The following is a 56,218-nucleotide window of genomic DNA, read 5'->3' on the forward strand; positions in this document are numbered from 1 at the left end:
TCCGGTTCGCGCAGCTGGCGCAGGGCGATGTACTGCGCTGTCCATTCCCCCACGCCCCGGATCTGGCGTAGCCGGGTGATGGCGTCTTCCAGGCTGCTGCCTGCGTCGAACAAGTGCTTGTCGGCGACCGCTGCCGCGGCAACGGCGGATAGCGTTGCCGCGCGGCTGCGAGGCATGCCCAATGAGGCCAGCTCAGCGACGGCGACGACGCCGGGTTCGGGAAAGACGTGCGTCAGTGCGCCTTCCGGGGTCGCCATGGGAGCGCCGTGCGCCGCCACCAGCTTGCCGGCCAGCCGGATGGCCGCGACCACCGTGATCTGCTGGCCCAGCACGGCGCGCATCGCCAGCTCGAAGCCGTCCCAGGCGCCGGGCACGCGCAGGCCTGGCCGGGCTTGAATCAGCGCCGTCATTACGGGGTCGCCCGCGAATTGAGCCGCGATGGCGATCGGGTCGCTGGCCAGGTCGAAGACACGGCGTACCCGCGCGATGATCGCCGGTAGTGCTTGCAGCCGGGGAAAGCGCACGGTGACTTGCAGCGCATTGCCGGTGGCGGGGCGCACGCTCACGGTGCCCTGGTGTCCGTCCAGGCTGACGGTGCGCGCATAGGTATCGTCAGTGACTTGTTCGATGCCCGGAATGGCGCGCAGCCGCAGGAAGTCCAGCATGGCGGTCCAGTCATAGGGCGGGCGATAGCGCAGCAGCAGCTTGATTTCGCCGTGCTGGCCGGCGGAGATCTCGGGCTTTTCCGAACGGCGCAGCTCGCCGGGCGCGCGGCCGAACAGATCCAGGAAAATCTCATTGAAGCGTCGGATGCTGCCAAAGCCCGAGGCGAAGGCGATTTCCGCCATCGGCAAATGGGTTTCATGGATAAGTTGCTTGGCCAGCAAGACGCGCCGCGTCTGCGCGACCGCCACGGGAGAGGCGCCCAGATGCTGCCGGAACTGGCGGCGCAGCTGGCGTTCGCCCACGCCCAGGCGCTGGGCCAGGGCGTCCACGCCGTCGTCATCCAGCGCGCCCAGTTCGATCAGTTGCAGGGCGCGCGCCACGCTGTCGGGCAATTCGTGCCCGGGGCCCAGTTCGGGCGCGGTTTCGGGGCGGCAGCGCAGGCAGGGGTGAAAGCCGGCCTCTTGCGCGGCAGCGGCGGTGGAAAAGAACGTGACGTTCTTCGACAGCGGCGTGCGGGCCGGGCAGACCGGGCGGCAATAGATGCCGGTCGTTTTGACGGCCGTGAAGAAGCGGCCGTCGTAACGGGTGTCGCGCACTTGGATGGCGCTATAGCAGGCGTCGTGGTTCAGGTCCATGAACCGATACTACTGCCGCGCCGGCGACGGGATCTAGCGGTTTTCGGACACGGTTGTGACGATCACACTGGTGTCCGAAAACCGCCAGCCCGGCACTGACTGGCGATTTATATTGGCCCCACTGACCTTACTGGGAGCCGGCCATGCCGATCCACATTTTCTCTTTGGAGCGCGTTGCCACGCCGCTTGGCCAGATGCTGGTGCTGACGGATGCACAGCAACGACTGCGCGCGGTGGATTGGGAAGACTATGAAACGCGCATGCATACCTTGCTGCGCCGCCAGTATGGCAAAGACGCGGTGCAAGTGCAGGACGCCGCCCGGGCCTCGGTGGCACGCCGCGCCCTGGAGGCTTACTTTGGCGGCGAGGTGTCGGCCATCAACGATCTGCCCGTGGCGCTGGGCGGCACGGACTTCCAGCGACAGGTCTGGCAGGCGTTGCGCGGCATCGCGGGTGGCCACACCGTCAGCTACGGCGGCCTGGCTGGCCGCATCGATCGGCCGACGGCCGTGCGTGCCGTGGGTCTGGCCAATGGGGCCAATCCGGTGGGCATCGTGATTCCTTGCCACCGCGTGATCGGCGCCAACGCATCGCTGACCGGCTATGGCGGCGGGCTGCATCGCAAGCGCTGGCTGCTGGAACACGAGGCCAGGCACTCCGCGCACTGACCGCCACTTTCAACTCCAGGTTAAAGATGTTGTGAATTTCCGCCCCGTCCAGGGCGCCCACGGTGGGTAAAGTGCCGACAGACCCTTATCAGCAAGGAGCCCTGTCGGCCCATGAAAACCTATCGCATCGCAACCATTCCCGGCGACGGCATCGGCAAGGAAGTGATTCCGGCCGGCCAGCGCATCATGCAAGCGCTGGCCGAGCAGGATGGCTTGCATTTCGAGTTTCAGGATTTCGACTGGGGCGGCGACTACTACCGCAAGCATGGCGTGATGATGCCGGCGGATGGCCTGGACGCCTTGCGCGACAAGGACGCGATCCTGTTCGGTTCGGCGGGGGACCCCGATATTGCCGACCACATCACCTTGTGGGGGCTGCGTCTGAAGATCTGCCAGGGCTTCGACCAGTACGCCAACGTGCGTCCCACGCGCATCCTGCCCGGCATCGATGCGCCGCTCAAGCGCTGCACGCCTGAACAACTGAACTGGGTGATTGTGCGCGAGAACTCGGAAGGCGAGTATTCGGGCGTGGGCGGCCGCGTGCATCAGGGGCATCCCATTGAAGCCGCCACCGACGTGTCGATCATGACGCGCGCGGGGGTGGAACGCATCCTGCGCTTTGCGTTCAAGCTGGCGCAGTCGCGCCCGCGCAAACTGCTGACCGTCGTCACGAAATCGAACGCGCAACGTCATGCGATGGTGATGTGGGACGAGATCGCCGTGCAGGTCAGCCGTGAATTCCCGGACGTGTCCTGGGACAAGGAGCTGGTGGACGCGGCGACCGCGCGCATGGTCAATCGTCCGGCATCGTTGGACACCATTGTGGCGACCAACCTGCATGCCGATATCCTCAGCGATCTGGCCGCCGCGCTGGCTGGCAGCCTGGGCATCGCGCCCACGGGCAATATCGATCCCGAGCGTCGGTACCCATCGATGTTTGAACCCATCCACGGATCGGCCTTTGACATCATGGGCAAGGGCCTGGCGAATCCGGTGGGCACGTTCTGGTCGGTCGTCATGCTGTTGGAACATCTGGGCGAAAACAAGGCTGCCGCGCGCTTGATGCAAGCCATCGAAAGCGTGACCGCAAACCCGGCGCTGCACACTCGCGACCTGGGTGGCCAGGCGACGACGGAACAGGTCACGGCAGCCGTCTGCGCCCAACTGGCGGCGGGCCAGCAGGCCAGGGCGGCGTAGAAGAGCGAGATCGCAGACGCTGGACGCAGTATCCGCAAGCATGACCTTGGGCGCAGATCCCCAGGCTGCTTGCGGCAAGACAAGAAGAAGCGAAGTCCATTCGTATCCCAAGGAGACAAGCATGTCCAAGCAAGCCTTACGCGCGCGCGTCCTGGCGTTCGCGTGCCTGTTGAGCCTGCCGCTGGCTGGCGGCAGTGTGTTGGCGCAGTCTTATCCCGCGCGGCCGATCAGCTTGATCGTGCCGTTTCCGGCCGGTGGCACGACTGATGTGCTGGCGCGTGCGCTGGGGCAGGAACTGGCCAAGAGCCTGGGCCAGCCAGTGGTGGTGGAAAACAAGCCGGGCGCGGGTTCGACCCTGGGCGCGGATTATGTGGCCAAGGCCGCGCCAGATGGCTATACGCTGCTGATGGGCGCGGTGCATCACACCATCGCCACCAGCGTGTACAAGAGCCTGCACTACGACTTCCAGAAGGATTTCGCGCCAGTGACCACCGTGGCGCTCGTGCCCAATGTGCTGGTGGTCAACCCGAAGCTGGATGCCAAGAATGTGCAGGCACTGCTGACGTTGGCACGAGCCGCGCCGGGCAAGCTGACCTTCGGCTCGAACGGGATGGGCACGGGCCAGCACCTGATCGGCGCGCAGTTTGAACAGGCAGGCAAGGTGCAACTGCTGCATGTGCCCTACAAGGGCAGCGGCCCGTTGACGACGGACCTGCTGGGCGGCCAGATCGACATGTCTTTCGACACCATCACGCCGGTGCTGGCGCATATCCAAAGCGGCAAGCTGCGCGCGCTGGCCGTGACCACCGATCAACGCTCGGCGGCGTTGCCTGATGTGCCGACCATGGAGGAAGCGGGGCTCAAGCCCTTCAACATGGGAACGTGGTTCGGCGTGCTGGCGCCGGCCGCGGTTCCCAAGGACGTGGTGGCGCGGCTGAATGCCGAGATGGTGAAGATCATCAAGTCACCGGACTTCTCGCGCCGCATGGCGGAGATTGGCGCGGTGCCCATCGGTGACACGCCGGACCAGATGCGGGCCCGGATCGGGACGGACACCGAGAACTACGCCAAGCTGGTGAAGGACGCGAAGGTCGCGATCAATTGAACGTCAGGCGCGGATCCAGCCCCGCGCGATGGGTAGCGCCAGCAGCTTGCGATACAGGCCTTGCATGGCGCGTGTCAGCGGCGTGCCGATGCGGTTCCAGACCGGAACCGCGAAGCCCGCCGCCAGCGGCGCCAGAATCAGGCCTCCCGCGATATCCAGCGGGAAATGCACGCCCAGATAGACGCGCGATGTGCCGACCACGGCGGCTATCGCCAGCGCCGCCCAGCCCCATCCCGCCCAGCGCCGGTCAAAGATCAATGCGCAAGCAAGGGTGGCGATGATGATGGTGTGGTTGCTGGGGAAAGACGACGTCGCCTTATGGGGGAAGAAGGCATGCCCCAGGCCGATCATGAAGGGGCGTGGATGCGGCCAGAGCGCGCCGCACAGATAGCTGACGAATAGCGCCACGGCGATGCTCGCCAGCGCCTTCAACGCCAGGCTGCGCTGGGCTTCGCCGCCCCAAAGCCACAGGGCGGCCAGCCCGCCCGGCACCAGCAGGATCAACTGGTTGGCCACCAGCATGGCGGCGTGGATCTGCCAGGCCGGGGTGGCCGGGTCGGCGTTGATCAGAAGAAAAAGGGACTGGTTGATGCTTTCCAGGAAATCCATGACACGTCATCGCAGCGTAATAATCAATACCCGCGATGATAGAAAGGTTTCCCGTCAGTCCGCTTACAAAATGCGGCGGAGTGCGCGCTTTTACTTCTGGATGCGTTTGCCGTCGGCGTTGATGACGAGTTCGCCGTCTTCCTTCGTGAACGCGCCTTGCTGCGGGGCCGGCAGAATGTCCAGTACCAGCTCGCTGGGGCGGCACAAGCGGGCGCCCAGCGGGGTGGACACGAAGGGGCGGTTGAGCAGGATGGGGTGCTGCTCAATGGCGTCCAGCAGCGCGTCTTCCGGGAGGGACACGTTGTCCAGGCCCAGTTCCAGGTAAGGCGTGCCTTTTTCACGCAGCGCGTCGCGCACGCTGATGCCGGCTTGCTTGAACAGCGCCTTCAGGGTGGCGCGGGACGGCGGCGTTTCCAGGTACAGCACTACCTGCGGTTCAATGCCGGCGTTGCGGATCATGGCCAGCGTATTGCGGGACGTGCCGCACTTGGGGTTGTGATAGATGGTTACGTCGGACATGGGGGCTCCTTGATGCGGTGAATCGTCTGCAAGAGGGTGAGCATAGTGCATCCGGCATGCGCCCTCAGGCGCGCAGCTTCTTGCCCAGCCGCCGCCAGCCGATGACCACGCCGGTCAGACTCAGGGCCACGCCTCCCAGGCTCAGGATGATCAGCAGGGCGTCCCACAGCGGACGCCGCGACAGCAGGCCGGTCCAGTCCCAACTATGCAGAAAGGCGAACAGCCAGCGGCTGACCCGTCCACCGCGGTCCTGGCGGCTCAGGATCTGGCCGGTGTGCGGGTCCAGGTAGACCCAGGTGGCCTGCGGGTTGTCGTAGATCAGACGCCAGACGGGCAGGGGCTTCTCGATGTGGCCCAGCATGGCGTGTTCGTCGCGGCCATAGTAATAAAAGTCATAGCCGCGCAGCACCTGCACTTCCCGCAGCGTGGCGCCGGGCAGCAATTGGGCGGCTGCCTCGCGCAGACTGGCTTCGGCGAAGGCATGGGGCGTGGCCTGCGTGGCGGACAGCACCTGGGGCGCTCCCGTCGGGCCGCGCGCCAGCACGGCGTCCTGGCCGGCGGCGCGCGTCCAGATCAGTTCGCGCGGGGCGGTGGCCAGGGCCGCGATCAAGGCTTGCGGGGTGGCCAGGGGCACGTCGGCGGCCGCGCCCGAATATGTGCCCCGGTCCAGCGGCGCGGCGGTGCTGGTGAAGACCTTCCACGGGTTCATCGACATCAGCCCGCTGAATATCCAGGTGATGGTGATGACGGCAAAGAGCAGGCCGCTAAGGTGATGCCAGCGCATCATGTTTTCGCGGTAAGGCGAACGGCTGCCGCTGGCGTAGGGGCGGGAAAAGCGCCAGCGCAATATCCCCACGACCGTGCCCGTCAATGCCACCAGCACGCCAGCCACGGACAGCCAGACCACGATGTCATGCCACCACGGGTCCAGCGCATTGCCACGGAACGGATACAGCCAATGGATCCACGCGCCCACGTAGTTCCAGGCGCGTTCGTTGCGGGTGGCGTCCAAGACGACCGCACCCGTTGCCGACGAGATATACAGCCGCGTGTGGTCCGGGTCATCCATGTCCACGCGGTGCAGCGGGCGGTGCGGCTTGAGCGCGCCGGAATGCGTGTAGACGTCTTCCACCACGGTGCCTTGATAATGCGCGGCGTACTGGCCGCCAAACCAGGCAACAGCAGTGGCTTGCGCGATGGCGGCGTCGGCGGGCGGCAGCAAGGCGCCCGTCGCGGCATCCACCACCTTGGGCGCCTCGCGCATGCCGCCGGGAACCGCATAGACCGGAGCGCCGCCGCGCGTGGCGGCCAGGCTCAGGCCGGGCGTGCCGTTGGCACTGGCGCCGGCTGCCGCCAACGCCTGGGCGGGCGTGATGGTGATGGCGGCGGCGTCCAGCGGCGCCAGATGCGTCAGGCGTTCCTGCGGCGTCAGCTTGGGATAACCCACATACATCATCACCACGCCACTGATAAACCACATGGCGAAGAACAGGCACAGAACGATGCCCGACCAACGGTGGATCAGATAGAGCCAGCGCTTGGCGCGAGTGGACAGCGGCGGCCCGGCAGGCCGCCGGGAAGCATGGGCGGAGGAAGCAGTCATGACGGATCCTTGCTTGGGTCTGAGGGCGCCATTCAGAAGCGCGCTTGCAGTGTCAGTTCCAGTGAGCGAGGCGCACCCAGGTAGTACATGGTCGGCGTCGCGTTCGCGGCATAGACCTTGTCGGTCAGGTTGCGCACGCGGGCCGTGACATTCAGGTTGCGGTTGATCCGGTGCGACAGCGCGGCATCGAACACGGTATGGGACGGCGCCCAGACCGTGTTGGCGGCGTCCGCGTAGACGCGGCCGACGTAACGCGCCGCCAGGCTGGCGTTCCAGTCAGGCACGAAGGCGTAGTCCACCCAGACGTTGGCGATGCGTCGAGGCGTGTTGGTGGGCACATTGCCGTTGCGCGAAACCGCCACGCCGCCAACCGATTGCGAGAAATCGTCGTATGTCGGGTCCACGAAGGCCACGTTGCCTTGCAAGGACAGCTTGGGCGTCAATTGCAGGCCGCCAGCCAGCTCGATGCCGCGCGCCGATTGCGCGCCCACGGGCACGCTGACGCCGGGGTTGTCCGGGTCGGAGGTGGCCATGTTCTTGCGCTTGATCTCATAGACTGCCACGGTGGCTGCCCCCCGGCCGTCCCAGAAGTTGAACTTGCCGCCCACTTCGGCTTGCCTGCCGGTGGTGAGCTTGTCGTTATTCAGCACGTCGGCAAACGATGCGGTGGCCAGCAGGCCTGACGGGGGATCCGCCGCCGTTGCGTATTGCGCATACAGCGAGGCCTCCGGACTGATCTCCCAGTTGACGCCCAGGCGCCCGGTCAACGGCGAATAGCTGCGCTGCGCACTCGCGGGCGACGCGGCGGTGACAGCGCGGCGGTTGGTCAGATCCAGGTCGATGAAGTCTTTGCGCAGGGCCGACACGATCGCCACGCCGGGCAGCACTTCGGTGCGGTTTTCCAGCGTCAGCGCCAGGGTGCGGATGCGGTTGTCGCGGTCAGCGACATGGCCGCGCTTCATGCCGGGAATGTCGTAGAAATCCCCTGGCGAGAAATCATAGGGATCCACCGCGTCGACCTGGCCGGGCAGGCTGGTGGGATAGCGGGTTATTTTGTTCTGGCTGACGTCGACGCCAAACGACCAGTCGCTGGGCAGGCCGGCCAAGGTGGACCGCAGCACGCCCTCCACGCGGTTGCCCAGCAGGCTTTGCTCGTGCCGTTGCAGCAGCGCGCCAGAGCGCAGCACCAGGCTGTTTCCGGCATTGAGGCGGTAATTCTCCAGGTTGCGGAAATCGCGTTCGGCGCGGTAGTAGTACAGCGTGTTCTTCAACGTCAGCGCCGAACTGGCTCGCCATTCCGTCATGGATCGCGCCCACAGCACGGATTGCTCGTACAGGCCGTCGTTGACGTTGTAGTTCTTGAACCGCGTGCCGTCCAGGATGCGGCCGGCGCCTTGCACCACGCCGTTGGCGTTCGTTTTCAGTGGCGTGCCCCAGTACGGGCGGTCCACCTGTTCGCGCTGATATTCAAAGGCGAAGGTCTGGGTCACGTCGGCGCCCAGGTCGGACAGCAGCGAGGCCGCGATCTGGCTGGAGCGGGAATGGTTGCCGTCGACCCAACCATGGCTGGAGCCGGTGTTGGCGTCGATGCGCAGATAATGGCCGCGGCCGCCCGGGTCGCCGGCCAGTTGCTGATTCAGGCCGACCGAGATCTGGCGGCTGTCGTAGGAGCCCAGCCGGAACTGGCCGTCGTAGAAGGTGTCGCGCTGGGGCAGCTTGGTGACATAGTTGATGGCGCCGCCCACCGCGCCCGCGCCGAACAGGAAGGTCGACGGGCCGCCGATGGCCTCAACGCGGTCGTAGATCCAACTGTCCACCGGGCGTCCGGCGATGGCGTCGTACTGCACCGAAATGCCGTTGAACAATTGCGTCACCTGGCCGCCGGAGAAGCCGCGATAGCTGACCGCGCCGGCGTTGCCGGGGGGCGCGGCATTGTCCACGCCGGGAATGCCGCGCGCGATCTCTTGTGTGTTCAGCGAACCGCGCGCGTCGATCTGTTCGCGAGAAATGACGGTGACGCTGGCGGGCGTTTCACGCAGAGTCAGCCCCAGGCGGCTGCCCGTGCTGTCGCGAGCGTCCAGGTTGATGGGGCCGTTGGGTGCCGGTTCTGACTGCGCGCCGCCGTAGACCGTGGTCGGCGTCAGGGTTTCCACGGCCGGTTCCGTGGTCAGGGCTTGGGCGGAGCCGCTGGCAAGCGCGCCCAGCAGCAAGGTGAACGTGGTGGTTTTTTTCATGTCTGGAGCCGGCGTACCGGCCATCGCGTCCCGCACCTCGCCTGGAAAAAGGGGCGGGGCATTGCGGATCGCAGAAGATTTGGATGACGGCGCGTCCGGACGCGCAAGGCGCGCGGCCGGGACACGACGACGGCAACGTGGCGGGCAGGCGCAAGCGATCCGCCGGCAGGCGGCGGGACGGCGCCAGCTTAGTTCGCGGGCGGTGCGCGCGGCTGGGCCGCGCTCCAGGCATGAAGGGGATTGGCCGCCAGGAAGAACAGCGGCGGATACGTGATGGCGCGGCCAGCGGGGGCGGGCAGCACGGGCTCGGGCGCGGGCAAGATGCCCACGTCGGCGTGGGGGTTACGGCAAAGCGGGCAATGATGGCCGTCGCCATGGGCGTCGGCCTGCGTGCTGTCGTCGCTGCCGTCGTGAGGCACATCCAGCGTCAGCGTGCCTTGACTGCCGCCTTCGCTGACGCAGTAGTCGACGGTGATGCGGTGGCTGTGATGGCCTTCCGGGGACAGGCTCAGGGCATGTGCAAGCGACGGCGCCAACGACGCCCACAGGATCGCGGCAAGCGCGATCCACAATGCGGGGCGGGTCAGGAAAGAAGCGAAGCACATGGAGCCGGATTATATCGGAGCAGATCGAGGATCCGCACGCAATATTCCGGCATGCCTACATGCCCGCGCATGAGGATGGGCGCGTCAGACGGACAGATGACGGCGCACGTCTTCTCCGTCGATGGCGCCACGGTCGCCGCTGGCCACGACTTCGCCGCGCGACAGCACCACGAATTGGTCCGCCAGCTCACGGGCGAAATCGAAGTATTGCTCGCACAGCAGGATGGCAATGTCACCGCGTTGCCGCAGCATGTGGATCACCCGGGCGATGTCCTTGATGATCGACGGCTGGATGCCTTCGGTGGGCTCGTCCAGAATGATCAGCTTGGGTTCGGCCACCAGTGCCCGCGCGATGGCCAGTTGTTGCTGCTGCCCGCCGGACAAGTCGCCGCCGCGCCGCGACAACATGCTTTTAAGCACGGGGAACAGCTCGAACACTTCTTCCTTGATGCGGCGCGCGCGCGCGGCGGGCTTGGTCGCCATGCCCATCAGGATGTTCTCTTCCACCGTCAGCCGGGCGAAGATGTCGCGGCCTTGGGGCACATAGGCCATCCCGCGCGCGGCGCGTTGGTGCGGCGCGAGCCGGGTGATGTCGGCCCCGTCAAAGGCGATATTGCCGCTGGCGACGGGTAATACGCCCATCACGCATTTCAGCAGCGTCGTCTTGCCCACGCCGTTACGGCCCAGCAGCGCCAGGCATTCCCCTTGGCGCACCGACAGCGATACGCCGCGCAGCGTATGGCTGCCACCGTAGTATTGGTTGATCGTGCTTACGTCCAGCATCTCAGCGCCCCAGATAGACTTCGATCACGCGCGGGTCGGCCTGTACCTTGCTCATTGGCCCTTCGGCCAGTACGGAACCTTCATGCAACACCGTCACCTTGCCGTCACCCGCGATCTGGTTGACGAAGTCCATATCGTGTTCCACCACCATCAGCGAATGCCGCCCGCGTAGTTCGTTCAGCAGTTCCCCCGTGCGTTCGGTCTCGGCGTCGGTCATGCCCGCCACCGGCTCGTCCAGCAGCAGCAATTGCGGCTCCTGCATCAGCAGCATGCCTATCTCCAGCCACTGCTTCTGTCCATGCGACAGCAGACCGGCCGGGCGCCACGCCTCTGGCCGCAGGCGGATCAGATCCAGCGTTTCGCCGATCTTGTCGGCCTGTTCGCCCGTCAGACGCGAGAACAAGGTGGGACGCACGCGCTTGTCCGTCTTCATCGCCAGTTCCAGATTCTCGAAAACGGTGTGCTGCTCGAACACCGTGGGGCGCTGGAACTTGCGGCCGATGCCGGCGTGCGCGATCTGCGCTTCGCTCAACGTCGTCAGATCAATGCTCTGCCCGAAAAAGGCGGTGCCCGTGGTGGGCCGGGTCTTGCCGGTGATGACGTCCATCATCGTGGTCTTGCCCGCGCCATTGGGCCCGATGATGCAGCGCAGTTCGCCCACGCCGATGTCCAGCGTCAGGTCGTTCAACGCCTTGAAACCGTCGAAGCTGACGGTGATGCCTTCCAGGTACAGGATGGCGCCGTGGCTGGTGTCCAGGCCCTTGGGGCTGACGCGGCCATAGCCCGCATCGCCGCTGGGGCCGCCATCCAGCATGGCGGATTCGGAGTGCGTGCTGGTCATGCCTTGTTCTCCTGGAAGCGGGCTGCGATACGACGGGCCAGGCCAACGATGCCGGTCGGCAGGAACAGCGTCACCAATACGAAGATCAGGCCCAGCGCATACAGCCAGAACTCGGGCAGCACGCTGGTGAACCAGGTCTTCAGGCCGTTGACCGCGCCGGCGCCGATGATGGGGCCGATCAAGGTGCCGCGTCCGCCAGTGGCCACCCAGATCACCATTTCGATGGAGGTCTCGGTGGACATCTCGCTGGGATTGATGATGCCCACCTGCGGCACGTACAGCGCACCCGCGATACCGCACAGAACGGCCGACAAGGTCCATACGAACAATTTGAATCCCAGCGGATCGTAGCCAATGAAGCGCAGCCGGCTTTCGGCATCGCGCACCGCCGTCAGCACGTGGCCCAGCTTGGATTGCGTGACCGCGCGCGCCAGGATCAAGGCCCCGGCAAGCGCCGCCAGCGTCGTCCAGTACAGCGCGGCGCGGGTGCCCGGCGCCGTGATGTCAAAGCCAAGAATCCGCTTGAAGTCCGTGAAGCCGTTATTGCCGCCGAAGCCCGTGTCGTTGCGAAAGAACAGCAGCATCGCCGCGAAGGTCAGCGCCTGCGTGATGATCGAAAAGTACACGCCCTTGATACGCGAGCGGAAGGCGAAGTAGCCGAACACGAAGGCCAATACGCCCGGCACCAGCACCACCAGCAACATGGCGTACCAGAAGTGTTCGGTGAAGGACCAATACCAGGGGTACTGCTTCCAATCCAGGAACACCATGAAGTCGGGCAGGTTGCTTTGGTAGACGCCATCACGGCCGATGGCGCGCATCAGGTACATGCCGTGCGCATAGCCTCCCAGCGCGAAGAACAGGCCATGGCCCAGAGACAGGATGCCGGCGTAGCCCCACACCAGGTCCAAGGCCAGCGCGGCCAGCGCATAGCACATGAACTTGCCCAGCAGCGCCACGGCATAGGCCGACACGTGCAGCGCATGGCCTGGAGGAAATACCAGATTCAACAGGGGCAGCAGCGCCAGCAGTGCGACGCCCACGGCCAGCGCCGTCCATATCCGGCCCGAGAACAGGGGGCGGCGGGCCAGCAGGTTCAGATCGGTCAGCGCGGTCTGTTTCATTCAACGCTCCGGCCGCGAGGGGCGAACAGGCCTTGCGGCCGTTTTTGGACAATCAGCACGATGAGCACCAGGATGGTGATCTTGGCCATGACGGCGCCCGCATAGGGTTCCAGGAATTTGTTGACGCCGCCCAGGCCCAACGCGGCGATGACGGTGCCGGCAAGCTGGCCCACGCCACCCAGCACCACCACCATGAAGGAATCAACGATGTAGCCACGGCCCAGGTCTGGGCCCACGTTGCCCAGCTGGGACAACGCCACGCCGGCCAGCCCCGCGATGCCCGAGCCCAGGCCGAAGGCCAGCATGTCCACGCGCCCGGTCGGCACGCCCACGCAATCGGCCATGCGGCGGTTCTGCGTGATGGCCCGCACGAACAGGCCAAGCCGCGTATGGTTCAGCAGCACCCACACCAGGAACACGACGAAGAAGGCGAAGGCGATGATGACCAGCCGGTTGTAGGTCAGGACCAGACCGCCCAGCACGGTGATGCCGCCTGACATCCAGCTAGGGTTGCCCACTTCCACGTTCTGCGCGCCAAACAGGGTGCGCACGCCCTGCATCAGCATCAGGCTGATGCCCCAGGTGGCCAGCAGCGTTTCCAGCGGGCGGCCGTAAAGCCATCGGATGACCGTGCGTTCCAGCGCCATGCCCACCAATGCGGTGACGACGAAGGCCAGGGGCAACGCGGCCACCACATACCAGTCCAGCCAACCTGGCAGCCAGGCGCGGAACAGCGTCTGCACCACGTAGGTGACATAGGCGCCGATCATCAGCAGTTCACCATGCGCCATGTTGATGACGCCCATCAGTCCGAAGGTGATGGCCAGGCCCAGCGCCGCCAGCAACAGCACGCTGCCCAGGCTGATCCCGTAGAACAGGTTGCCCGCCCACTCGATCGTGGCCAGATGGCGGTCGATCTGCTTGAGTGCATTGGCGGCGGCCTCGCGCACGCCGGCATCGGGTTCGGCGTAGACGTCCTCGCGCGCTTGCGTCAACGCGGCCAGGGTGGGGCGGAAGGCGGCGTTGCGGGTACTGCCCAGCAGATCCACGGCGTGACGCCGCTTGGCGGGGTCGGTGCTTTTCAATTCCAGATTGGCCTGTGCGATCAGCAACGCATCGCGCACGGCTTCGTTCTTTTCGGACGCCAACGCTTTCTCAAGCATGGGCAGGCGGGCGGGGTCGCCCGTCTGCTGCAACCGGCGCGCGGCGTCCAGGCGTTCGCCGGGCTTGTCGGAAAACAGGCGGGATCCTGCCAGCGCGGCTTCGATGGCGCGGCGCAGGCGGTTGTTGATGGTGACGGTGCCGCTGCCAGAAGGCAGCTCGACGGCGGCGCCCGTCACGGGATCGGTGGCGCGTGAGCCACCGGTGCCGATCAGCACGCGGCCGTCGGCCGTTGCATAGAGCTGGTCATTGCCCAGCGCCTGCAAGACGGCGGCCGCGTTGGGTTCAGGCAATTGGCCCAGCGCGGCAATCGCTTGCAGCTTGGCGTCGGTGTCGTCGCCGGTCAGCGGCGCCAGCAACGCCGGATCCACGCCGGTTGCCGCCGCGGGGGCGGCCAGCAGCGGCATGGCAAGCAGCCATGCAAGCAGTGAACGACGCAGGAAGTGTGCGATTGCCGCGATGTGCATGGCTGCTGTTCCGCTTAAAGGCCTTGCTTGCTTTCGTTGCCCGGGATGTACGGGCTCCAGGGCTGGGCGCGGATCGGGCCCTTGCTCTTCCACACCACGTTGAACTGGCCGTCCGCCTTGATTTCGCCGATATAGACCGGCTTGTGCAGGTGGTGGTTGGTCTTGTCCATTTCGATGGTGTAGCCATCAGGCGCATTGAACTTCTGGCCGCCCATGGCCGCGATCACCTTGTCCACGTCGGTGGTCTTGGCTTGTTCGACGGCCTGCTTCCACATGTGGATGCCGATGTAGGTGGCCTCCATCGGATCGTTCGTCACGACCGTGCTGGAGTTGGGCAGGTTCTTGGCCTTTGCGTAGGCCTTCCACTTCTTGATGAATTCCTCATTGACCGGATTCTTGATCGATTCGAAGTAGTTCCAGGCCGCCAGGTGGCCCACCAGCGGCTTGGCGTCCACGCCGCGCAGTTCCTCTTCACCCACCGAGAACGCCACGACGGGAACGTCGGTGGCCTTCAGGCCGGCGTTGCCCAGTTCCTTGTAGAACGGCACGTTCGAGTCGCCGTTGATGGTGGAAATGACGGCCGTCTTGCCGCCCGTGGCGAACTTCTTGATGTTGGCCACGATGGTCTGATAATCGGAATGGCCGAAGGGCGTGTAGACCTCGTCGATGTCGCTGTCCTTGACGCCCTTGGAATGCAGGAACGCGCGCAGGATCTTGTTGGTGGTGCGCGGGTATACGTAGTCGGTTCCCAGCAGCACGAAACGCTTGGCGCCACCGCCGTCTTCGCTCATCAGGTATTCCACGGCGGGGATGGCCTGCTGGTTGGGCGCGGCGCCCGTGTAGAACACGTTCTTCTCCAGCTCTTCGCCTTCATATTGCACGGGGTAGAAGAGCAGGCCGTTCAATTCCTTGAACACCGGCAGCACCGACTTGCGCGACACCGAGGTCCAGCAGCCGAAGACCACGGCGACCTTGTCTTGCGACAACAGCTGGCGTGACTTCTCGGCAAACAGCGGCCAGTTCGATGCGGGGTCCACGATCACGGCTTCCAGCTTCTTGCCCATCACGCCGCCGTTGGCGTTGATCTCGTCGATGGTCATCAGCGCAACGTCCTTCAGCGACGTTTCCGAGATGGCCATCGTGCCCGACAGGGAATGCAGGATGCCGACTTTGATGGTGTCTTCGGCGGCGAATACCTGCGGCATCCAACCCGACATGGCCAACAGGCTCACGGCGGTCAGTTGCTTAAGGGCTAGTCTGCGTTTCATGGTGACTCCTGGATGGAATGTGCCGGCTTGGCCGACAGGAACGATCTGAACAACACCCGACAACCTGGACTTCAAAGCAAAAGGCGTGCCAAGTGTCTTCGGGGCCGCATGCCACCGTATGGAGAGGGGGTGTTTACGCGAATGCGTGAGGCCGGCGCGCGGCACGCGGGCCGGAATCAAAACAGTGCCGCGTGCACAAAACAGGTGCGTGGCTTGCCCGTTTGCGGTGCGGGCTGAGCAGGACCGATGCCATCCGGGAAGCCGGTTCGGCCCGGTCCTGTCTGGACTGTCAGAGGGGAAATGAAAAAGCCGGCCAACATGGCACGGCGATTGCTTGGGAATCCGTACTTGTATACAAGAAAGGATTCCAGCATGAATGCCGCAGCAACGCAGAAGCCCCTTGCCGGTTGGACGATTGCGCAATGGCAGGACGCCTACCGCGAAGGCGGGGCTCAGCCCGAAACGCTGTTGGCGGATTACGCCGCCGCGCCTGATGATTCCGGCGACAACGCCTGGATACGACGAGTGGATCGCGCCACGCTTGATGAGCAATTGGATGGGCTGAGGCTGATGCTGGCGGCGGCGGGCGGCGACATGGCTCGCCTGCCGTTGTACGGCGTGCCATTCGCCATCAAGGACAACATCGACGCCGCTGGCTGGCCCACCACCGCGGCATGCCCGGAGTTCGCCTATACCCCGGGCGAGGATGCGACCGTCGTGCAGCGCCTGCGCGCGGCCGGCGCCATTCTGGTTGGCAAGACCAATCTGGACCAGTTCGCCACCGGGCTGGTGGGCACACGGTCACCGCATGGCGCCGTGGCCAACACCTTCAACCCCGACTACGTGAGCGGGGGGTCCAGTTCCGGGTCGGCGTCGGTGGTGGCGCGCGGCTTGGCGGCGTTCTCGTTGGGTACCGATACGGCGGGGTCCGGCCGCGTGCCAGCAGGCTTCAACAACATCGTCGGCCTGAAGCCGACCAAGGGCTGGCTTAGCACCGTAGGCGTGGTGCCTGCTTGCCGCACGCTGGATTGCGTGTCCATCTTTGCCTTGACGGTGAATGATGCGGAACTCGTCGCAGACGTAGCGAGCGGCTTTGACGAGCGCGATCCCTATTCGCGCGCCATGCCGGCCGGCGCGTCGCTGCCGTGGCCCCAGGCGCCCAAGCTGGCGGTGCCCGCCACGCTGGAGTTCTTTGGCGACGCGCAAGCGGCCGCCGTGTTCGATGACGCCGTGCGCGCGTTGCAGGCCACCGGCGCTGAAGTCGAAACCATTGACTTCACGCCGTTCAATGAACTGGCTGCGCTGCTGTATCAAGGCCCGTGGGTGGCCGAGCGCTTTGCCGCTGTGGAATCGTTGTGGAAAACCGCGCCGCAGGTCATTCATCCTGTGGTGCGCGGCATCGTGGAGCAGGCCGCCGGCTACAGCGCGCTGGACGCTTTCAAGGCCGAATACCGCCGTGCCGAACTGACGCGCCAGATCCATCAGGCGTTGGCGGGATTCGACGCGCTGGTCGTGCCGACCTCGCCGTCCATCTACACCATCGCCCAGCTGGAAGCCGATCCGGTCACGTTGAATTCGCGTTTGGGGCAGTACACCAACTTTGCCAACCTGGCCGACCTGTCGGCGCTGGCGCTTCCCGCGGGCATGCGTGCGGATGGCCTGCCTTCAGGCATCACGCTGATCGGCTTGGCGTGGCAGGACCGCGCGCTGGCGCAGTTCGGCAAGCTTTGGCAGGCGCAGCGAGGCTTGCCCCTGGGCGCCACCGGGGCACCCTTGCCCGCGGGTATCGCTGTTGGCCGCATGCCTGCCGATACCGTGCGCGTGGCGGTGGTGGGCGCGCATCTGACGGGCATGCCGCTGAATCATCAACTGACGTCGCGCCACGCGGTGTTGGCCGAGAAAACGCGCACGGCCGCCGACTACCGGCTGTACGCCCTGGCCAACACCACACCACCCAAGCCAGGGCTTGTGAAGTCCGAATCCGGCGCACCCATCGATGTCGAGTTGTGGGACGTGCCGGTGACGGCGTTTGGCGCCTTCGTCGCCGAGATTCCCGCGCCGCTGGGCATAGGCACCTTGGAGCTTGAGGACGGCCGCCAGGTCAAGGGATTCATTTGCGAGCCGCGCGGCCTGAACGGCGCGCGGGACATCACCGCCTTCGGCGGCTGGCGCGCATATATCGCCAGCCTGAACGCCACCCCCCGATAACCGCCAGACCCCTGGGAGCCGCATCGTGTTCGATACCGTTCTGATTGCCAATCGTGGCGAAATCGCCGTTCGCGCCATCCGCACCCTCAAGCGGTTGGGTATTCGCAGCGTGGCGGTGTATTCCGACCCTGACCGCAACGCCGCGCATGTGCGCGAAGCCGATGTGGCCGTCGCGCTGGGCGGCGAGAAAGCCGCCGACAGCTATCTGCGCATGGACCTGTTGCTGGCGGCTGCGCGCGAACACGGCGCGCAGGCCATCTATCCGGGCTATGGGTTTTTGTCTGAAAGCGCGGAGTTCGCCGATGCCTGCGAAGCGGCGGGCATCGCTTTCGTCGGCCCGACGCCTTTGCAGATCCGCGAGTTCGGCCTGAAGCACCGGTCGCGCGAACTGGCCGCCGAAGCCGGCGTGCCCATGACGCCCGGAACGGGCCTGCTGGCCAGCCTGGGCGAAGCGCTGTCCCAGGCCGAGCGCATCGGCTATCCGGTCATGCTCAAGAGCACGGCGGGAGGCGGAGGCATTGGCTTGTCGCGTTGCGAGAACGAAGCCGAACTGACCGTCGCGTTCGACAGCGTGCAGCGCATGGGTGAACACTTCTTCCGCGATGGTGGCGCGTTCATCGAACGCTATGTGGACAACGCACGGCATGTGGAGGTGCAGATCTTTGGCGACGGCGCGGGACGTGTGCTGGCGCTGGGCGAACGCGATTGCTCGGTGCAGCGGCGCAACCAGAAAGTCATCGAGGAAACGCCGGCGCCGCTGCTGCCTGCCGCCACGCGCGCCGCCTTGCTGGCGGCTGCCGTGCAACTGGGTGAATCCGTGAACTATCGTTCGGCAGGGACGGTGGAATTCATCTACGACCCGGCTCGCGACAGCTTCTATTTCCTGGAGGTCAACACGCGCTTGCAAGTCGAACACCCGGTCACCGAAGCCGTCACCGGCCTGGACCTGGTGGAATGCATGCTGCGCGTGGCGGCGGGCGAACCGCTGGACTACGCCGCCATGTCGCGCGCGCCGCAGGGCGCATCGATCGAAGTGCGGCTGTACGCTGAAGATCCGCTGCGCCAGTTTCAGCCGTCTCCTGGCGTGCTGACCGAGGTGTCGTTCCCGGAAGGCGTGCGGGTGGACGGCTGGGTGGCCACCGGCACCGAGGTGCCGGCGTTCTATGACCCCATGCTGGCCAAGCTGATCGTGCATGCCGAAACGCGGGAGGCCGCGTTGGACAAGCTGGCGGATGCGTTGGCGCGCACGCGGCTGCACGGCATCGCCACCAATCTGGACTACCTGCGCCAGATCGTCGCCGATGAACGCTTTCGCGCCGGCAAGTTGTCCACGCGCTTCCTGGAAAGCTTCGCTTACCGGCCTGCCGCGATTGAAGTGGTGCAAGCCGGAACCTATACCAGCGTGCAGGACTATCCCGGGCGCGCGGGCTATTGGGACATCGGCGTGCCGCCGTCTGGCCCGATGGACGACTACGCTTTTCGCGTGGCCAACCGCATTGTCGGCAACGCGCCGGATGCCGCAGGCATCGAAGCCACGCTGATCGGTCCCACGCTGCGTTTTCATGGCGACGCCATCGTGGCGTTGACGGGCGCCGAGTGCGCTGCCACGCTGGACGGCGAGCCGGTGCCGATGTGGCAGCCCATTGCCGTGCGTTCGGGGCAGGTGCTGGCCACCGGCCGCGCGCTGTCGGGCTGCCGCAGCTACCTGGCCGTGCGCAACGGCCTGGACGTCCCGGTCTATCTGGGCAGCCGGTCGACCTTCGCGTTGGGGCAGTTCGGCGGACATGCCGGTCGCACGCTGCGCGTCGGTGACATGCTGCCGGTCGTGCGCCCCGAACTTGCCGGCAGTGCGGCAACCCCGCCCGTGGCGGAACCGCAGGCAGCCGCGGCGGACTTGATTCCCGTGTATGGCAACACCTGGGAAATCGGGGTGCTGTACGGCCCCCATGGCGCACCGGACTTTTTCCAGCCTGAATCCATGGACACCTTTTTCTCGGCCGACTGGGAGGTGCACTACAACTCCAACCGGCTGGGCGTGCGCCTGATCGGCCCCAAGCCGACGTGGGCGCGTGAGAATGGTGGCGAAGCGGGACTGCATCCCTCAAACATTCATGACTGCGAATACGCCATCGGCAGCATCAATTTCACGGGCGACAGCCCCGTCATCTTGACGCGGGACGGCCCCAGCCTGGGCGGCTTCGTCTGCCCGGTTACCATCGCACGCGCCGAGCTATGGAAGGTGGGGCAGGTCAAGCCGGGTGACCGCATCCGCTTTGTGCGTATCGATTATCCGCAGGCCGTTGCACTGGAGGCCGCTCAGGATCAAAGCGTTGCGGCCTTGTCGACGGTGGCGCCCGCCGCCACCGAACCATCAGCGGTGCCGGCCACGGTGTCCGAAACCATCATCGCAGCCTTGCCCGCCGCAGGGGCGCGTCCCTCCGTGTCGTACCGCCAAGCCGGTGACGGCTACCTGTTGCTGGAGTATGGCGACAACGTGCTGGACTTGGCGTTGCGCATGCGTATCCATCTGCTGATGGAAGCCCTGAACGCCGCGCCCATTGCTGGCGTGCAGGAGTTGTCGCCGGGCGTGCGGTCGTTGCAGATCCGTTACGACAGCCGGTTGATCCTGCAAGGCGCGCTGATTGCCCGCTTGCTGAAAATCGAGGAAAGCCTGGCCGATGTCGCCACGCTGAAAGTTCCCACGCGCGTTGTCTATCTGCCGATGGCCTTCGAGGACTCGGCCACGCTGGGCGCCGTGCAGCGCTATCAGGAAACCGTGCGCGCCAACGCGCCGTGGCTGCCGAACAATGTGGACTTCATCCAGCGCATCAATGGCCTGGGCAGTCGCAACGACGTCCGGAATATTGTGTTCGACGCCAGCTACCTGATCATGGGCCTGGGCGACGTTTATCTGGGGGCGCCTTGCGCGGTGCCGATCGATCCGCGCCATCGCCTGCTGACCTCCAAGTACAACCCCGCGCGCACGTTCACGGCCGAAGGCACGGTGGGGATCGGCGGCGTCTACATGTGCATCTATGGCATGGATTCGCCTGGCGGCTATCAGTTGGTCGGCCGCACCTTGCCGATCTGGAACAAATTCCTGAAGAACCCCGTGTTTCAGGAAGGCAAGCCCTGGCTGCTGCGCTTCTTCGATCAAGTGCGTTTCTACCCGGTGACGGAAGCCGAACTGGACGTGCTGCGCGAAGACTTCCGCGAAGGCCGGGCCACGGTTCGCATCGAGGAAGAAGTGTTCGACTTCGCCGCGCATCAACGCTTTCTGGCGGAACAGGCAGACAGCATCGCGGTCTTCCAGACTCGTCAGAAAAGTGCGTTCGACGCCGAGGTGGCCCTGTGGAAAACCGAGGATGTGGTGGTGGAGTCCGCGGCCGCCGAATTGGAATCCGAAGCCGACGTTGCGCTGCGCGAAGGCGAACGGCTGGTCAGCGCGGATATGTGCGGCAACGTCTGGAAGATTCCGGTCCAGGTGGGGCAGAGCGTATCCGCTGGCGACACGCTGGTCGTTGTCGAGGCCATGAAGATGGAACTGTCCGTCATCGCGCCTGCCTCCGGCATCGTCACTGCGATTCGCTGCGTGCCGGGCAAGCCCGTCAACGCGGGCGATCCGCTGATTGTGCTGGCTGAAGACGCCACCTGCCCCGTGGCCGGATGATGCGTCTGGAATCCGTTCAAGTCAGCCCGGCCATGCGGCAGGCGCCGGCGCTGGCGGGATCGCTGGCCGATCAGGTCTACCAGCGCATCAAGGACGACCTGTTCGACTTTCGCATGCTGCCGGGTGAACGCTTCACCGAAGCCGACCTGGTGGCGCGGCTGGGAGTCAGCCGCACGCCGGTGCGGCTGGGCCTGGTCCGATTGGAGCGCGAAGGATTCGTGCTGGCTCGGCCACGCAGCGGCTGGCAGGTAAGGCCGTTTGACTTTGAACGTTTCGAGGCACTGTACGACGTGCGCGTGGTGCTGGAGCAGGCGGCTGTGGATAAGCTGTGTGTGCGTGAAAACATGGATGAAACCGGCATGCTGGGCGCGTTGACGGACGTGTGGCTAGTGCCGCCGCCCCAGCGCATCCTGGACGGCCGGCTGGTGGCTCAGCTGGACGAGGCGTTCCATTGCTCGCTGGTGGCGGCCGCCGGCAATCCGGAGATGGCGCAAATCCACCGGGACGTCACCGAGAAGATCCGCATTGTGCGGCGGCTGGATTTCACCAAGGATTTCCGCGTGGACGCGACTTACGACGAACACGCCGCGATCCTGCGCGCCGTGTTGGCCCGGCGCAGCGACGAGGCGGCGCGCATGCTGCGCTCGCACATCGACATGAGCAAGGCCGAGGTGCGCAAGATCACGCTGCATATGCTGCATGAGGCGCGTGAGAGGGGAGGGGCATGATGGGTTGCGCGCGCTGAAGAATCGCGTTCATGTTCATGGCATCCCGCGCTTCACCCATCCTACAAGGCACGACTGTCCCTCGTAGGATGGGTGAAGCGCGAGAAACTCTGAAGAAAAAAATCCCTGGTCAACGCGCGCAACCCATCAGCCCATCACCCCATTAACCCGCCAGCCCGTCAGCCCATCAGTCCGTCAACCCATCACCCGATCAGCCCGCCAGCCCGTCACCCGATCAGCCCGCCAGAGCCCGCCAGCCCATCAGCCCATCAGCCCGCCACCCCGTCACCCCGTCACCCAGTCACCCCATCACCCAGTCACCCCATCACCCCATCACCCTCACCCTCACCCTCACCCTCACCCTCACCCTCACCCTCACCCCTGCAACTGCTTATAAACCTCTTGCGACACTCTCTGTAGTTCGTCCCGGCTGACCGCGCCTGACAAGGCATAACCGAACTGCCCTTCGACCCAATAAAAAACGCGGACGGGGCCTTCCTGTGTGAATTGAAAGGCGTTTTGTTCGCCTGTGGCCTCGCGGGTGACATAAAGCGTCAGCCGTTGTCCGTCCGCCGCGCCGTACATGAAAAGCGCCACCGGTCCCGCGCCGCCTGGCAACAGGCGGCCGCCCACCAATTCATAGCCTACCTGCGACAACGACGGCGCACGTACCGGTGCGCCCATGCGTTTGGTCAGCCAGGTGACCAGGCCTTTTTCATTGTCGGCGCTGACCTCAACGGGGCGCCCCATGTCGGGCGCATAGACGGCATGGGCGATGGCGGCGCGCTGGGCGTAGCCGCCGGCCGCGCGATCCGGGCTGGCGGTGGCCAACACGGTCTGCAAATGGCGGGCATCCATCGCGCCGCGGGTCATCCAGGCGGCGCTGGCGCTGATCGCGGCGATCACCACGCTGGCGGCCACGCCACGCCACGGAAAATGACGGGCAGGAGCCGTCAGCGGTAGGCGCAGCGGCAGCGGTTCGTCCAGCACCGGGTCCAACAGAGCGTGCAGCGCGCGGCGTTGCGCCTGCCAATCGTGGACGCGGGCCTGATCCTGCGGATGCGTCGTCAGGAAGGCATCGACTTCGGCGTGGCGGGCAGGGGAAAGCTGGCCGTCCGCATAAGCATGCAGATCGGCTTCGGTGATGGGGGTGCCCGTGTTGGGAACTGGATGGAGGTGTTTGTCGTTCATATCATTTCACGCGATGCAGCCGGCTGACCGTGTCGCGCCCCTGCATCAGCGCACCCAGTTTTTCACGGGCACGCGACAGCCGGGACATGACCGTGCCGGCGGGCACGCCCAGCACCTGGGCGGTTTCCTGGTAGGACAGGTCTTCCACGCAAATCAGCAACAGCACTTCCCGCTGCTCGGCCGGCAGGGCTTGCAGGCAGCGGTCCAGGTCGCGCACCTCCAGGTGGTCGGTCTGCGTGGCGCGCACCGGCACGTCGGGCATGTCGCCCGTGGCGGTTTGATCCGCCCGCCGATTGTTGGCGCGCACGCCGTCGATGAAATGGTTATGCATGATGCCGAACATCCAGGCGCGGAGTTCGCCGCGCCGTTGCCATCGCGAATAGCGGCTCCATGCGCGCTCCAGCGTGTCCTGAACCAGGTCGTCGGCCCGGTGAAGGTCACCCGTCAGCCCCCGGGCGTAACGCCGCAGGCTGGGGATGCAGGCCAGGATCAGGGCTTCGTCTTCGGCGCGCATGGTTTGAAACGGATGCTCGGGTCAGGCCGCTTCAGGGCTTGATGACGTGCCAGACATCCTTGAAGTTGTCGCCCGTCTTGTCGCCCGGCTTCGTGTCCTTGGCGAACAGGTAGACAGGCTTGCCCTTGTGGGCCCATTGCTTGGAGCCGTCGTCACGGGTAATGATGGTCAGGTCGCCCATGGGTTTGGCATCGGCGGCGGCGGTGACCGGGGGCCAGGCCTTGGCGCACTGGTCGTTGCAGGCGCTTTTGCCTGCGGTGTCCTTGTCGAAGGTGTAGAGCGTCATGCCCGCGCTGTTGACCAGGATGCCATCCTGGGTTTTGACGGCCTGGGCGTGGGCGCCGGCCGAGAACAGGGCGGCGGAACCGAGAACCAGAGCGGCGGCGATGTGATTGCGCATGTTGTGCCTCGTAGATAGGAAAGTGGGGGACTGCCCTCTACAGACGCCGGCCGTTGCGGGTTTATTCCCGCCCGGCCAAGAGAATTTGCAAAAGGTCAGCCGACCGGCCGGACAGCGCCGGGCTCGTAACGCATTTCATATTCCAGCGGGGTCTCCTCGACGGGGGTGAAGCCCAACGATTCATAGAGCCGTTGGGCGGGGTTGCCTTTCAGCACGCTCAGGGTGACGGGAGCGCCCTCCGCATCCGCCTGGTCCAGTACGCCTTCCAGCAGGCGGCGACCCAGCCCCTGGCCCTGGAAAGCGGGATCAATCTGAATCTGCACGATGCGCCAGCCGGCCGGGTCGCGGTAATGCTTGAACAAACCGGCGGGGCGGCCGTCCAGCCAGACGATCTGGGCATCGTCGAAGTGGTAATGAATGCGGGCCAGATGGTGCTCGTCGTCCAGCGGTGCGCCGGCCCGTTGCAGATGCTCCTGCATGGTGGACTTGCGCAGTGACAGCAGGAAGGGCAGGTCGTCGTCGGTGGCGGGTTGCAACGCCAGGGTGTGAGTCAGGGACATGGGGTAGGGGCGATGGAGGAAGCGGGTTTGCGTCTGGCGGTCTTGCCGGCCTGATGGATCAAGTTATAAAGCTGTTGCGCCGCCGGCGCCAGTGGCCGGCCGCGACGCGCGATCAGGCCCAGGGTGCGGGTCACGCGGGGATGCTCCAGCTTGACGCTGGTCAAGGTGGCGTGGCCGCCCAGCGGCATGGCCAGTTGCGGCACGGCCGCCACGCCCAGGCCGGCTTCCACCAGGCCAAGCAGCGTCATGACGTGGCTGACTTCAAAGGCGCTGACGGTGCGCTTACCGCTCTTGGCCAGCGCATCGTCGATCAGCAGGCGGTTGCCGCTTTCCTTGGCCACCGTCATGAAACGTTCCTGGGACAGGGCTTCCCAGGACACGCTGCGGCGGCTGGCCAGCGGATGGTCGCGGCGCACCGCCAGCACGAAATCCTCGCGCAGCACCGCCTTGAAATCCACGTCGGGTTCCTGGGTGCCAAAGAAACTGATGCCGAAGTCGGCCCGCCCGGTCACGACGCTGTTCAGCACGGTATTGGCGGTCTCGTCGATGATGCGCACGCGGATGCGCGGAAAGCGTTCGGCGTAGTCCCGGATCACGGAAGGCAGGAAGTAATACGCCACCGAGGGGACGCAGGCCACGGTCACCAGGCCGCCGCGCTGCACCGCCAGGTCCCCGATGCTGAGCACGGCGCTTTCCAGTTCATCGATGGCGGTGCGCGCCCGCTCTAGAAACACCCGCCCGACCTGGGTCAAGGCCACGCGCCGCGTGGTGCGCTCCAGCAGGCGCGCGCCCAGCAGACTCTCCAGCTTATCGATGCGGCGGCTGAGCGCAGGCTGCGACAGGTGCAGGTCTTCCGCGGCGGCGCGGAAGCTGGCGCGCTCGGCCACGGCCACGAAGGCCTGCAATTCCTGCAAATCGAAATTGATGCGTGCCATGCATTAATCCATCCGTAAGTTGCAATTCAAATAATAGCCGGGTCGACGCAGAATGGCTTCCATGGAAACCGTAATCCCTTGCGTACTGATGCGCGGCGGCACGTCGCGCGGCCCCTTCTTCCTGGGCGACTGGCTGCCGGCCGACCCCGCCGAACGCGATCGGCTGCTGCTGATCGCCATGGGCTCGCCCCACGCCTTGCAGGTTGACGGCCTGGGCGGCGGCAACACGCTGACCAGCAAAGTGGCCATCGTGTCGCGATCGACCCGTCCCGATTGCGACATCGACTACCTGTTCGCGCAGGTCTCGGTGGACCGCGCCACGGTCGATACCCGGCCCAATTGCGGCAACATGTTGTCGGGCGCAGCGCCGTTCGCCATTGACGAAGGCCTGGTCCCCGCCCGCCACGGCGTGACCCCGGTACGGGTGCACAACGTCAACACCGGCGCAGTGATCGAGGCCGTGGTGCAGACGCCCGGCGGCCGGCTGACCTATGAAGGCGATGCCCGCATCGACGGCGTGGAGGGCGCGGCGGCGCCTGTCCGGCTGAATTTCCTGGATGCCTGGGGCGCGGTCACGGGCAAGCTGTTCCCCACGGGATGCCGGCAGGAGCAGGTGGACGGAGTCGCCGTCACCTTGATCGACGCCGCCATGCCGATGGTGCTGATGTGCGCCAGCGATTTCGGTCTGCGTGGTGATGAAACCCCCGCCCAACTGGACGGTAACGCAGGCCTGCTGGCCCGCATGGAGCGCATCCGAATCCAGGCAGGCGCCCGCATGGGGCTGGGCGATGTGTCGAACAGTGTCATTCCCAAGCCCGTTCTGCTGGCTCCGGTTGATGCCGTTGGCGCTGGGCCGTTGGCGCTGCGTTCGCGCTATTTCACGCCGCGCGCCTGCCATCGGGCGCATGCTGCGACGGGCGCGGTGGGCGTCGCCAGCGCCTTCCTCATGCCCGGCACGGTGGCACATGCCTGTGGCGGCCCGGCCGTGCAAGCCGGCTACCGCACCGTGCGCATTGAACATCCCTCGGGGGCCATGAGCATCGACGTTGAACTTGACCCTGCCAGCGGTGTCGTGCGTGCCGCCGGTTTGATGCGTACCGCGCGCAAGATCATGAAAGGACTGCTTTACGTGCCTGGCCACTATGTCCTGGCTGGCGCGACGGCCGCGCGCGCGGTCGCCTAGGGGACGAACCACCAAGAGGCATTGAATCCGTCTGATTGTTCAGCCCGAAGCGCCCAATCATCCCGCTATTTCCCTACCGTCGAAGCGGCCCGCCAAGAGGCCCGCAACCCACGACGATCCATCACCCGGAGACAAACCATGAAACACCATTCCATAAAGTCAGCCTGCGCCGCTGCCCTGTTGCTGGCGCTGGCCGCTGGCACTGCGCAGGCCGCCTATCCCGAACGAGCGATCACGTTGATCGTGCCCACTGCCGCGGGCGGCGGCAACGATGTGCTGGCGCGCGTGGTTGGCCAGAAAGTTGGTGAATTGCTGGGCCAGACCGTCATCGTCGTGAACAAGCCGGGCGCGCAGGGCGCCATCGCATCGGACTACGTTGCGCGCCAACCGGCCGACGGCTACACATTGATGCTGGGTTATATCGGCACGCATGGCATCAACCCCGCCTTGCAAAAACTGAACTACGACCCGGTCAAGGACTTCACGCCCATTGGCATGGTGGCCGACTCCCCCACGATCATGATCGTGTCTACGCGCATCCCCGTGCATGACGTCGCGGGCCTGGTGAAATACAGCCGCGAACATCCTGATTCCTTAAGCTTCGCGTCCGCAGGCGCGGGCACGGCGCCTGCAATCGCGGGTGAACTCTTCAATCAGGCAACCGGCGCGCAGATGCTGGACGTGCCGTACAGGGGATCGGCGCCTGCGTTGACGGACACCTTGTCCGGCACGACGCAGGTGATGTTTCCCAGCCTGTTCAGCGTGTACCCGCACCTGAAGTCCGGCATGATCCAGGCGCTGGCGGTGGCGGGCGCCACCCGATCGTCCGCCTTGCCAGATCTGCCCACCTTGGCCGAAGCCGGCGTACCGGGTGTCGACGTGCCGCAGTGGTACGCCATCTTCGCGCCGGCCAAGGCGGATCCGGCCATCGTGGCGACCTTGAACAAGGCATTGAACCAGGCGCTGGCGGACCCGGCCGTGGCGAAGAAAATAGGCGAGCAGGGCGCGGAAGTGCGTAGCAGCACGCCCGCGGAATTGGGCTCGTTCGTGGAAAGCGAGGCAGCGCGATGGAAGCAGTTGGCAGCGTCGCGGCAATTGGCGGCACGGTGATCAGTGCGCGGCGTTTCGGATCGGTTGGCGTCTGGTCCATGCGTGAAACGTCGTGTGCGGCCACGCTTCCGGTTGCGTGACGTAGCCGTGCTTGATCGGGTTCATGTGGACGTATTGGATGCAGGACGAGAGTTCGTCTTCATCACGGATGGCGTGCTCCCAGAAACGCCGCTGCCAGATGCCCCGTTCGCCTTTTCGTCGGGTACTGGAACCGAGGTTGCGACTTTCACGTGGAAGCGCGCGAGAAAACCGCGTCTTTATCCTGCGCCAACGGGTGGAATAGTCGGCGTCGTCCGCAGGCAACCGCCAGATCATATGTAAGTGGTCCGGCAGCAGCACGGCGGCCAGAATGGCGAAAGGCGCCATGTGCTGCTCGGCCCGTATGCAACGCTTGAGCAGGTCGGCATGAGCGGTCAGGTCCTGCCCGGTACGTGAGTGGGCCACGACGGTAAAGAAATAGGTGGCGCCCGGGATGTACAAACGCCGGTAAGAAGTCATGCTTTTCTCCCAAGTGAAATTTGAGCTTAGGAGAAAGGGACGCGTCCTGGGGTGGGGGAGGGATGGATTGGGCACGGTTTTTTTGCCGGCGGCCTGATGGGTTTCGCGCGCTGCCACAGCGGAATTCTTGCCCTATCCCCCCGCGCGCTACACCCATCCTACAGTTCGTAGGATGGGTGTAGCGCGCGGCCAACCACAACAAGAACCCCACCGCGCAACGCGCGCAACCCATCACCCCACCCAACGCCACCAGCCAGGCCCCGTAGGATGGGTGTAGCGCGCGGTCCACCGCAACAAGAACCCCACCGCACAACGCGCGCAACCCATCACCCCACCCAAATGCCACCCCACCAGCCAGACCCCGTAGGATGGGTGTAGCGCGCGGCCGACCACAACAAGAACCCCACCCCAAAACGCGCGCAACCCATCACCCCACCCAACCCCACCAGCCAGGCCCCGTAGGATGGGTGTAGCGCGCAACCCATCACCCCACCCACGCCACCGGCCAGACCCCGTAGGATGGGTGTAGCGCGCGGCCAACCACAACAAGAACCCCACCGCAACAACGCGCGCAACCCATCACCCCCCAACGCCATCCCACCAGCCAGGCCCCGTAGGATGGGTGTAGCGCGCGGCCGACCGCAACAAGAACCCCACCCCAAAACGCGCGCAACCCATCATCCCCCCCCAAAAAGCCCCATCACCCCACCACCCCCCTCAACGCCTCCGCATCGAAATTCTTCAAATTCGGAAACACCAGCCCCAGTTCCTCCCTTCCCGCCCCGAACCACCCCCCCAACGCTGCACCCAATTGATCCACCGCCAAGGTAGGCAGCAGTCGCCCGTTATCGACGAATCCTGGGCCGTCCAGGGCGATCTCCGGGTGCACCCCGTAATAGCGGCCGCCGTTGACCGCACCGCCCAGCACCAGATGATGCGAGCCCCAACCATGATCCGAACCATTGCCGTTGGAACCCAGCGTGCGGCCGAACTCTGACGCCGTGAACGTCGTGACCTGTTCCGCCACGCCCATCGCCGAAAGCGCCTGCTGAAATGCCGCCAGCGACTGCCCCAGTTCCCGCAGCAGCGCGGGATGGGTGTCGTTCAGGCCCGTGTGATTGTCGTAGCCGTTCTGGGACACGAAGAACACCTGACGTCGCGCGCCCAGGGCCTGGCGGGCGCCAATGATGCGCGCCACGATCTTCAGCTGCTGGGCCAATGGCGAACTGAAATCGCCCGGCACCGCCACGTTGGCCAACGCCGCCCGCAGCTGGGTATCGGCGGTGATGGATTGCGCGGCCATGCGCGACAACTCACGTTCCATCAGATGCTCGCGCGGCTGCGTGATCAACTGCCGCAGCAAGGCGGTGCAGGCGCTGGAGCCATACATATCGCGGGTCAGCAGATCGATCCGGGTGGATCCGTTGATGCCTACCCGATAACCCGCCACCTTGCGTCCCGCCAGCAGCACTGTGCTGCCGCCAGCAGTGATGCCGGTGAACGTGGGTTGCGCATTGGCGTTGGTGAACAGGTCGGTCAGCCGTCCGGCCCAGCCCGACGATGCGCCTTCCGGCGCCAGCGCCTGCCAATACGATTGCTGGTCGTTATGGGAGAACAGCTTGGGTGGCAGGGGCACACGGGCGCTGATGTATTCCGCCTTCGTGGTTGGCACCACCAGCGGCCCCACATTCAGCAGTGCCGCCATCTGGCCGCTCTCGTACAAGGGGGCCAGCGGCGCCAGCGCCGGCGCCAGCGCGAACCGCGCACCACCAGCGGCGGACTCCTTGCCGCGCAACGCCGTGGCATGCAGGGCATCGCGCGCCAGCGCAATATCGCCACGCGCGGCGGCATAAGCGCGGTAGGCCGCATCATCGAAGGGAACCAGCGTGTTGTAGGGATCGTTGCCGCCGTACAGAAACACACAGACCAACGCCTTGTACGACGGTGGCGCGGATTGCGCGGCGGCCGCGCCCAGTGCCGCCAGGCTTAGCGCCAGCGGCGTGGCGGCGCCAGTGGCGCCCAAGGCGCAGGCACGCAACAGAAAGGCACGGCGGCCGGCTTCGTGGGATTGCGTCATTTCTGCACCAGATATTCGGGGGCGGCGGCGACCAGCAGGATGGCGGCGCGCACACGGTCGCGCGGCCGGTCTGCTGGCAGGGTGCCGACGGCTTGTGCGATGGCGTCGGCGGTCTGCTTGCTGAATGCATCACCCGCCAACAGCAGCACGACGCGCGCAACCAGTGCTTGTGGGTCATGGGCCAGGGCGACTTCTGGCGCGTAGCGGGTTTGCAGGTCTTCCCAGCCCCGGTCTGCGTAGATGGCCAGAAAGTTCAGATACCCGGCAATGCTGGTTTCATCGGTGATTTGCAACTCAGGCGCCACCAGATGCCGCCGGGCCAGTTCCGTGACAGGTGGTGCGTAACGCGGACGGAAGAAATTGAACACCGTGGCCGACCGCATGGGGCTCTGCGCCAAACGGATGGTGTTGTCCGTCGTGTCGGGCATGGCCCACTCGCCGTTGGTCGACGTGGCGCCGAACGCCCGTGCCCATCCGGAAAAGCGCAGAATGGGTTCGCGCACCTTGCCCCAGGCAGGGTTGCTCAGATCGGGGTTGCGGGCTTCGGGGTCCAGCAGGATGGCGCGCACGACGGCCTTCAAATTGCCGCGTGTGCCGCCGCCGTCGTCATCGAACACCGCAGACACGCGGCCGATGTAGGCGGCTGAGGGGTTGCTGGTCACCAGCCGCTGGATCAGTTGCGTGCCGATGAAGGGCCCCACGTTCGGATGCGCGCAGATGACATCCATGGCGCGTTTCAGCGATAGATGTCCGTCCGTGCCCGGCGGAATCACGGCGCCCAGGAAGCGCTTTTCGGCCATCGAATGGAGCGCGTTATTCAGCGCCATCGGACGCCGGTGGAATTCCACATTGGTTTCCGGCCCGTTGATGTCCCAACCCGTGAAGACCTTGGCCAGCCCCTGCACGTCGGCATTGGTGTAGGTCTCGGCCGGCACCCCGTCGGTTTTCCTGACCGTGCCATCCGGTTCAAGTTGCAGCAGGCCAATGCTGAATAGCTGCATCACCTCGCGGGCATAGTTCTCGTCAGGATGGCGCCCGGTTTTCGGATCTTCCTTGCGGTTGCCGCGATAGGTCAGCATGCAACCCATCGACAGGTTCTTGGTGACGGCCGTCAGCAGGTTCTGATAATTGCCCAGTGCGTGTTCGGCCAGCAGGTCCATGAAGCCTGCGGCGCCGAACAGCGGCCATGACGCCGTGATCGACTGCACGCCCACGACGAAGATCTCGGACAGCGCGAACGCCACCCGCGTGCGCACCTGGTCTTCCGCGCTGATGAATTTGCGCCACAACGTCGATTCCAGGGGCGCGTTGATGCCGTTGCCCTTGAAGGCTTCGGTGTTTTTCTTCTGTTGCAGCAGCCAGTCGAAATGAGTCTGCGAAGGCGCCATGGCCAACTGCGCGTCCAGCCAGACCGCATAGCCGTCGCGTACCACGGCGTCAATCTGGGACGGCGTGGGCCCGAAGGTGGCTTGCGCCAGAAAGCGCGAAGCCTGGCCCGGGGTGACAGTCATCGCAATCCTCTCGTCGAATGCGAAAACCTACGGTACTAAAAGCGCCTGTCGGGCTTCAATACCGTCATTTGGACGAGAGGATTAATTCAAAAGTATGAGATTCAGACCGAACGAGTGATGCCGCCGTCGATGCGGATGTTCTGGCCGGTGATGTAGGACGACGCATCGGAAGCCAGGAATGCGATCAGGTCGGCCACTTCCTCGGCGGTGCCGTAGCGGCCCATCGGGATGCGGACGCGGCGGTCATCTTTTTCGGGCAGGCTGTCGATGAAACCCGGCAACACATTGTTCATCCGCACATTGTGTTCGGCATACTCGTCCGAGAACACCTTGGTGAACGCGGCCAGCCCGGCGCGGAACACGCCAGACGTCGGGAACAGCGCTTCGGGTTCAAAGGTGGCGTAGGTGGAGATATTGACGATGGCGCCGGATTTCTGCTGCTTCATCACCGGGGCGACCAGGCGCGTGATGCGCACCACGTTGAGCAGATAGAACTCCATGCCCAGATGCCAGTCGTCATCGCTGATTTCCAGCAAGGGGCCCTTGGGGCCATGGCCGGCGCTGTTGACCACGGCATCCACGCGGCCCCATTTTTGCAAGGTGGCTTCCACCAGCCGGGCCAGGTCTTCAGGCGAACGGTTCGAGCCGGTCACGCCCATTCCACCCAGTTCCTGCGCCAGGGTCTCGCCCTTGCCGGACGAAGACAAGATGGCCACGCGGTATCCGTCGGCCGCCAGCTTGCGCGCCGCCGCCGCACCCATGCCGCTGCCGCCCGCGGTCACGATCGCTACTTTTTCCGTGCTCATGCCTGCTCCTGTCTATGTTCTTGGAATCGGCCATTGTAGGGGGAGGCTCGCCGATGGACAGGGGTTCCCGAGCCGCGGGCAGGGGCGCTTTTGGGAGGCGCGCAGGCGCGCGCCGCGATCAATGGAAACGGGCCCCGCGCTCCTGGCGAACCAGGGGCGCGGGGCCCGTGCGGGCAAGCGGCGGGGCGGCGTGCCGCCCCGGAAGATCAGTCGACCAGCTTCAGCGTGCCCTTCATCAGCGCGAAGTGGCCGGGGAAGGAGCAGAAGAAGGTGTAGTCGGTGCCGGCGGCAAGCTTGCTGACGTCGAACGTGACGGAATCCGTCTGGCCGCCACCGATGACCTTGGTGTGCGCGATGACGCGGGCGTCGTCTTTCTTGACGTAGTCGTTGTCCAGGCCAGCCGCCATGCCGTCGTTCACCGCGCCCTGCATGTCAGCGGTGGTGGTCAGGACCCAGTTGTGGCCCATGACGTTCTTGGCCAGGGTGCCAGGGTGCTTGAGGTTCACGGTGAACTGCTTGCAGCTTTTGCTGACCGTGATTTCCTTTTTGTCGAACTGCATCTGGTCATTGCCAGCGATATCGACCGAGCACTCGGCGGCCAGGACCGGGGCCGACGCGACGGCGAGGACTGCCGCGACGCAAAGTTTCTTGAACACCATATTCATGCCTCCAATGTTTCGAGGGGAACGGAATTTCCGGCCCGCGCAGTGCGCTGGGGACGGGCGATACGACATTCTCGCCCTACTGTACGCTGCAATGCGCAAGGCTGCCCGCCAGGGGTTTGACCGAACGCAAGCGGCCGCCATTGAGTTACGCTGCGTCGTCCCGCCAAGCATTACAGTTTGGGGCTGACGCGCCAGATCACATTGCCCACGTCGTCCGCCACCAGCAGATCGCCCTGGCCATCGACAGCCACGCCCACCGGGCGGCCTTGCGCCTGACCACTGGTGTTCAGAAAGCCCGTCAGCACATCACGGGCCGCGCCGTCGGGCGTGCCATTGGCGAACGGCACGAAGATGACCTTGTAGCCGCTGCGAGGATCACGGTTCCACGAGCCATGCTGACCCACGAACATGCCGCCCGCGAAGGGGGCAGGCAGCCGGCTGTTGGCCGACCAGGCCAGGCCCAATGACGCCGTGTGTGGACCCAGCGCGTAATCGGGCACGATGGCGCGCGCCACCAGGTCTGGCCGCGCCGGTGTGACGCGGGTGTCCACGTGCTGCCCGAAATAGCTGTACGGCCAGCCATAGAAGCCGCCATCGCGCACCGACGTCATGTAGTCGGGCACCAGGTCGCTGCCCAGTTCGTCGCGTTCGTTCACCGCGGTCCACAAGGTCTTGCCGTCGGGCGCCCAGGCCATGCCGACCGGGTTGCGTAAACCGGTGGCATACAGCCGCTTGGCGCCGCTGGCTACGTCGATTTCCCAGATGGCGGCACGGCCTTCTTCGATGTCCATGCCATTTTCCGCGACATTGCTGTTGGACCCCACCGAGACGTACAGCTTGCGGCCATCGGGGCTGGCGATCAGGTTCTTGGTCCAGTGGTGGTTGATGCCGGCGGGCAGGTCGGTGACTTTCACCCCGGCAGCCGAAATCTGCGTCTGGCCGGGCTCATACGGAAAACGCAGCACGGCGTCGGCGTTGGCCACGTACAGCTGATTGCCGATCAGTGCCATGCCGAAAGGCGAATTCAAGCCTTGCAGCAACACGCTGCGCACCTCCGCGATGCCATCGTGGTCGGCGTCCCGCAACAAGGTGATGCGGTTGGCGCTGGCGGTACGGGCACCCGCGCGTTTCATCACGATGCCCGCAGCCCAGTCCTTCAGTCCGCCGGAGGCTTCTTCGGGCTTTGGCGGCGCATTGGTCTCGGCGACCAACACGTCGCCATTGGGCAGCACATACAGCCAGCGCGGATGATCCAGTCCGATGGCGAAGGCGTTGACCGTCAGGCCGCTGGCCGCCGTGGGCCGGGCATCCGCGGCCCAGCCGACTGCCTTCGCCGTATTGACGGTGGGAATCAGCGTGGTATTGGGGACGGGCAGTTGCGGGGTCGGGCCCATGCCCGCTTCGACGGGCAGGGTGGCAACTTCGCCGCAGGCGCTTAGCGCGGCCAGCGTCAGGCTGGCCGCTGCCAGGACACGTAGAGTAAGCATGATGCGACTCCAGGGCTATCTGTGCGTCCCATCATACCGATACCGCAGGTGCGCCGCGCGCCGTATTCAATCGTCGAAGCGGCTGCGCGTGACCGCACCCGATTGCGGGTCGACATGCAGCTTCACACGCTGGCCTTGCGGGTCGTAGGCCTTGACCTCGTATCCGTGCTTGCTTGAGCGTTCGATCTCGGAGATATTGCGGTAGCCGGCGGCTTCCATCTTGTCGTAGACCTGGCGGATCGTCAGCATCGGTGCGGCGGGGCTGGTGGCGGCGGGCGCGGTCGCGGCTGGTGCGGCGGCCTGCGCGTGGGCGGCGGTGCCAGCGACCAGGGCGGAAGCGCCGATAGCCATTGCAGCCAGGGTTTTTTGAATGCGCGTCATGATGGGTAGCTCCTAGGATGAAGTAAGGGAAATGCAGGCCGCTGTTTCGACCCTGCGTCCATTATTCGGGTTGGCGCATGAACCTTTTCTGAAGCCGCTGTTCATGTCCGGTTCATCCTCGGCGCGGTATAAAAGACGATCCATCCCCTAATTCTTCAAAGAGGCCCGGCATTGCGGCAGCCCCCCCTGACCCGACGCAAACGCAGCGGCATCGTGTTGTCCGGCTGCGCGTTGGCGTTCGCGCTCATCACCGGGCCGGTCAGCGGGCTGGCCGGCGATAGCGACCACGAGCGGGCCCGTCAGGCCCTGGAAGCCGGCAAGGTATTGCCATTGGGCGCGGTGCTGGACATCGTTGAACGCGATTTTCCCGGGCAGGTGGTCAAGGTCGAATTTGAAGAGGACGATGACGAATTCATCTATGAGATCCGAGTGCTGCAAAGCGGCGGCGGCATCCTCAAGCTGAAGATCGACGCACGCGACGGGACGCTATTGGCCGTCAAGGGCCGCGACATCAAATTCAAGGGCAAGGACTGATGCGCATACTGGTGGTGGAAGACGAACCCACGTTGGCCGGCCAATTGGCCGAAGCGCTGCGCGGCGCGGGCTATGCGGTGGACGTGTCGGGCGACGGTGAATCGGCCCGCTACCTGGGCGACGTCGAAGCGTTCGACGCGGTGGTGCTGGATCTGGGCCTGCCCGTCATGGACGGATTGACGGTGTTGAAGCAGTGGCGTGCCGCCCAGCGCAACATGCCCGTGCTGATCCTGACCGCGCGCGACAACTGGCACGAAAAGGTGGCCGGCATCGACGCCGGCGCGGACGACTATCTGACCAAACCCTTCCACATGGAAGAGCTGCTGGCCCGAGTGCGCGCGCTGTTGCGGCGCAGTACGGCGCATGCCAGTGCGCAATGGCGCTGCGGCCCCCTCATGCTGGACACTCGCCAGGCCAAGGTCACGATAGACGGCCAGGCGCTGACCCTGACCAGCCATGAATTCAAGGTGTTGTCGGTGCTGATGCAGCGCGCGGGCGAGGTCGTGTCACGCACGGAGCTGGTCGAACACATCTACGCGCAGGATTTCGACCGCGACTCCAACACCATCGACGTGTTCATCGCCCGGCTGCGCAAGAAGCTGCCACCCGACACCATCGAGACCGTTCGCGGGCTGGGCTACCGCTTGGCGGCCCAGGGATGAAACCGGTTCGCGCAGGGGGGCTGGGGTCACTGCGGCTGCGGCTGCTGGCCGGCACGCTGGCCTGGATCCTGGTGTCCGTGGCCTTGGCCGGCTGGGGGCTGGCCAGTTTGTTCCGCCAGCACATCACCCAGCAATTGCAGGCCGAACTTACCTTGCACCTGAATCAGCTGACGGCCGCGGTCAATGTCGGCGCGGATGGGCGTCCGGTGGTGGACCCGCCGCCAAACGATCCACGATTGGAGCAGCCGCTGTCCGGCCTGTATTGGCAGGTGGATCGGTTGGCCGACGCTGGCCAGCCCGCGATCATCGGCGCGGCGCGTTCGCGTTCGTTGTGGGATCAAACGCTGGAAACCCAGGCGCTGGCGCCGCAACGGGATCCCCAGGCCGGCGACCAGACCTATGACATTGCCGGGCCCGCCGGGCGTGGCCTGTCGGCAGTGGCGCGCATACTGAAACCTGCCGAGGAAGACGCGGCACCCTTGCGCCTGGTGGTGGCGGCTGACCGCCGCGTGCTGGCGGAGCCCATTGGCCGCTTCAACCACATGCTGGCGATCGCGCTGGGTGCGCTTGCCGTCGGGCTGACGGCGGCGGCGGTGGTTCAAGTGGTGGTGGGCCTGCGGCCGCTGGCGCGGTTGCGGCGTCAATTGGCCAAACAGAATGCCGGCGACAGCAGCCGCATTGAAGGCCGCTTCCCCAGCGAAATCCAACCGTTGGTGGATGACTTCAACAAGGTGTTGGCGATGAACGCCGAGATCGTGCAGCGTGCGCGGACCCAGGCCGGCAATCTGGCGCATGCGGTCAAGACGCCGCTGACGATCCTGGCCAATGCGGCGTCACGCGATGGCAGCGTGCCGGCCTCGCTGGTGGACGAGCAGGTGGCGATGGCCAACCGCCAGATCGACTACCACCTGGCGCGTGCCCGGGCCGCCGCGTCGTCGGGCGCCGCCGATGGCCGCGCGCCCTTGCTGGACGCGGTGCAGGGGCTGGTGCGTGTCATGCAACGCTTGTACGCGCAGCGCGATCTGCGTATCGGGATGGCGGGTATTTCCGCCGGGATGGTGTTCCGCGGCGAACAGCAGGACTTGCAAGAGATGCTGGGCAATCTGCTGGACAATGCCTGCAAATGGGCGGCCAGCCTGGTCAAGATCACGGCCGAGCCCGTGGACGCAGGACGCTTGGTGCTGCACATAGATGATGACGGCCCGGGCATCGAGGATCACGAACGCGAACGCATTTTCCTGCGGGGCGTGCGCATGGATGAACAGTTGCCCGGATCGGGCCTGGGGCTGGACATCGTGCGCGATCTGGCCAGCACGTATGGGGGCGAGGTTCGCGCCGGACGTTCGCCGTTGGGCGGGCTGCGCGTGTCCTTGTGGCTGCCCGCCGCCTGAGTACCGCCCGAGCGCGCTACTTCACCAGCGTGACGGGCACGTCGGCCAGTTGCAGCACCTGATTGGCCACCGAGCCGATCAGGATGTTCGCCAGCGTGCCGTTGCCGCGCGAGCCCATCACGATTCGCGTGCAGCCGTGATCGCGCGCGTAGCCGGTGATTTCGGTGGCGGCGTGACCAAATTCGACGTGGCTGGTGTAGTCGACGCCGGCCACGTCCAGCAACTGTCGCGCCTCGTTGGTGGCCTCTTGGCCTTCACGGGCGTAGAACTCGTCGATCATGTCTTGCGTGATCAACCGAGAAATGCCCGCGCGCCCCTGCGTGGGCGTTTGCACGTTGATCAGGTGGATGCGTGCCGACGTCGCGCCTTGCGCCAGTTGCCGGGCGTACAGCACCGCGCGGTTGGCATTGTCGGAGCCGTCGACGGGGACCAGGATGTTCAGCATGGATGCTCCTTGATGCGTTACTTGACGAGCGTGACGGGCAATTCCGTCAGGTGCAGGACGCGAGTGGCGACCGACCCCATGAACAGTGACGAGACGGAACCCAGGCCACGCGAGCCCATGTAGATTTCGTCGGCCCCTGTTTCGTCGGCGATGCGGACGATGGTGTCGGCAGCGGCGCCGATCTCGACGCGGGCCTCAAAGGGCACGCCGGCTTGCGACAACAGGCTGCTGGCTTCTTGCAGCGCGGTGCGGCCTTCGTCCTGGTAATAGGCGTCGATCTCGGCTTGTGACAGGCCGCGGCCGATCTTGCCGGATTTCAAGGGAATCTGGACGCTGAGCAGGTCCACCCGTTCGACGGGATCGTAGGCACGTGCCGCCAGCAGGGCTTGGACGGCATGAATGGCGGGTTGCGAGCCATCCACCGGGATCAGGATGCGTTTCATCGTCGTCTCCTTGTTAGGTGCGAGCCGCGGGAGGCGGAGCGTTCTACTTTATTTGAATTATTCGCCAGTTTCACCGTTCACGGAATGCGCAGGATCAATCCGGGTGCTCGCCGTTTGCGTTGGCCCCTGTCAGCGCCAGCGTTCGGGCGTGACCGCCGCGTCCACCTGTGTGCCCAGCAGACGGCTGGCCAGCGGCGCCAGCGCGAGCGCGCTTCCGGTGGTTTCCAACTGCATGGCGCCCACGCCCGTCGAGCGCAGCAGGCCGCGTTCCTGCAATTGGTGCCGCAACCAGCGCGCCACGGGGGCGCCGGTGTCCAGCAGGGGCACGCCGGGGCCAGCCGCCGCCTGAATCGCGTCCCGCAGGAAGGGGAAGTGCGTGCAGCCCAGCACCAGCACGTCGGCGCCGGCATCGCGCAACTCCGCCACGGGCGTGCGCACGGCGGCTTCGATCCGAGGGCCGGTCAGTTCGCCTTGTTCGACCAGCCTGACCCATTCCGGGCAGGGGCGCAACAGAATGCGGACCTCGGGCGCCTCACGCTGAACCAGCGCGGCGAACTTGGGGCTGGCCAGGGTGCCCGTGGTGGCGAATACGCCCACCACGCCGCTATGCGTCAGGTGCGCCGCGGGTTTGATGGCGGGTTCCACGCCGATGATGATCAGGTCCGGATGGCGCCGCCGCAATTGCGCGATGGCCGCCGCGGTGGCGGTATTGCAGGCCACCACCACGGCTTTCGCCTGCCGCGACACGAAGTAATCGGTCAGCGCCTGGGCGCGCTGTTCGACAAAGGACTGCGTTTTTTCGCCATAAGGGACATGGGCGGAATCGGCCACGTACAGCAGCGATTCGTGGGGCAGGGCATCGCGGATCGCGCGCAATACGCTCAGGCCGCCGACGCCAGAGTCATATACGCCGATGGGAGATTCGGAAAGCATGGTGGGAAGGGCGGGATGCGGGTGTTCGGCAGTGTAGCGCCGGCCTGTGCGGATCGGCGCGGCATACGGGGTTAGTTCGCCTCTTGCGCGCGGTGGCGGCGGACTTCCTCGATCAGTTTGCGGGTGGCGCCGGACTGTGGCGCGTCGCGCCAGATCAGGTTCAAGGGGGCGCGCAGTTCCACCGGATCGGTCACGCTGACGTACACGACGCCTTCGATGTTGACGCGGCGCAGGGACGCAGGCACCAGCGACACGCCCAGGCCGGCTGCCACCAGGCTCAGTGTGGACAACATGCGCGGCGCTTCCTGCGCGATGCGGGGGCTGAAGCCCGATGCGCTGCACGCCGTGATGATGGCGTCATACAGCCCGGGGCCGCTGTGGCGGCGGTACAGGATCAGGGATTCCTCGGCCAGTTCGGATAACGCGATGTGCTGCCGTGCGCGGCCCTTGACGGCGGGATGATCTGCGGGAAACGCCGCCAGCATCGTTTCTTCCAGCACGGTTTCCTCAACCACGCCGGGGCCGGTTCCATACGAGCCCCGGATGAAGGCCACGTCCACGCGGCCTTCGCTGACGGCTTCACGCAGTTCGCCCGTGCTGCTTTCCTCAAGCACCAACCGCACGTTCGGCGCGCTTTCGCGGAACCGTCGAATGACCGATGGCACAAATGGGTGAAAGGCGGCTGACCCGGTGAACCCGACCGTCAGCCGTCCGGCTTCGCCTTGGGAGACGCGGCGCACCCCATCCACCGCCTGATCCACCAGCGCGATGATGTTGCGTGCGTCGTCAACCAGGGCCCGGCCGCTTTCCGTCAGCTCCATGCCGCGCGGCAGCCGGTGGAACAAGGTGACGCCCAGCTCCTGTTCCAGCACGCGGATCTGTTGGCTAAGCGGCGGCTGGCGGATGCCCAGCCGGGCCGCGGCCTTGGTCAGGTGGGATTCCTCGGCAACCGCCAGGAAGTAGCGGAGAAGACGCAGATCGACTGATGCCATATGCAATGAATATGATTTTATGGTTAGTCATATATTAGACATTATCTAAGGCGAAGAGTAGGCTGCGATGTCGTTATTTCCTTATTCTGGCGCGGCGACGCGCCCGTCCCAGTCCTTTCGTCCACCGGTTCCCGACCGGGCATCACAATATGAATGCAGCACCCCCCACCACCGAGGCCGGACTTCGGCCTCCGCCCACTTGCGGGCAGTTGTTCTACGGATTCCTCATGCTCGGCCTGACGGCTTTTGGCGGTGCGCTGCCGCTGGCTCGCCGCATGGTGGTCGAAAAGCACCGCTGGCTCAGCGGGCCGGAGTTCACCGATCTGCTGGGCCTGTGCCAGTTCCTGCCGGGCGGCAACATCATCAACTTGTCGGTCGCGCTGGGGATGAAATTCCGCGGCCCGCGCGGTGCGTTCGCGGCGCTGATGGGCCTGATCCTGGCGCCGTCCGCCATCGTGATCATGCTGGGCATGGTGTATGACCGGTTCCAGAGCGACCCCCACATTCAGCATTTGTTCGCGGGTTTGGCGGCTGCGGCAGCGGGCTTGCTGATTTCAATGGCAGTGAAGGTGGGCGTGCCCGTCATCAAGCGCCGCGACTGGCTGGCCGGCGTCGTGGCGACGGTCTGTTTCGTGGCCATCGCCGTGCTGCGCATTCCGCTGCTGCCGACGATGGCGGTGCTGACGCCGTTGAGCATCCTGCTGGTCTGGAGGCAACGTCGATGATTCATACCCTGATCGCGTTAGCCCTGATTTTTTCCCAATTGTCGGTACTGGCGTTTGGCGGCGGCAATACCATCCTGCCTGAAATGCAGCGTCAGGTCGTGGAGGTGCACGGCTGGATGACGGCAGCTGATTTTTCGGCGCTGTTCGCCTTGGGGCAGGCGGCGCCCGGACCCAACCTGATGGTGGTCACGCTGGTGGGTTGGCATGTGGCCGGATGGTGGGGCATGCTGGTGACGACCATTGCCAAGTTCGGCCCCTCTTCACTGATCACCATCCTGGCGCTGGGCTTGTGGGAACGCTTCAAGGACCGTCCGTGGCGCGGCGTCATCCAGGCCGGCATCTTCCCCATGACCGTCGGGCTCGTCGCCGCCAGCGCGTCGCTGATCACCGAGGCTTCGGCGCATACATGGCTGCTGGGGGCGATCACCGCCGTGGTGGCATTGCTGGGCAGCGTCACCCGTATCCATCCGCTGTGGCTGCTGTTCGGCGGCGCGCTGGTGGGTTTGGTGGCGATCGGTTAGCGTTAGAGCTCTTGCCGCGCGTAGGAGCCCCCATGACCAAGCCGATTCCCGAAGATCCGCAAGCCGAAGATCGCGTCGCATCCGTGGACAGCCTGCCGTTCTTTCATGCTCATCGGCGGTTGGTGTTGTGCGGTCTGCTGTTCGTGGTGGCGGGCGGCACGGCTTATGCCCTGGGCCGTTCGCCCAGCCTGGCGCTGCTGCTAGGCTTTGACGCCGCCGCGCTGGTGTTCCTGCTGCTGACGGCCAGGGTGTTTGGCCAGACCACCCCGGCGTCCATGCGCGTGCATGCCAAGCAGCAGGACGTGGGACGTTTCGGCGTGCTGTGGAGCAGCGTGGCACTGTCCTGCATGGTGATGGTGTCGCTATGGGTGGAACTGCGCGGCGAAAGCAACACGGGTGGCGTGGTGGACATGCTGGCCGCCGCCACCACCATCGTGATGTCCTGGCTTTACATGAACATGATCTTCGCGCTGCACTATGCGCACAGCTATTACGGCCATCGAACCGACACGCACAAGGGGTTGGACTTTCCCGGAACGGACGAACCCGACTACTGGGATTTCGCGTATTTCGCGCTGGTGCTGGGCATGACGTTCCAGGTGTCTGATGTGCAAATCATCAACCGGCGCGTGCGGCGGATGGCGCTGATGCACAGCGTCATCGCCTTCTTCTTCAATGTCTTCATCATCGCGATCAGCGTCAACGTGGCGGCGGGAAAAGCCTGAAAAAAAGGATGACCCCCACGCTGCGGCGGGGGAAAGGGACCCCCACGCCGCGCACGCCTTGCGCAGCGATCAGGCCGCTGCGGCCAATCTCCACAATGACGTGACTTCTTTCGAGCGGGCCGCGTACAGCGGGTCGCTCGGGTCTTTCGCGCGGCTATGCGTGGGGCGCGTGTCGATGCGTTCGACGACGCGCAAGCCGGCTTGCTGGATCATCTCAAGCAACGCTTCGTGCGTGCGCAGGCCCAGGTGTTCGGCCAGGTCCGACAGGATCAGCCAGCCTTCACCATTGGGCGTCAGATGCGCGGTCAGCCCGTTGAGGAAACCGCGCAGCATGCGACTGTCGGGGTCATAGACGGCATGCTCGACAGGCGAGCTGGGGCGTGCGGGCAGCCACGGCGGATTGCAGACGATCAGCGAGACCCGGCCTTCCGGGAACAGGTCGGCCTCAACGATGTCGACCTGCTTATCCAGGCCCAGCCGCTCAATGTTCTCGCGGGCGCAAGCCAGCGCGCGCGGATCCTGGTCGGTGCCGATGACGCGCTTGCCGCCACGGCGTGCGATCACGGCGGCCAGGACGCCGGTGCCGGTGCCGATATCGAAGGCCACGCTGCCTCGCGGCATCGGGGTGTTCGCCACCAATTCCACATACTCGCCGCGCAGCGGGGAAAACACGCCGTAGTGCGGGTGGATGCGGTTGTTCAGGACGGGAATCTCCACGCCCTTCTTGCGCCATTCAAAGGCGCCGATCAGGCCCAGCAATTCACGCAACGACGCCACATAGGGCTCATCGGCGGGGCCGTGGGCTTCTTCGCAGGCTTGTCGCGCGTCGGGCGCGCGGCGCAGCGAAATGCCGTGGCCGGCGTCAAACGGAATCAGCAGCATGCCCAGGATGCGGGCGCGTTGCGATTGGATCTGGCGATGCTGGTTGAAGGCTTCCAGCAAGGTGTCCACGGGTTTGCGGGGCCGCTTGTCCACGCGCCGGGTCATCGCTTGCAGCAGCAGGCGCGCATTCTGGAAGTCGCCGCGCCACAGCAGGCCCACGCCTTCGCAGGCCTGGCGGTAGGCCATGTCCGCGGTCAGGGTGTCGTCCACCACCACCACGCGCTTGGGCGGCGTCGCGCCGGTTTCAGAGCGCCAGCGGGCGGAATGGGGGACATCTTGTTCTTCCCAGTGCAATTCGGGGGCGCTCAACGTGACGCTCCAGCAAGGACGGGGGGACGGGGCAGGATCATGAGGGAATATAAAAAGAAAAGGCGCGGGCTGCCAATGTAGCAGCTTCGCGCCCCGGGGCGGTGCGGCGCCGTGAGGCGCCGCTCGGCCGGACAGGCCTCAGTGGAACAGGACGACCGCCTTTTGCAGCGTGATCCAGATGCCCCAGGCCAGCGGGATGCCCACGCAGGCCCAGGCGAACATCACCAGGGCGGCAGGGGTGCGGAACGTCGAGGTGCTCACGCCATGGGTTTCGGAGGCGGCGGCGCGCTCGTGCGCCAGCGCCTTTTCCTGCGCCAGTTCTGCTTCCGTCATGAAGTACTTGGGGTTCACGGGGCGGATCGCCAGATTGCACAGGAAGCCCAGCACCAGCATGCCCGCCAGGATGTACATGGTGATGTCGTAGACCTGCGCGCGCGGCACGCCGATCGACAACTGGTATTCCCGGATGTAGTTCACCAGCACCGGGCCGAAGATGCCCGCTGCCGACCACGCCGTCAGCAGGCGGCCGTGGATGGCGCCCACCATCTGCGTGCCGAACAGGTCGGCCAGATAGGCCGGCACCGTGGCGAAGCCGCCGCCATACATGGACAGGATCACGCAGAAGGCGGCCACGAACAAGGCCAGGGCGCCCATATGCGCGGTCCACGGAATGGCGGCATACAGCACGAAGCCCAGCACGAAGAAGACCAGGTAAGTCATCTTGCGGCCCAGCTTGTCCGACAGGCTGGCCCAGAAGAACCGGCCGCCGATGTTGAACAGGCTGAGCAGGCCGGTGAAGCCCGCGGCAATGGCGGCGATGGCCGCCAACTGATCCTTGTCCAACTGGCCAAAGCCCAGTTCCGGCTTATTGATCAGGCCTCCGCCGAACACCTCTTGCAGCAAGGGGGACGCCATGCCCAGGATGCCGATGCCCGCCGTCACGTTCAGGCACAGCACCAGCCACACCAGCCAGAACTGCGGCACGCCCCAGACACGCTTCACATGGACGTGGCCCTTGGTGATCATCGCGTTGTTGGCTTGCTTGGCCGGGGCCGTCCAGCCTTCAGGCTTCCAGCCCGTGGGCGGCACGCGGTAGCCCAGGGCGCCAGACATCATGAAGATGAAATACACCACCGCCATGGTCAGGAATGTCTGCCAGACGCCGGGCGAGGTCGGGGTGGCAAAGTGGCGCATCAACAGGTCCGCCAGCGGGGCGCCGATCATCGCGCCGCCGCCGAAGCCCATGATGGCCATGCCGGTTGCCATGCCCCGGCGGTCGGGAAACCACTTGATCAATGTGCTGACGGGCGAGATATAGCCCAGGCCCAGCCCGATGCCGCCAATGACGCCGGACCCCAGCCACAGCATCCACATCTGGTGCAGATACACGCCGATGGACGAGATGACCAGGCCGCCGCACCAGCACAGGGCCGACACCACGCCCGCCTTGCGGGGACCGGCGCGCTCCAGCCAGCCGCCCCACAGCGCGGCCGAGCAGCCCAGCAGCACGAAGAACAAGGTGTACATCCACCCCATCGTCGAAATCTTCCAGTCGCAACTGGTCGTGAAGAGTTCGGCGACCAGGCTCATATCCGCCGGGCAGGCCAGCGGCTTGGCGCCGCCCACCATCTTGGACAACGGCAGCCAGAAGACCGAGAAGCCGTAGGCCATGCCAATGCATAGATGGATGGCCAGGGCGGCCGGCGGCACGAGCCAGCGCGAGAACCCCGGCCCGGCGATGGTGCGTTCTTTGTCAAAGAAGCCCGGCTTTGAGCCGGGCAGGTCCAGGGTGGCGGTGCTTTCCATGTAGTCTCCTCAGGGGTGCGGCTTTATAGCGCGCGCCGACCGGAAATAGAACGGTTGCGCGGCCTCTTTTTGAATCCGTCACTGCGTGCTGCCTACTGACTGCGGTAAAGCGGGCGTCCGGCTACCCCACGCGGGGGGCGGGCGTCAGGCGCTGGCGGTTTTGCGTCACGGCGTCCAGTACCAGAGGGTGCAACTGTTCCACGCCGGCATCGCCGTCGGGGCTTTGCGCAAGAAAGTCCAATAGTTCGTTGCGCATGCGGGGTTCCCAGAACTTATGGATATGGTTGGCCACGCCTTCCATCGCTTCGGGGCGGTCTGGCATGGCGTCGAAGAATTGGCCGATGCGATTGGCCATGCGGATCAGATTGCCGATTTCCATTGCGCGTAAGGGTCCGGTTCAGGGGATAAGGCGGTCGGGGTGGGAATACAGGGTCGCGTTGTCATTGCGCAGGAATCCGACCAGGCTGACATTGGCGTCTCGCGCCAGGCGGATGGCCAGGTCGGTGGGGGCGGACACCGCGGCCAGCACGGCCACGCCGGCCGCCGCCGTCTTCTGCACCATTTCAAAGCTGGCGCGGCTGGACACCAGCACGATGCCGTCGCCGGCATGCATCGCCTGGCGTGCCAGCGCGCCGACCAGCTTGTCCAGTGCGTTGTGCCGGCCCACGTCCTCGCGCACCAGCGCCACCACGCCATCCGCGCCGGCCCAGCCTGCCGCATGGGTGGCGCCCGTGATGTCGTGCAACGCCTGGCGGGCGCGCATGTCGCGCATGGCCGCCAGCACGGAGGGAATGCGCACGGACGCCCCGTTGGTGACGGGCGCCACCGGGCGCAAGACTTCCGGCAAGGTTTCCACGCCGCACAACCCGCAGCCGGTGCGGCCGGCCATGGCGCGGCGGCGCGTCTTCAGCCGCACCTCGCAGGCGCTGGAGATTTCCAATTGCACGACGATGCCGTCGCATTGCGGCAGCAGATCGATGCCGCGCACGTCGCTGACGGATTCGATGATGCCTTCCGACAAGGCGAAGCCCACGGCAAAGTCTTCCAGGTCCGCAGGCGTGGCCAACATGGTGGCGTGGCTGATGCCATTGAATTCCAGCGCCACCGGGGTTTCGAGGGCGACGAAGTCGGTCTCGACGGTCGGGGCGATGGCCCCGTCCCGCACGCGCGTGACCTGGATCTGCGTGCAGTCGGGACGGGAGGTCGGGGGCGTGGTCATGGCATCCAGGGCGGTCGTGGCGGGCAGGAGGTTACTTCCCGGTCAGCGCCGCTTCGCTTTCGCGCGATCGCTCGCGCAGCAGCTTTTGCTGAATGTCCGCAAAGCGGGACCATTGGCGTTGCCATTCCGAAGGCTGGGACACCCGTGTGATCTGCACGGCCGTGACCTTGTATTCGGGACAGTTGGTCGCCCAGTCGGAGTTGTCCGTGGTGACGACGTTGGCGCCGGACTCGGGGAAGTGGAACGTGGTGTATACCACGCCCGGTTGGACCCGATCGGTCAGGGTGGCGCGCAGAACCGTCTCGCCCGCGCGGCTCTGAACGCCGACCCAATCGCCCTCGGCCACGCCCCGGTCCTCGGCATCCTGCGGATGCAGTTCCAGCACGTCTTCGCCATGCCACATCACATTGGGCGTGCGCCGCGTCTGGGCGCCCACGTTGTATTGGGACAGGATGCGGCCCGTCGTCAGCAGCAGGGGGAAGCGGCGCGTGCTGCGTTCGTCGGTCGGCACGTACTTGGTGATCATGAACTTGCCCTTGCCGCGCACGAAGGTGTCGATGTGCATGATGGGCGTGCCTTCCGGCGCGTCGTCGTTGCACGGCCATTGCAAGCTGCCCAGCTTGTCCAGCTTGTCGTAGCTGACGCCCGAGAACGTCGGGGTCAGCCGGGCGATCTCTTCCATGATCTCGCGCGGGTGCTTGTAGTTCATGGGGTAGCCCAGCGCATTCGACAGCGCAACCGTCACTTCCCAGTCCGACTTGCCGTTCTTGGGTTCCATGACTTTGCGCACGCGGGAAATACGGCGTTCTGCATTGGTGAAGGTGCCGTCCTTTTCCAGGAACGACGAGCCCGGCAGGAACACGTGCGCATACTTGGCGGTTTCGTTCAGGAACAAGTCCTGCACCACGATGCACTCCATCGCGGCCAGCGACGCCGCCACGTGTTGGGTATTGGGGTCGGACTGCACGATGTCTTCGCCCTGGCAGTACAGGCCCTTGAACGAGCCGCCCAGGGCGGCTTCAAACATGTTCGGAATGCGCAAGCCGGGTTCTGGCTGCAAGGTCACGCCCCAGTCTTTTTCAAACTGTGCGCGCACCGTATTGTCGGAGATATGGCGGTAGCCCGGCAGTTCGTGCGGGAACGATCCCATGTCGCACGAGCCCTGCACGTTGTTCTGCCCGCGCAGCGGATTCACGCCCACGCCCTCGCGGCCGATGTTGCCGGTGGCCATTGCCAGGTTGGCGATGGCCATGACGGTGGTGGACCCCTGGCTGTGCTCGGTCACGCCCAGGCCGTAGTAGATGGATCCGTTGCCGCCGGTGGCGAACAAGCGTGCGGCGCCGCGCACGGCCTGCGCCGGCACGCCCGTGATTTCCTCCATGGCTTCCGGCGAATTCTCAGGCAGTGACACGAAATCGCGCCACTCGTTGAAGGCCTTGGCTTCGCAACGTTCAGCCACGAAAGCCTCATCGATCAGGCCGTCGGTGGCGATCACGTGGGCCAGCGACGACAGCAACGCGGTATTGGTGCCGGGCCGCACTTGCAGGTGGAAGTCCGCCTTGATGTGCGGGGAACTGACCAGTTCGATGCGGCGCGGATCAATCACGATCAGGCGCGCGCCCTGGCGCAGCCGGCGCTTCAGGCGCGAGGCGAATACCGGGTGGCCGCTGCTGGGGTTGGCACCCATCACGATGACGACATCGGTATGCATCACCGAATCGAAGGTCTGCGTGCCGGCGGATTCACCCAATGTCTGCTTCAGGCCGTAGCCGGTCGGCGAATGGCACACGCGCGCGCAGGTATCGACGTTATTGGTGCCGAACGCCGCGCGCACCAGCTTCTGCACCAGCCAGGTTTCTTCGTTGGTGCAGCGTGATGAGGTGATGCCGCCCACTGCGTCGCGCCCATACTGGCTTTGAATGCGGCGGAATTCGGAAGCGGCGTAGTTGATCGCTTCGTCCCAGGACACTTCCTTCCAGGAATCCGTGATGTGCTTGCGGATCATGGGCTTGAGCACACGTTCCTTGTGCGTCGCATAGCCCCAGGCGAAGCGGCCCTTCACGCAGGAGTGCCCACGGTTGGCCTGGCCATCTTTCCACGGCACCATGCGCACGACTTCCTGGCCCTTCATCTCGGCCTTGAAGCCGCAGCCCACGCCGCAATAGGCGCAGGTGGTCACGACCGAGTGCTCGGCCTGACCCATCATGATGACGGTTTTCTCTTGCAAGGTGGACGTCGGACAGGCTTGCACGCAGGCGCCGCAGGACACGCATTCGCTGTCCAGGAACGGCTGGTCTTGTCCCGGCGACACCCGCGACTCGAAACCCTTGCCCGAGATCGTCAGGGCAAAGGTGCCCTGGGTTTCCTCGCAGGCGCGCACGCAGCGGTTGCAGACAATGCACTTGGAAGCGTCGTAGCTGAAGTACGGGTTGGAGTCGTCCGTCGCGGCCTTCAGGTGGTTGGCGCCGTCGTAGCCGTAACGCACATTGCGCAGGCCCACCACGCCTGCCATGTCCTGCAATTCGCAGTCGCCATTGGCGGGGCAGGTCAGGCAGTCCAGCGGGTGATCCGAGATGTACAGCTCCATGACGCCACGGCGCAGATCGTGCAGCTTGGGCGTTTCGGTGTACACCACCATGCCGTTCTCGGCCGGCGTGGTGCAGGATGCCGGATAGCCGCGGCGGCCTTCGATCTGCACCAGGCAGAGCCGGCAAGAGCCAAAGGGCTCCAGGCTGTCAGTCGCGCACAGCTTGGGGATGTTGATGCCGGCCTCGGCGGCCGCGCGCATCAGGGAGGTGCCTTCGGCGACGCTGATTTCCTGTCCATCGATGGTCAGGGTGACGGTGTTTTCCGAAATCCGTTCCGGTGTGCCCAGGTCGCGGTCGCGCTTGATGACGGTCTCTAGCATGTCGGTCTCTCGGGTTCAGGCCGCGTGCGCGGCAGACTGGGAGGACTCGATGCCGAAGTCCTGCGGAAAGTGGTTCAGCGCCGACAGCACCGGGTAGGGCGCCATGCCCCCCAATGCGCAGAGCGAACCGCCCATCATCGTGTCGCACAGGTCGCGCAGCAGATGGACCTGCTGTTCGCGCTGTTTCGCGTCGGATCCGCCCGCCGCGATCTTGTCCAGGGTTTCGACGCCACGGGTCGAGCCAATGCGGCAAGGCGTGCATTTGCCACAGGACTCGATGGCACAGAACTCCATCGCGTAGCGGGCCATGCGAGCCATGTCCACGGTGTCGTCAAACGCCACCAGTCCACCGTGGCCGATCATCGCGGAAATCTGGATATAGGCTTCGTAGTCCAGCGGCACATCCCATTGCGATTCCGGTAGATACGCACCCAGGGGGCCGCCCACCTGAACCGCGCGCAACGGGCGCCCCGAGGCGCTGCCGCCGCCGAATTCATACAGCAGGTCGCGCAGGCTCAGGCCGAAGGCCTTTTCCACCAGGCCGCCTTGCTTGAGGTTGCCGGCCAGTTGAAAGGGCAGCGTGCCGTGCGAGCGGCCCACGCCGTAGTCGCGGTAGTACGCCGCGCCCTTGGCCAGGATGATCGGCACCGTGGCCAGCGAGATCACGTTATTGATGACAGTGGGCTTGCCGAACAAGCCGGATATCGCCGGCAGCGGCGGCTTGGCGCGCACCACGCCGCGCTTGCCCTCCAGGCTTTCCAGCAAGGATGTTTCTTCGCCGCAGATGTAGGCGCCCGCGCCGGTGCGGACTTCCATGTCGAACTGGCGGCCGCTGCCGTGCACGTCGCGGCCCAGCCAACCCACCGTGCGTGCCCGCGCGATGGCGGCTTCAAGCGTGGCGATGGCGTGGGGGTATTCCGAGCGCACGTAGACGTAGCCGTAGGTCGCGCCGACCGCCAGGCCGGCGATGGTCATGCCTTCGATCAGCACGTAGGGGTCGCCTTCCATCAACAGGCGGTCGGCAAACGTGCCCGAATCGCCCTCGTCGGCGTTGCAGACGATGTACTTCTGGTCGCTGGGCGACCCCGCAACCGTCTTCCATTTGATGCCGGTCGGGAAGGCCGCGCCGCCACGGCCGCGCAAACCCGACGTGACCATTTCGTCGACGATCTGCGCGGGTGCCATGGACAGCGCCCGCTTCAGGCCGGCCAGGCCGCCGTGCGCCGCATAGTCCTGCAAGGACAAGGGGTCGATCACGCCCACGCGGGCGAAGGTCAGGCGTTCCTGGTGCTTCAGGTACGGGATGGCTTCGGTCAGGCCCAGGCACAAGGGATGCGCGCCGCCCGTCAGCCAACCGGCGTCGAACAGCGCGGTGACGTCTTCCGGCGCAACCGGCCCGTAGGCCACGCGGCCGTCGGGGGTCGCAATCTCGACCAGGGGTTCCAGCCACAGCAGCCCGCGCGAGCCATTGCGCACCACCTGCACGGATAGGCCGCGCTCGTCTGCGATGCGTTCAATGTCACGGGCCACCGCGTCGGCGTCCATGGCCAGGGCCGCGGCGTCGCGCGGTACGTAGATGACGATGGGGGCGCTCATGACGTGGCCTCCAGCGTGCGGGTCAGCAGGCGGTCGAGCTTGTCGGGGGTCACTCGGGCATGCGGCTGGCCGTCAATCATGACTGCGGGTGATTGGGCGCACAGGCCCAGGCAATACACAGGTTCCAGCGTGAAATTGCCGTCCGCGGTGCTGGCATGGAAATCGCAGCCCAGCTTGGCGCGCGCATGGGCGGCCAGGTGTTCGCCACCCATCGCCTGACAGGATTCGGCGCGACAGACCTCCAGCGTATGGCGCGCGGCCGGTTCGCTGCGGAAGTGGGGGTAGAAAGTGATGACGCCGTGGACTTCGGCGCGGGACAGGTTCAGGGCCTCGGCGATGGTTTGCACCGCCTCGGCCGGAATACAGCCTAGTTCGTGCTGCACCCCGTGCAGCACCGGCAGCAACGGGCCGGGCAGGTGTTGCAGCTGCGCAAGCACGCGCGCGGTGGCCGCGATGGCGGGAGTGGGGGACGCCTGGGCTGCGTCCAGAGCCAGTTTGCCGCCCCGGGCTCCGCCGCTGGACGCCAAGTCGGATTTTGCCTCGCGCTGATGCACGGTGGTCTCCTCCAGTATTGCTGGGCCCCGTCCTGGGGTCTGTTGTGTTGGGTGGGATGCGGGATATTTAATATGTTTTTTTGAACATAAAAAAATCCCGTCCTGCCCGTTATTTGTGTACTCTAACCACGTAATTCATCGCCTTCAATAAGAAATAAATGACATATAAGTTCCGTATCGGGCTGCGCGCGCAATGGACATTGGGCGGTGACGACGATTCAGCGCCCGTGTCGTTGCAAGACATGCTGGCCTTGCTGGCCGCCATCGATGCCACGGGCAACATCGCGGGCGCCTGTCGCGCCTGTGGTCTGTCGTACCGGCATGCCTGGGGCGTGCTGCGCCGTTTTGAAGGCATCTTCGGCACGCAGCTGCTGATCACCAACCGGCGCCAGGGCACGCAATTGGCGCCGTTTGCGCAGCGCTTGCTATGGGCCAATCGACGCATCGAGGCGCGGCTGATGCCCACGCTGGACAGCATGGCGTCCGAACTGCAAGAAGAGCTTGAGCGCCTGCTACCGGAAAGCGGGCCGCACCTGCGCCTGCACGCCAGTCACGGCTTCGCGGTGGAGTCGCTGATGCAGCACATGAGCGGCCGCAAGCCCGGGCTGGAGCTACGCTACCGCACGGCGATCGAGGCACTGGCCTCGCTGGAACGGCATGAGTGCGATCTGGCCGGGTTCCAGGTGCCCCTGGGCGATTTTGAATCGCCCATCATGGAACGCTATGCGCAATGGCTGCATGCCGATGAATACGTGCTGATCCATCTGGCCGTGCGCAATACGGGACTATTCGTCACCCCGGGCAATCCCAAGCAAATCCACGGCATGGCGGATCTGGCGCGCGCCGACGTGCGCTTCGTGAATCGCCAGATTGGGTCCAGCACCCGCTATCTGGTGGGCCTGATGTTGCAGAGAGCCGGCGTGTCCATCGGCGAAGTGCAGGGGTACGAAACCAACGAATTCACGCATATGGCCATCGCCGCGCACATCGCCAGCGGCATGGCGGACACCGGCGTTGGCGTCGAGACGGCCGCCTGCCGCTTTGGGCTGGACTTCATTCCTCTGGTGCGGGAACGCTATTTCTTTGCCATTCGCAAATCGTCGCTGGAGACTCCCGCCATGCAAGACTTGCTGTCCATCATGCGTGGCCCCGATTACGTGGGCTACGTTGGGCAACTGATCGGCTACGACGCCCAGGACACCGGGCGGTTACAAACCTTGGAAGAGGCGTTCGCGTGAACGCGCGGCGAGCCACGCCGGGATACCCGCGCCGGGATATGATGACCCCATGAGTAAAGTGATTTTCCTTGCCGACCGCCGGAACGACCGTCCGGCCTGGCCCGCGCCCGGCGAATTGCCGCCGCACGGGCAGCCGGCGCTGGATCAGCGCGCGCGCCCCTTGCGCGATTTGCGGATCTCGGTGACGGATCGCTGCAACTTCCGCTGCACGTATTGCATGCCGCGCGAAGTCTTCGACAGCAGCTACACATTCATGCCGCATTCAGACCTGCTGTCTTTTGAAGAGATCAGCCGGCTTGCAGGCATTTTCACGCAACTGGGCGTGGAAAAGATCCGCCTGACCGGCGGCGAGCCGCTGCTGCGCAAGCACATCGAAAACCTGGTGGGCATGTTGGCCGGCTTGCGCACGCCCGCCGGCCAGCCGCTGGACCTGACCTTGACGACCAACGGCAGCATGCTGGCACGCAAGGCCGCCGCGCTGAAGGCAGCAGGATTGACGCGCGTCACCGTCAGCCTGGATGCCCTGGACGCCGCCATGTTCCAAGGCATGAGCGACAGCGGCTTCACGCCTGACGACGTGCTGCGTGGCATCGATGCGGCGGCCGACGCGGGCTTGGCCCCCGTCAAGGTCAACATGGTGGTGCGGCGCGGCCTGAACGACACGCAGATCCTGCCGATGGCCGAACGCTTCCGCCATAGCGGGCATATCTTGCGTTTCATCGAGTACATGGACGTCGGCAACAGCAACGGCTGGAACCTTGCCGAAGTGATTCCCAGCCAGGAAGTGTTGGATCGGATCGGCGCGGCCTATCCGCTGGAACCTGTGCAGACGAGTGAAATGGGTCGAGTGGCCGAGCGCTGGCGCTATCAGGATGGCGGCGGCGAAATCGGCGTCATTTCCAGCGTCACCCATGCCTTCTGTGGTGGCTGTACGCGCGCGCGCCTGTCGCCGGAAGGCAAGCTGTTCCTGTGCCTGTTCGCACACGAAGGGCACGACTTGCGCGCGCCGCTGCGCGATGGCGCAAGCGACGCCGAATTGGCCGGCATCCTGTCGGGCATTTGGGGCACGCGCGATGACCACTACTCGGAACTGCGCGGCCGCAACCTCGCGACCCCCACGCCGGACCCAGGGCGCAAAGTCGAAATGAGCTATATCGGTGGCTGAGGCCTCGTTGCCGCACGCGGGCGTCGCCGGCCTGATCCTGGCCGGCGGGCAAGGCTCCCGCATGAACCAGCAGGACAAGGGGCTTGTCGCCCTGTGCGGCCAGCCGCTGGTGGCGCACGTGGCGCTCCGGCTGGCGCCGCAAGTGGGCCGGCTGATCATCAGCGCCAACCGCCACCAGGATCGTTACGCACCATACGGGCAGGTGGTGGAAGACGGCGAAGCCGATCTGGGGACCTTTCAGGGCCCGTTGTTGGGCATCGCGGCGGGGCTTGCCGCCGCCGCTTCAGACGATTGGCTGGTGGTGGCGCCATGCGACACGCCGTTCCTGCCCCGGGATCTGGCCGCTCGGCTGATCGGCGCGGCCGCATCGGCCGAGGTGCCGCTGGCCTATGCGGTGGCCAATGGCCAACGCCATTCCGCTTGCATGGCGGTGCGCACGTCGCTGCTGCCGCATCTTCGAGCCTATCTGCTGGGGGGCGACCGCAAGGTCGGCCTATGGCAAGCCCGAGCGGGCGGCGTCGAAGCGCGTTTTGATGACGCGCCCGACGCTTTCATGAACGTCAATACCCCCGAGGAGCTGGCCGCGGCCGAACGCTACGCCAGCCAGTGACGCAGGTCGTAGTACGGCACGCGGTCCATGTCGTTGACCTGCACATCGGCCGGCAAGCGCGCCAGACCCGTTGCCCAGGGCATTGAACTGATCACGCCCGACCCCTGATGGCCGTAGGGCACCAATTCACCACTGCCGTCGTCGGCTGTGCGCCGTTGAACGCGCAGGAATTCCTCACGGCCGTCTTGGCGCGGATGCTCGGTGCGCAGCGGCAGCAGGCTGATCGGCGGAAAGATCTCTTCGCGCCCTTGCATGCGCCGCGCAAGTGGCGACACCAGCATGGCGAACACGGCATAGGCCGACACCGGATTGCCCGGCAGGCTGACGATGGGCTTGCCGCCGATTTGCGCCAGTGCCACCGGCTTGCCCGGCTTCATGCGCACTTTCCATAGCGACAGCTCGCCGCCCAGCGCCGCCAGCGCGGGCTTGACCAGATCACGTTCACCGACCGACACGCCGCCCACGCTCAGGACCAGATCGCAGTCGGCCAGCAATGTCGTGAAGGCGGCCACCAGGTCGGCTTCGGTATCGCGTGCATGCAGCACGTGCACGGGCAGGGCGCCCAGGCCGCGCACCAGCGCAGCCAGCATGGGGCCGTTCGAGTTGTAGATCTGTTCTGGCGCGCGCGGCGTTCCGGGCGGCACGAGTTCGTCGCCGGTGGTCAGGATGCCGACGCGCAATTGGCTCACCACCGGCACGCTGGCCAGTCCTTGCGAGGCCAGCAGCGCCACATGCGCGGCCTGGAGCATCGTGCCGGCCGCCAGCAGCGGGGCGCCGGCCATCGTGTCTTCACCACGGCGGCGGATGTGCTGGTTTGGGGCGGGCTGGCGCGTGATCTCCACCTGGTTGTCGGCTTCGACGGTGTCTTCCTGCATGACGACGGTATCGGCGCCATCGGGAACCAGGCTGCCGGTGAACAGGCGTATCGCGTGGCCGGGTTTAAGGGGTTCTGGGACGTCGCCCGCATAGCAGCGCTGCTGGATGGGCAGGCGGCCGCCGGCACGCCAGTCGGCCACACGCAAGGCGTAGCCGTCCATGGCGCTGTTGTCTGCCGGAGGGATGTCCACGGTGGCCGTCAGATCGGTCGCCAGCACGCGGCCGGCAGCGTCATTCAGGCCAATGTCTTCGCAGCGTTGCAGCGGCCCCGCGGCATT

52 protein-coding genes (2 of these 52 cut by a window edge) are annotated in these 56,218 nt (G+C 65.4%); 17 read left to right on the plus strand and 35 right to left on the minus strand.

Annotated elements, in window-relative coordinates; genetic code table 11:
• Window positions 1-1,301, minus strand: partial view of an AlkA N-terminal domain-containing protein gene (locus HV753_RS25185; RefSeq protein ID WP_175177316.1) — the 5' portion only. 145 nt of this gene lie to the left of the window's left edge; the window shows 1,301 of its 1,446 coding nt (coding positions 1-1,301); its start codon is at window positions 1,299-1,301; the stop codon falls past the left edge of the window.
• Between the two features lie 143 nt (window positions 1,302-1,444).
• On the opposite strand from HV753_RS25185, the gene HV753_RS25190 reads away from it, so the two are divergent.
• From HV753_RS25190 to HV753_RS25200, 3 genes are all read left to right on the plus strand, one after another.
• Complete coding sequence (locus tag HV753_RS25190; protein ID WP_175177317.1) at window positions 1,445-1,969, plus strand: methylated-DNA--[protein]-cysteine S-methyltransferase; 525 nt, start codon at window positions 1,445-1,447, stop codon at window positions 1,967-1,969.
• A 111-nt stretch (window positions 1,970-2,080) separates the two neighbouring features.
• Window positions 2,081-3,166: a tartrate dehydrogenase gene (locus HV753_RS25195; protein WP_175177318.1), complete on the plus strand. Its 1,086-nt coding sequence runs from the start codon at window positions 2,081-2,083 to the stop codon at window positions 3,164-3,166.
• Between the two features lie 121 nt (window positions 3,167-3,287).
• Window positions 3,288-4,271, plus strand: coding sequence for a Bug family tripartite tricarboxylate transporter substrate binding protein (locus tag HV753_RS25200; protein WP_175177319.1), 984 nt, complete (start codon window positions 3,288-3,290; stop codon window positions 4,269-4,271).
• 3 nt (window positions 4,272-4,274) lie between these two features.
• Here the strand turns inward: HV753_RS25200 and HV753_RS25205 are convergent, their stop codons facing one another.
• The 10 genes from HV753_RS25205 to urtA form a co-directional block, all read right to left on the minus strand.
• Window positions 4,275-4,880, minus strand: a complete 606-nt coding sequence (locus tag HV753_RS25205) for a phosphatase PAP2 family protein (protein WP_175177320.1) — start codon at window positions 4,878-4,880, stop codon at window positions 4,275-4,277.
• Between the two features lie 90 nt (window positions 4,881-4,970).
• Window positions 4,971-5,399, minus strand: coding sequence for an arsenate reductase (glutaredoxin) (gene arsC / locus HV753_RS25210; protein ID WP_175177321.1), 429 nt, complete (start codon window positions 5,397-5,399; stop codon window positions 4,971-4,973).
• A gap of 64 nt (window positions 5,400-5,463) precedes the next feature.
• A complete protein-coding gene (locus HV753_RS25215) occupies window positions 5,464-7,002 on the minus strand; it encodes a PepSY-associated TM helix domain-containing protein (RefSeq protein ID WP_175177322.1) in 1,539 nt (512 codons plus the stop codon).
• A 32-nt stretch (window positions 7,003-7,034) separates the two neighbouring features.
• On the minus strand, window positions 7,035-9,236 hold the full coding sequence (locus HV753_RS25220) for a TonB-dependent receptor (RefSeq protein WP_175177323.1): 2,202 nt from the start codon (window positions 9,234-9,236) through the stop codon (window positions 7,035-7,037).
• Window positions 9,237-9,424: 188 nt separating this feature from the next.
• Complete coding sequence (locus HV753_RS25225; RefSeq protein ID WP_175177324.1) at window positions 9,425-9,841, minus strand: DUF2946 domain-containing protein; 417 nt, start codon at window positions 9,839-9,841, stop codon at window positions 9,425-9,427.
• An 84-nt stretch (window positions 9,842-9,925) separates the two neighbouring features.
• Window positions 9,926-10,624 carry an urea ABC transporter ATP-binding subunit UrtE gene (urtE, locus tag HV753_RS25230; protein ID WP_175177325.1) on the minus strand — a complete coding sequence of 233 codons (699 nt, stop codon included), beginning with the start codon at window positions 10,622-10,624 and terminating at the stop codon, window positions 9,926-9,928.
• A 1-nt stretch (window position 10,625) separates the two neighbouring features.
• Window positions 10,626-11,465: an urea ABC transporter ATP-binding protein UrtD gene (gene urtD, locus HV753_RS25235; protein WP_175177326.1), complete on the minus strand. Its 840-nt coding sequence runs from the start codon at window positions 11,463-11,465 to the stop codon at window positions 10,626-10,628.
• Complete coding sequence (urtC, locus tag HV753_RS25240; RefSeq protein ID WP_175177327.1) at window positions 11,462-12,589, minus strand: urea ABC transporter permease subunit UrtC; 1,128 nt, start codon at window positions 12,587-12,589, stop codon at window positions 11,462-11,464. The genes urtD and urtC overlap by 4 nt, the downstream gene beginning before the upstream one ends.
• Entirely contained in the window at window positions 12,586-14,217 is a 1,632-nt protein-coding gene (gene urtB / locus HV753_RS25245) for an urea ABC transporter permease subunit UrtB (protein ID WP_175177328.1), read from the minus strand. The genes urtC and urtB overlap by 4 nt, the downstream gene beginning before the upstream one ends.
• A gap of 14 nt (window positions 14,218-14,231) precedes the next feature.
• Entirely contained in the window at window positions 14,232-15,485 is a 1,254-nt protein-coding gene (gene urtA, locus HV753_RS25250) for an urea ABC transporter substrate-binding protein (RefSeq protein WP_175177329.1), read from the minus strand.
• A 372-nt stretch (window positions 15,486-15,857) separates the two neighbouring features.
• Between urtA and atzF the strand changes: the two genes are divergently transcribed.
• Genes atzF through HV753_RS25265 form a run of 3 tightly spaced genes read left to right on the plus strand, consistent with a single transcriptional unit; the run spans window position 15,858 to window position 22,091 of the window.
• Window positions 15,858-17,693, plus strand: a complete 1,836-nt coding sequence (atzF, locus tag HV753_RS25255; RefSeq protein WP_175177330.1) for an allophanate hydrolase — start codon at window positions 15,858-15,860, stop codon at window positions 17,691-17,693.
• A 25-nt stretch (window positions 17,694-17,718) separates the two neighbouring features.
• On the plus strand, window positions 17,719-21,363 hold the full coding sequence (uca, locus tag HV753_RS25260) for an urea carboxylase (protein ID WP_175177331.1): 3,645 nt from the start codon (window positions 17,719-17,721) through the stop codon (window positions 21,361-21,363).
• A complete protein-coding gene (locus HV753_RS25265; protein WP_175177332.1) occupies window positions 21,360-22,091 on the plus strand; it encodes a GntR family transcriptional regulator in 732 nt (243 codons plus the stop codon). The genes uca and HV753_RS25265 overlap by 4 nt, the downstream gene beginning before the upstream one ends.
• Before the next feature lie 372 nt (window positions 22,092-22,463).
• Here HV753_RS25265 and HV753_RS25270 read toward each other — a convergent pair whose 3' ends face one another.
• The 5 genes from HV753_RS25270 to HV753_RS25290 form a co-directional block, all read right to left on the minus strand.
• Complete coding sequence (locus HV753_RS25270) at window positions 22,464-23,279, minus strand: anti-sigma factor family protein (RefSeq protein ID WP_175177333.1); 816 nt, start codon at window positions 23,277-23,279, stop codon at window positions 22,464-22,466.
• Between the two features lies 1 nt (window position 23,280).
• The gene (locus HV753_RS25275) at window positions 23,281-23,793 is read right to left on the minus strand and encodes an RNA polymerase sigma factor (RefSeq protein WP_175177334.1); all 513 of its coding nucleotides are present in this window, start codon (window positions 23,791-23,793) and stop codon (window positions 23,281-23,283) included.
• A gap of 31 nt (window positions 23,794-23,824) precedes the next feature.
• Window positions 23,825-24,193, minus strand: a complete 369-nt coding sequence (locus HV753_RS25280) for a COG4315 family predicted lipoprotein (protein WP_175177335.1) — start codon at window positions 24,191-24,193, stop codon at window positions 23,825-23,827.
• 95 nt (window positions 24,194-24,288) lie between these two features.
• Window positions 24,289-24,753, minus strand: coding sequence for a GNAT family N-acetyltransferase (locus HV753_RS25285; RefSeq protein WP_175177336.1), 465 nt, complete (start codon window positions 24,751-24,753; stop codon window positions 24,289-24,291).
• Complete coding sequence (locus tag HV753_RS25290; RefSeq protein WP_175177337.1) at window positions 24,744-25,688, minus strand: LysR family transcriptional regulator; 945 nt, start codon at window positions 25,686-25,688, stop codon at window positions 24,744-24,746. Before HV753_RS25290 ends, HV753_RS25285 begins: the two co-directional genes overlap by 10 nt.
• A gap of 61 nt (window positions 25,689-25,749) precedes the next feature.
• Between HV753_RS25290 and HV753_RS25295 the strand changes: the two genes are divergently transcribed.
• The gene (locus HV753_RS25295) at window positions 25,750-26,871 is read left to right on the plus strand and encodes a 4-oxalomesaconate tautomerase (protein WP_175177338.1); all 1,122 of its coding nucleotides are present in this window, start codon (window positions 25,750-25,752) and stop codon (window positions 26,869-26,871) included.
• A gap of 138 nt (window positions 26,872-27,009) precedes the next feature.
• Window positions 27,010-27,981, plus strand: coding sequence for a tripartite tricarboxylate transporter substrate binding protein (locus HV753_RS25300; RefSeq protein ID WP_175177339.1), 972 nt, complete (start codon window positions 27,010-27,012; stop codon window positions 27,979-27,981).
• Here HV753_RS25300 and HV753_RS25305 read toward each other — a convergent pair whose 3' ends face one another.
• The 7 genes from HV753_RS25305 to HV753_RS25335 all read right to left on the minus strand — a co-directional run bounded on the left by HV753_RS25305 (window position 27,982) and on the right by HV753_RS25335 (window position 35,406).
• Window positions 27,982-28,479, minus strand: a complete 498-nt coding sequence (locus HV753_RS25305; protein ID WP_175177340.1) for an REP-associated tyrosine transposase — start codon at window positions 28,477-28,479, stop codon at window positions 27,982-27,984.
• Between the two features lie 700 nt (window positions 28,480-29,179).
• Window positions 29,180-30,556: a DUF1501 domain-containing protein gene (locus HV753_RS25310; RefSeq protein WP_175177341.1), complete on the minus strand. Its 1,377-nt coding sequence runs from the start codon at window positions 30,554-30,556 to the stop codon at window positions 29,180-29,182.
• Window positions 30,553-32,067 carry a DUF1800 domain-containing protein gene (locus HV753_RS25315; protein WP_175177342.1) on the minus strand — a complete coding sequence of 505 codons (1,515 nt, stop codon included), beginning with the start codon at window positions 32,065-32,067 and terminating at the stop codon, window positions 30,553-30,555. Before HV753_RS25315 ends, HV753_RS25310 begins: the two co-directional genes overlap by 4 nt.
• 101 nt (window positions 32,068-32,168) lie before the next feature.
• On the minus strand, window positions 32,169-32,873 hold the full coding sequence (locus tag HV753_RS25320; RefSeq protein ID WP_175177343.1) for an SDR family oxidoreductase: 705 nt from the start codon (window positions 32,871-32,873) through the stop codon (window positions 32,169-32,171).
• A 206-nt stretch (window positions 32,874-33,079) separates the two neighbouring features.
• Window positions 33,080-33,532, minus strand: coding sequence for an azurin (gene azu / locus HV753_RS25325; protein WP_175177344.1), 453 nt, complete (start codon window positions 33,530-33,532; stop codon window positions 33,080-33,082).
• A 176-nt stretch (window positions 33,533-33,708) separates the two neighbouring features.
• The gene (locus HV753_RS25330) at window positions 33,709-35,025 is read right to left on the minus strand and encodes a PQQ-dependent sugar dehydrogenase (RefSeq protein WP_175177345.1); all 1,317 of its coding nucleotides are present in this window, start codon (window positions 35,023-35,025) and stop codon (window positions 33,709-33,711) included.
• Window positions 35,026-35,091: 66 nt separating this feature from the next.
• Window positions 35,092-35,406 (minus strand): PepSY domain-containing protein, encoded by a 315-nt coding sequence (locus HV753_RS25335; RefSeq protein WP_175177346.1) that lies wholly within the window; start codon window positions 35,404-35,406, stop codon window positions 35,092-35,094.
• A gap of 171 nt (window positions 35,407-35,577) precedes the next feature.
• Here HV753_RS25335 and HV753_RS25340 point away from each other — a divergent pair, with 171 nt between their 5' ends.
• The 3 genes from HV753_RS25340 to HV753_RS25350 are packed head-to-tail and all read left to right on the plus strand — an operon-like array spanning window position 35,578 to window position 37,993.
• Window positions 35,578-35,940, plus strand: coding sequence for a PepSY domain-containing protein (locus tag HV753_RS25340; RefSeq protein ID WP_425485931.1), 363 nt, complete (start codon window positions 35,578-35,580; stop codon window positions 35,938-35,940).
• Window positions 35,940-36,602 carry a response regulator transcription factor gene (locus HV753_RS25345; protein WP_175177347.1) on the plus strand — a complete coding sequence of 221 codons (663 nt, stop codon included), beginning with the start codon at window positions 35,940-35,942 and terminating at the stop codon, window positions 36,600-36,602. Before HV753_RS25340 ends, HV753_RS25345 begins: the two co-directional genes overlap by 1 nt.
• Window positions 36,599-37,993, plus strand: a complete 1,395-nt coding sequence (locus HV753_RS25350; RefSeq protein WP_175177348.1) for an ATP-binding protein — start codon at window positions 36,599-36,601, stop codon at window positions 37,991-37,993. Before HV753_RS25345 ends, HV753_RS25350 begins: the two co-directional genes overlap by 4 nt.
• 16 nt (window positions 37,994-38,009) lie before the next feature.
• Here the strand turns inward: HV753_RS25350 and HV753_RS25355 are convergent, their stop codons facing one another.
• The 4 genes from HV753_RS25355 to HV753_RS25370 form a co-directional block, all read right to left on the minus strand.
• A complete protein-coding gene (locus tag HV753_RS25355) occupies window positions 38,010-38,438 on the minus strand; it encodes a universal stress protein (protein ID WP_175177349.1) in 429 nt (142 codons plus the stop codon).
• A 17-nt stretch (window positions 38,439-38,455) separates the two neighbouring features.
• Window positions 38,456-38,881, minus strand: coding sequence for a universal stress protein (locus HV753_RS25360; protein WP_175177350.1), 426 nt, complete (start codon window positions 38,879-38,881; stop codon window positions 38,456-38,458).
• Window positions 38,882-39,010: 129 nt separating this feature from the next.
• The gene (murI, locus tag HV753_RS25365; protein ID WP_175177351.1) at window positions 39,011-39,814 is read right to left on the minus strand and encodes a glutamate racemase; all 804 of its coding nucleotides are present in this window, start codon (window positions 39,812-39,814) and stop codon (window positions 39,011-39,013) included.
• 71 nt (window positions 39,815-39,885) lie between these two features.
• Window positions 39,886-40,806 (minus strand): LysR family transcriptional regulator, encoded by a 921-nt coding sequence (locus HV753_RS25370; RefSeq protein ID WP_175177352.1) that lies wholly within the window; start codon window positions 40,804-40,806, stop codon window positions 39,886-39,888.
• Window positions 40,807-40,955: 149 nt separating this feature from the next.
• Here HV753_RS25370 and HV753_RS25375 point away from each other — a divergent pair, with 149 nt between their 5' ends.
• From HV753_RS25375 to HV753_RS25385, 3 genes are read left to right on the plus strand one after another with little or no spacing between them, the layout of a single operon-like run.
• Window positions 40,956-41,531: a chromate transporter gene (locus HV753_RS25375; protein WP_175177353.1), complete on the plus strand. Its 576-nt coding sequence runs from the start codon at window positions 40,956-40,958 to the stop codon at window positions 41,529-41,531.
• Window positions 41,528-42,052: a chromate transporter gene (locus HV753_RS25380; RefSeq protein ID WP_175177354.1), complete on the plus strand. Its 525-nt coding sequence runs from the start codon at window positions 41,528-41,530 to the stop codon at window positions 42,050-42,052. Before HV753_RS25375 ends, HV753_RS25380 begins: the two co-directional genes overlap by 4 nt.
• Window positions 42,053-42,084: 32 nt before the next feature.
• Window positions 42,085-42,777 carry a DUF1345 domain-containing protein gene (locus HV753_RS25385; protein WP_175177355.1) on the plus strand — a complete coding sequence of 231 codons (693 nt, stop codon included), beginning with the start codon at window positions 42,085-42,087 and terminating at the stop codon, window positions 42,775-42,777.
• Between the two features lie 69 nt (window positions 42,778-42,846).
• On the opposite strand, the gene HV753_RS25390 is transcribed toward HV753_RS25385, so the two are convergent.
• From HV753_RS25390 to HV753_RS25420, 7 genes are all read right to left on the minus strand, one after another.
• The gene (locus HV753_RS25390; protein WP_175177356.1) at window positions 42,847-43,968 is read right to left on the minus strand and encodes a methyltransferase; all 1,122 of its coding nucleotides are present in this window, start codon (window positions 43,966-43,968) and stop codon (window positions 42,847-42,849) included.
• Between the two features lie 138 nt (window positions 43,969-44,106).
• On the minus strand, window positions 44,107-45,774 hold the full coding sequence (locus HV753_RS25395) for an OFA family MFS transporter (RefSeq protein WP_175177357.1): 1,668 nt from the start codon (window positions 45,772-45,774) through the stop codon (window positions 44,107-44,109).
• 121 nt (window positions 45,775-45,895) lie between these two features.
• Window positions 45,896-46,153, minus strand: a complete 258-nt coding sequence (locus HV753_RS25400) for a formate dehydrogenase subunit delta (RefSeq protein WP_175177358.1) — start codon at window positions 46,151-46,153, stop codon at window positions 45,896-45,898.
• Between the two features lie 18 nt (window positions 46,154-46,171).
• Entirely contained in the window at window positions 46,172-46,993 is an 822-nt protein-coding gene (fdhD, locus tag HV753_RS25405) for a formate dehydrogenase accessory sulfurtransferase FdhD (protein ID WP_175177359.1), read from the minus strand.
• Between the two features lie 31 nt (window positions 46,994-47,024).
• Window positions 47,025-49,901, minus strand: a complete 2,877-nt coding sequence (fdhF, locus tag HV753_RS25410; protein WP_175177360.1) for a formate dehydrogenase subunit alpha — start codon at window positions 49,899-49,901, stop codon at window positions 47,025-47,027.
• A gap of 15 nt (window positions 49,902-49,916) precedes the next feature.
• A complete protein-coding gene (locus HV753_RS25415; RefSeq protein ID WP_175177361.1) occupies window positions 49,917-51,497 on the minus strand; it encodes a formate dehydrogenase beta subunit in 1,581 nt (526 codons plus the stop codon).
• Entirely contained in the window at window positions 51,494-52,051 is a 558-nt protein-coding gene (locus HV753_RS25420) for a formate dehydrogenase subunit gamma (RefSeq protein ID WP_175177362.1), read from the minus strand. Before HV753_RS25420 ends, HV753_RS25415 begins: the two co-directional genes overlap by 4 nt.
• Before the next feature lie 158 nt (window positions 52,052-52,209).
• Here HV753_RS25420 and HV753_RS25425 point away from each other — a divergent pair, with 158 nt between their 5' ends.
• The 3 genes from HV753_RS25425 (at window position 52,210) to mobA (ending at window position 55,064) form a co-directional block, all read left to right on the plus strand.
• A complete protein-coding gene (locus HV753_RS25425) occupies window positions 52,210-53,289 on the plus strand; it encodes a substrate-binding domain-containing protein (RefSeq protein ID WP_175177363.1) in 1,080 nt (359 codons plus the stop codon).
• A gap of 49 nt (window positions 53,290-53,338) precedes the next feature.
• Entirely contained in the window at window positions 53,339-54,454 is a 1,116-nt protein-coding gene (gene moaA / locus HV753_RS25430) for a GTP 3',8-cyclase MoaA (RefSeq protein ID WP_175177364.1), read from the plus strand.
• Window positions 54,455-54,515: 61 nt separating this feature from the next.
• A complete protein-coding gene (mobA, locus tag HV753_RS25435) occupies window positions 54,516-55,064 on the plus strand; it encodes a molybdenum cofactor guanylyltransferase MobA (RefSeq protein ID WP_175177413.1) in 549 nt (182 codons plus the stop codon).
• Here mobA and HV753_RS25440 read toward each other — a convergent pair.
• Window positions 55,049-56,218, minus strand: the 3' portion of a protein-coding gene (locus HV753_RS25440; RefSeq protein ID WP_175177365.1) for a molybdopterin molybdotransferase MoeA. Its footprint extends 36 nt past the window's final position; 1,170 of the gene's 1,206 nt are visible here — the last part of the coding sequence; its start codon lies off the right edge, out of view — the gene reads right to left on this strand; its stop codon occupies window positions 55,049-55,051. The genes mobA and HV753_RS25440 overlap by 16 nt on opposite strands.

This window comes from Achromobacter pestifer (genome assembly GCF_902859625.1).
Taxonomy (GTDB): Bacteria; Pseudomonadota; Gammaproteobacteria; order Burkholderiales; family Burkholderiaceae_B; genus Achromobacter; species Achromobacter pestifer.

Excerpts from the sequence above, each read along its gene's own strand:
- HV753_RS25225 (WP_175177324.1), bottom strand. The coding sequence starts at position 9,841 with ATGTGCTTCGCTTCTTTCCTGACCCGCCCCGCATTGTGGATCGCGCTT.
- HV753_RS25305 (WP_175177340.1), bottom strand. The coding sequence starts at position 28,479 with ATGACTTCTTACCGGCGTTTGTACATCCCGGGCGCCACCTATTTCTTT.
- HV753_RS25220 (WP_175177323.1), bottom strand. The coding sequence starts at position 9,236 with ATGAAAAAAACCACCACGTTCACCTTGCTGCTGGGCGCGCTTGCCAGC.
- fdhF (WP_175177360.1), bottom strand. The coding sequence starts at position 49,901 with ATGCTAGAGACCGTCATCAAGCGCGACCGCGACCTGGGCACACCGGAA.
- HV753_RS25330 (WP_175177345.1), bottom strand. The coding sequence starts at position 35,025 with ATGCTTACTCTACGTGTCCTGGCAGCGGCCAGCCTGACGCTGGCCGCG.
- HV753_RS25190 (WP_175177317.1), top strand. The coding sequence starts at position 1,445 with ATGCCGATCCACATTTTCTCTTTGGAGCGCGTTGCCACGCCGCTTGGC.
- HV753_RS25265 (WP_175177332.1), top strand. The coding sequence starts at position 21,360 with ATGATGCGTCTGGAATCCGTTCAAGTCAGCCCGGCCATGCGGCAGGCG.
- HV753_RS25320 (WP_175177343.1), bottom strand. The coding sequence starts at position 32,873 with ATGAGCACGGAAAAAGTAGCGATCGTGACCGCGGGCGGCAGCGGCATG.
- HV753_RS25295 (WP_175177338.1), top strand. The coding sequence starts at position 25,750 with ATGGAAACCGTAATCCCTTGCGTACTGATGCGCGGCGGCACGTCGCGC.
- HV753_RS25370 (WP_175177352.1), bottom strand. The coding sequence starts at position 40,806 with ATGGCATCAGTCGATCTGCGTCTTCTCCGCTACTTCCTGGCGGTTGCC.
- HV753_RS25280 (WP_175177335.1), bottom strand. The coding sequence starts at position 24,193 with ATGCGCAATCACATCGCCGCCGCTCTGGTTCTCGGTTCCGCCGCCCTG.
- urtE (WP_175177325.1), bottom strand. The coding sequence starts at position 10,624 with ATGCTGGACGTAAGCACGATCAACCAATACTACGGTGGCAGCCATACG.
- HV753_RS25375 (WP_175177353.1), top strand. The coding sequence starts at position 40,956 with ATGAATGCAGCACCCCCCACCACCGAGGCCGGACTTCGGCCTCCGCCC.
- HV753_RS25355 (WP_175177349.1), bottom strand. The coding sequence starts at position 38,438 with ATGCTGAACATCCTGGTCCCCGTCGACGGCTCCGACAATGCCAACCGC.
- urtC (WP_175177327.1), bottom strand. The coding sequence starts at position 12,589 with ATGAAACAGACCGCGCTGACCGATCTGAACCTGCTGGCCCGCCGCCCC.
- HV753_RS25205 (WP_175177320.1), bottom strand. The coding sequence starts at position 4,880 with ATGGATTTCCTGGAAAGCATCAACCAGTCCCTTTTTCTTCTGATCAAC.
- fdhD (WP_175177359.1), bottom strand. The coding sequence starts at position 46,993 with ATGACCACGCCCCCGACCTCCCGTCCCGACTGCACGCAGATCCAGGTC.
- HV753_RS25215 (WP_175177322.1), bottom strand. The coding sequence starts at position 7,002 with ATGACTGCTTCCTCCGCCCATGCTTCCCGGCGGCCTGCCGGGCCGCCG.
- moaA (WP_175177364.1), top strand. The coding sequence starts at position 53,339 with ATGAGTAAAGTGATTTTCCTTGCCGACCGCCGGAACGACCGTCCGGCC.
- HV753_RS25335 (WP_175177346.1), bottom strand. The coding sequence starts at position 35,406 with ATGACGCGCATTCAAAAAACCCTGGCTGCAATGGCTATCGGCGCTTCC.
- HV753_RS25300 (WP_175177339.1), top strand. The coding sequence starts at position 27,010 with ATGAAACACCATTCCATAAAGTCAGCCTGCGCCGCTGCCCTGTTGCTG.
- HV753_RS25315 (WP_175177342.1), bottom strand. The coding sequence starts at position 32,067 with ATGACTGTCACCCCGGGCCAGGCTTCGCGCTTTCTGGCGCAAGCCACC.
- arsC (WP_175177321.1), bottom strand. The coding sequence starts at position 5,399 with ATGTCCGACGTAACCATCTATCACAACCCCAAGTGCGGCACGTCCCGC.
- HV753_RS25195 (WP_175177318.1), top strand. The coding sequence starts at position 2,081 with ATGAAAACCTATCGCATCGCAACCATTCCCGGCGACGGCATCGGCAAG.
- HV753_RS25270 (WP_175177333.1), bottom strand. The coding sequence starts at position 23,279 with ATGAACGACAAACACCTCCATCCAGTTCCCAACACGGGCACCCCCATC.
- HV753_RS25290 (WP_175177337.1), bottom strand. The coding sequence starts at position 25,688 with ATGGCACGCATCAATTTCGATTTGCAGGAATTGCAGGCCTTCGTGGCC.
- HV753_RS25350 (WP_175177348.1), top strand. The coding sequence starts at position 36,599 with ATGAAACCGGTTCGCGCAGGGGGGCTGGGGTCACTGCGGCTGCGGCTG.
- HV753_RS25385 (WP_175177355.1), top strand. The coding sequence starts at position 42,085 with ATGACCAAGCCGATTCCCGAAGATCCGCAAGCCGAAGATCGCGTCGCA.
- HV753_RS25275 (WP_175177334.1), bottom strand. The coding sequence starts at position 23,793 with ATGCGCGCCGAAGACGAAGCCCTGATCCTGGCCTGCATCCCCAGCCTG.
- HV753_RS25285 (WP_175177336.1), bottom strand. The coding sequence starts at position 24,753 with ATGTCCCTGACTCACACCCTGGCGTTGCAACCCGCCACCGACGACGAC.
- HV753_RS25380 (WP_175177354.1), top strand. The coding sequence starts at position 41,528 with ATGATTCATACCCTGATCGCGTTAGCCCTGATTTTTTCCCAATTGTCG.
- murI (WP_175177351.1), bottom strand. The coding sequence starts at position 39,814 with ATGCTTTCCGAATCTCCCATCGGCGTATATGACTCTGGCGTCGGCGGC.
- mobA (WP_175177413.1), top strand. The coding sequence starts at position 54,516 with ATGAACCAGCAGGACAAGGGGCTTGTCGCCCTGTGCGGCCAGCCGCTG.
- urtD (WP_175177326.1), bottom strand. The coding sequence starts at position 11,465 with ATGACCAGCACGCACTCCGAATCCGCCATGCTGGATGGCGGCCCCAGC.
- azu (WP_175177344.1), bottom strand. The coding sequence starts at position 33,532 with ATGGTGTTCAAGAAACTTTGCGTCGCGGCAGTCCTCGCCGTCGCGTCG.
- HV753_RS25425 (WP_175177363.1), top strand. The coding sequence starts at position 52,210 with ATGACATATAAGTTCCGTATCGGGCTGCGCGCGCAATGGACATTGGGC.
- HV753_RS25395 (WP_175177357.1), bottom strand. The coding sequence starts at position 45,774 with ATGGAAAGCACCGCCACCCTGGACCTGCCCGGCTCAAAGCCGGGCTTC.
- HV753_RS25310 (WP_175177341.1), bottom strand. The coding sequence starts at position 30,556 with ATGACGCAATCCCACGAAGCCGGCCGCCGTGCCTTTCTGTTGCGTGCC.
- HV753_RS25400 (WP_175177358.1), bottom strand. The coding sequence starts at position 46,153 with ATGGAAATCGGCAATCTGATCCGCATGGCCAATCGCATCGGCCAATTC.
- HV753_RS25345 (WP_175177347.1), top strand. The coding sequence starts at position 35,940 with ATGCGCATACTGGTGGTGGAAGACGAACCCACGTTGGCCGGCCAATTG.
- urtB (WP_175177328.1), bottom strand. The coding sequence starts at position 14,217 with ATGCACATCGCGGCAATCGCACACTTCCTGCGTCGTTCACTGCTTGCA.
- atzF (WP_175177330.1), top strand. The coding sequence starts at position 15,858 with ATGAATGCCGCAGCAACGCAGAAGCCCCTTGCCGGTTGGACGATTGCG.
- HV753_RS25360 (WP_175177350.1), bottom strand. The coding sequence starts at position 38,881 with ATGAAACGCATCCTGATCCCGGTGGATGGCTCGCAACCCGCCATTCAT.
- HV753_RS25415 (WP_175177361.1), bottom strand. The coding sequence starts at position 51,497 with ATGAGCGCCCCCATCGTCATCTACGTACCGCGCGACGCCGCGGCCCTG.
- urtA (WP_175177329.1), bottom strand. The coding sequence starts at position 15,485 with ATGAAACGCAGACTAGCCCTTAAGCAACTGACCGCCGTGAGCCTGTTG.
- HV753_RS25200 (WP_175177319.1), top strand. The coding sequence starts at position 3,288 with ATGTCCAAGCAAGCCTTACGCGCGCGCGTCCTGGCGTTCGCGTGCCTG.